The following is a 54,253-nucleotide window of genomic DNA, read 5'->3' as shown; positions in this document are numbered from 1 at the left end:
AGCCATTGGGCGAAGCCGACGGACAGCAGCAGGGCGGTGCCGAGAACGGCCGCAGCCGGCCAGAGCACCAGGGGCGGCCAGGACACGAGGTCCGCCGCCCACGTGCTCGGGGAGAGCCCCGCGAGGTAGGCGAAGGACGCCGCTCCGGCCGTGGCCGCCACCCACCGCCGGGTGTTCAGGGCCGGTATCGCGCGCCGGAGGACGAGCGCCTGCCCGGCGCCGAGCGCGGCTCCCTCGGCGGCGCCGGCCAGCAGCAGGGCGGGCAGCGAAACGAGGGTGGGGCCGTCCGCGGTCAGGGCACCGGTGACGGCGGGGATCGCGAAGCCGAGGAATTCGGCGGCCGTGACGACCGGGAACCACGTCCAAGCCAGGCGTCTGCCCCGCAAAGGGGACACCGGCGGAGCGGGGAAAGCCACAATCGGCGTGTCCGCGGTCAGCGGGACGCGGGGAAAGCGGCGGCGGTAGGTCTCGGCTCCGGCGTCGCGCTCCGCCCCGGCGAGCAGCCGCCCTTCGGCCGCGACCCAGCGGCCGTCGAGCAGGACATCGGCTCCGGCGCCGTGGCGGAAGTGCCGCCACCAGCGCTTGCGATCGGGGTTTCCGGCGGCGACCAGGATCTCCTCACCGGAGCGGGCGTACTGCACCGGGAGCGCGACCGGCTTCGGCGCGGTGGCGGGCCGGTACCGCACGGCGGTGAGCGTTCCGTTCAGCAGCGGCGCAAGCCGGGAGCCGAGCAGCCGCAGGAGTGTCCGGTTCGGCAAGCCGGGGCGGGCCGGTTTCGCAGTGCCAGTCGTCATGCTGCCAGTACAGGCGGCGGCGGAGGGCGGCGGCAGGGCCCATCGAACCCCGGCCAGGGGACTTTGGCCACCCGCCGGGTTCAGAGCCAGTCGCGGCGCTTGAACAAGGCGTACAGCGTCGCGGAGATGACCAGGATGGCGAGCGTGGAGACCCACACCCCGGACGCCTGCCCGAACCCGGGGTACGGGATGTTCTGGCCGTAGAAGCCGGTGATCGCGGTCGGGACGGCGATGATCGCCGCCCAGCTGGTGACCTTCTTCATGATCGTGTTGAGCCGGTTGGCCTGGATGCTCAGCTGGGTTTCCCGGATCGTGGCGATGAGGTCGCGCAGGGATTCCGTCCACTCGGTGACGCGCAGGACGTGGTCGTAGACGTCCTGGAAGTAGGGCAGGAGCGTGTCGTCGCGGCGCATCAGAGCGGTGACGATCTCCCGCATCGGGACGGCCAGGTGCCGGAGGCGGCTGAGGCTGCGGCGCAGGGCCAGGGAGCGGCGTTGCAGGTCGGTGTGGTCGACGCGGTCGGCGAACACGAGGTCTTCGAGGGCCTCGACCTGCTCGTCCAGGGCCTGGACGGCGTCGAGGTGCCCGTCGACGACGTAGTCGAGCAGGCCGTGCAGCAGGAACGCGGCGCCGCTCTTGGCCAGCTCGGGTGTGGTGTCCCAGCGCGTGACGAGTGCGTCGATGTCGGTGGTGTTGTTGCGGTGCACGGTGACCAGCACCCGGTCGGTGATGAACGCGTCCAGCTCCGATGCGGCCAGGACGCCGTCGGTCATGCGCACGGTGTACGCGGCGAGGAACGAGTGCCGGTCGTAGCGGACGAACTTGGGGCGCTGGTGGTCCTCGTCGAGCACGGACGCCACGGCCAGCGGGTGCAGCCCGAGTTCGGTGGCGAGCGCGGCCAGATCCTGCGCGGTGGGAGCGTCGAAGTCGAGCCACAGCGTCACCGACGGGTCGGCGAGGTGACGGGCGGCCTCGGTGGCGGGGAAGTCCTCCCGTTCGAGGACACCGCTGCGGTACAGCCGGCTGCGTGGCATCGGCTCAGCAGTCGTGTGCGACGGCGAGGCTGGCGCGGACCAGCTGCCGGGTGGCCCGGGTGGCGGGGGTGTCGCCGCAGGAGGGGCAGTCCAAGCCGTCCTCTTCGGACTGGTCTTCGGCGGTCAGCGTGCGCGCCAGGTGCTGGCCGGCGACGTCGGCGTAGCGGGAATCGAGGAAATCGGCGGCCCGCAGGGCGAGCCGATCACGGCGGTTGCGGCGGGGGGACGTCGGCTCGGCTGTGGTCGCCGGGGCGAATCCGCGGTCTGCGTCCATGAGGTGCCTCGCTCTCGTCTGGTCCCAGACTCCGCCGGTCCGGACCGGACGACGAGGGCCGTACCGTCCTCGTTCCCAGGGCCCACGGACACCGGTCGCGGTGGGTCGAAGGGCCACGGGCGCGAGGACTTTCGGTCCCTCAGGACGCGGCTCGCACGAGGTACACCGGACAGGCCGCGTTGTGCAGCAGAGCCTGGCCGGTGGAGCCGAGCAGCAGGCCGGGGAACCCGCCGCGGCCACGGTCGCCGAGCACGACGAGCTGGGCGGTCCCGCTCCGCTCGATCAGCTCGCGCCGCGGGTGCGCCCGGACGACGACCCGGTCGACTTCCACGTCGCCGGTGTCGTGGCCACCGAGCCGGTCGGTCAGCAGCCGGTGGCCGGCGTCGGTCACCGACTCATGGTGCTCCGGGTGGCCGGGTTCGTGCGGTGGCGGATCGTCGGCCCACGCGTGCACGACGACCAGCGGGACCTGACGGGACTTGGCTTCGTCGAGGGCGACGGCGAGGATGCGGCTGCTTGCCTTGCCCCCGTCGATGCCGGCGAGGACCGGACGTCCGGCGGCTTCGGCCTTGTCCCAGGCGTCGCCGCGCACGATGACCGTGTCGCACGAGGCATGTGCGCTGACGGCCGAGGCGACCGACCCGGCGAGGAGCCCGGTGAGCCGGCCCTTTCCGGATGACCCGACCACGAGCAGGGCGGCCCTCTCGGACGCGTCGACGAGGGCTTGGGCGGCGCGGTCGGGGTCGAGCCGGGTCGTGGCGCCCGGAACGCCCTGTGCGGACGCGAGCTCGGCCGCGGTGCGCAGGTAGCGGCCGCCGCGCTCACGCAGGACGTCCTTCATCTCTTCGGGCGGCGGCACGACACCGCCGGCGAGCAAGGCCGAGAAGTCGATCGCGTAAACGATCTCCAGCGTCGCGTCGCGCCGGCGAGCGGTGCGGGCTGCCCAGCGGACAGCGTCAAGCGACTCGGCCGATCCGTCGACCCCGGCGACGATCGGCTGTCCGGTCGGTCCGGTCATCGGCGCCTCCGTTCTCGTGGCGTCCCTGGTCGTTTCCTCGAGGTCCACGGTGCGCTTCCGGCCGGGTGGACCGGAGCGGTCAAAGGTCCTCGCGGGCGGGGACGAACGGCCGCAGCGTCCTCCCGCCGGCGAGCCCTACCGTCGAGACGGATGCGTGATCCGCGCACCGGAACCCGGAGGAAACAGGTCATGAGCGCAACCGGAAACCCGCCGGTCGTCGTCGCCGTCGACGGTTCGGAAACGGCCGCGGCGGCCGCGCTGTGGGCGGCCGGGGAAGCCGCCCGCCGGCACACGTCGCTGCTCGTCTTCACCGCGTACGGCTACGAGGACGCCGCGTTCGGCGGAAAGATGTACCCGCCGTCCGACTGGCTCAGGATCAGGGAGGCCGAAGCCGACGAGTTGCTGCGCACGACGCGGGCGACCCTCGAAGCCGCCGTCCCCGGGCTGGACGTGTCCACCGAGGCCAGTGACCGCGGGCCCGTCCCCGGACTGCTGGAGGTCTCGGCGCGGGCGCGCATCCTGGTCACCGGTGCGCCCGTCGGCGCGATCGCGGGTCTGTTCAGCGGTTCGCCCGATGTCGACCTCGCCGCGAAGGCGCACTGCCCGGTCGTGGTCGTGCGCGGGAACGAGTCCGTCGACGGCCCGGTGGTCGCCGGCGTCGATGGAAGCCCCCTGAGCGAGGCCGCGATCGCTTGGGCGTTCGAGGAAGCGTCGCTCCGCAATGCTCCGCTCGTCGCGCTGTACACCTGGCACGACGGGGACACCGCGGGCCTGTTCAGCGACGGCAACGTCGCCTTCCAGGGCGAAGCCGTTGAGGACTCCGGCCGGCGGCTGCTGGCTCAGCGGCTCGCCGGCTGGCAGGAAAAGTATCCGGATGTCCGGGTCGAGCGCCGGGTCGAGCACGACAAGCCGCGTTCCCGGTTGCTGTCGGCGAGCCACGGCGCGCAGCTCGTGGTGGTCGGTAGCCGCGGCCGAGGCGGTTTCACCGGGCTGGTGCTGGGGTCGACGAGCCAGGCGTTGCTGCATCACGCGTCGTGCCCGGTCATGGTGGTTCGCACCGAGAAGGAGAAGTGAAGATGAACGCCGGAGTGGTGTCCGCGGTGATGACCGCCGACCCGATCACCGTTTCCACGAAGACGCCGTTCAAGGACATCGCCGCCCTGCTGACCGGGAACGGGATCAGCGCGGTCGGCGTCCTCGACAAGACGGGTGCGCTGGTCGGCGTCGTTTCCGAGGCCGACCTGCTGCCACACCTGTGGGAGGACCGCAAGCCCCGGTGGCGTGACCGCCGGCTGGCCCGCAAGGCGACGGCGTGCGTCGCGAAGGACCTGATGACCAGCCCGGCCGTCACGATCGACGCCGAGGCCACGCTCGCCGCCGCCGCGGCGGAGTTCGCGCGCACCGGCGTCCGACGGTTGTTCGTGCTGCGGAACGGAAAGGTGGCCGGCGTGCTGTCCCGCCGCGACTTGGTGGCGGTCTTCACCCGCGGCGACGCCGACCTCGAGCGCGAGATCACCGACCGCGTGCTGCGTGACCGGCTCAACCTCGGGCCCGACCGGGTTCGCGTGCAGGTCCGGGCCGGGGTCGTGATGGTCGTGGGACGCGTGGAGCGGCGCAGCGACATCGAACCGGTGACGCGGCTGATCCACGAGCTGTCCGGGGTGGTGGAGGTCCGCAACCGCCTGGACTACGTCTGGAACGACGTCGCCTGAACGGCACACGAACAAGGCCTCCACCCGGATCCGGGTGGAGGCCTCGTTCCTTTCACCGGCCGCGCAGCTGCGCCGGTATCGGCAAGCCGATGCCGTACGGGTGGGCCACCGGCCGCACGACCTCGCCGAGCGGACGCCGTGGTGTCGCCGGGAGCGGGGCCGCCCCCCCGTGGGAGGTAGCCGACGCGCACGACGAGCTGCGGCTCGCCGTGGCCGTCGAGGACGCAGTCGCGGATCAGACCACGGGTGCAGGTCAGCTCGAGCGGCTCGGTGTACACGCACGACGCGAGGTTCAACCGGGTAGCGGTCAGGAGGACCGCGCTGGCGGCTTCTCCCACACGAAGGCGATCGAGAGCGTTGTCGCCCGCGGTGGCCAGCACGGTCAGCACGGCGCCGTCACGGCCCTCGGTGTCTTCCGGCCGCGCGCCGGCGAAGTCGCGGACACGCAGCTCGCGGACTGCCGTGTGCGGCTGGATCGCGTTCTGTGCGGGCACCCCGTCCGGGGCGTGGTTCCGTCCGCTCCAGGCGGCGAGCTCGATCGCGTAGTCCGGGTCGGCCCGGTGGAGCCAGCCGGCCTCCGCGGCGGCGCTGGTGAGCGCCGACAGCCGGGGCGCTCCGGCGACCACGGACAGCGCGGCGCCTTGGTCGGCGGCGCTCTTCCGGAGGACCACCTCGTCCCGCCCGCGCAACGGGTGGTGGGCGAAGCGGCGGCGGTCCGAGCGGCGGCGGGGGATGGCCGCGGCGAGCGCGATGTCGTCGTCTCGGGTGTCGTGCGGCACCAGGTCGATCCGGGCCAGGAGTCCCGGTTCGCCCGGGTCGGGCAGCCGGTGGACCTGCGCGGCCCAGCCCGTGGCGGCCGCGGCGACGGTGAAGTGGTGCAGCGCGCAGCCGCAGCTGACCAGCAGGTCGCGGCCGTCGGGGTCGGTGTTCCGCAGGTGACGGCGTGGGTCCGTGCGCAGCTCGACGGTGCGGCCGGCGAACCGCCAGTCCCACGGCTGTGAGTTGTGGACGGAGGGGGCACGCACCGCGAGGGCGATGGCCGCTCTCACCGTGTACGCGTCGGGCATCGAGTGGTCCATCGGTTCCTCCTCGCCGTCGGTTGTCTTCATGCTCGTCTTGGCCGCTCACGGCCTCCAGGGTCGAAGGACTTCGCGAGTGTGACCCGGTCGAGGCCCAAAGTCCCTTCGCCGAAACCGCCTGGGATTCCCGTCGGCGTAGCCGCGCTCAGTGAGCCGGACGGTGGGCTTCGGCACCGAGCACGGCCAGTTCGAGCGTGCGTGCGATGTCGCCCGGGCTGACGACGCCGACCAGGACGCCGTCCTCGACCACCAGCACGAGGTCCTGCCCGGGCCGGTTCCCGAACCGGCTGAGGACCGTCGTCAGCGGGACATCGGGGGCAGCGACGAGGCATCCCGGTGGCCGCACGCAGACGTTCTCGACGCGGGTCGAAGCGCGGGCCGCGTCGGGCACTCGTGCCAGCGCGGAGAGGCTCACCACGCCGACCGGGCGGCCGTCGAACGCCACCACCGGGTAGGTACGGAAGCGCCCGGACGCGGCCTGCTCGACGAACCCCTGCACGGTGAACCAGCCGGGCGCGGTGACCGGGTCCGTCGTCATGATCTCGCCGAGTGCGATCCGGCGCAGCACCTCGCGTGCCGGACCGGCCGCGAGCTCGGCGCGGGCGCTGAAGCCGAGGAACCAGCCGATGCCCACCAGCCAGAGACCGGCGAAGCTGCCGAACCACAGCAACTCCACGAGCCCGGCGGCGGAGAGCATCAGGCCGAGGACCCTGCCCGAGCGGGCGGCCGCTGCCTGGGCTCGCCGTTTGTCGCCGGTGAGCTGCCAGACGACGGCTTGGAGGAGCCGGCCGCCGTCCAGCGGGGCGCCGGGCAGGAGGTTGAACACCGCCAGGACGAGGTTCGTCCAGCCCAGCCAGGCCACGGTGACGACCGCGACGGCGGGCACGGCCTCGGGGAGAAGCAGGCTGAGCCCGAGGAACCCGGCGCCGGCCAGCAGGCTCGCGAGCGGGCCCGCCACGGCGACCGCGAACGCGGAACGCGGGGTCGGCGGGTCCTCGGGCATTTCGGTGCTGCCGCCGAGCAGCCACAGCGTGATGCGATCGACGGTGAGCCCGCGGTGCCGCGCCACGAGCGCGTGGCTCAGCTCGTGCACCAGCAGCGAGGCGAGGAACACCACGGCACCGGCGATCCCGGTCGCCCAGTACACGAGCGCCGGCTGTCCCGGGACCGCTTCCGGCAGGAGAGTCTGCGCCAGGAGTTCGGCCAGGAGCACCATGAGGAGGAGCACGGACCAGTGCGCGCCGACGCGGATACCGGCGGGGCGCCCGAGCGGGAACGTGGCATGCATGCCCGGACCATCCTCCCCCGCGGGCGGACGCGGGGAGGGTCGCACCGCCCCGGAGTGAGGGACCAAAGACCCCTGCGTCGCCGACGTCCGGCCGCAGCCCCGGTGCGGGCCCGCTGCGTAGCGTCGGGGCATGGCCGGACGGAAGAACTCGCGGATCCCGCGTGCGGTGTACGAGCGGGAGCTGCTGCGCCTGCAGGCCGAACTCGTGAAGCTCCAGGAGTGGGTGCGTCACGAAGGTGCGCGCCTGGTCGTGGTCTTCGAGGGCCGCGATGCCGCCGGGAAGGGCAGCACGATCAAGCGGGTCACCGAGCACCTCAATCCGCGGGTGGTGCGGATCGCGGCGTTGCCGAGCCCGACCGAGCGCGAGCGGACGCAGTGGTACTTCCAGCGCTACATCGAGCACTTGCCCGCGGCGGGGGAGATCGTGCTGTTCGACCGCAGCTGGTACAACCGGGCCGGCGTGGAGCGGGTGATGGGGTTTTGCACCCCGGAGGAGCACCGGCGGTTCCTGCAGCAGTGCCCGATCTTCGAGCGGCTGCTCGTCGACGACGGCATCCTGCTGCGCAAGTACTGGTTCTCGGTCAGCCTCGACGAGCAGGAGCGTCGGTTCCGCGCGCGCATCGACGACCCGATGCGCCGCTGGAAGCTTTCGAGCATCGATCTGCAGTCGGTGACGCACTGGGAGGACTACTCGCGGGCGAAGGACGAGATGTTCGTGCACACCGACACCGCCGAATCCCCCTGGCACGTGGTGGAAAGCGAGGAGAAGCGGCGCGGGCGGCTGAACATGATCGCGCACCTGCTCGCGAGTGTGCCGTACCACGAGGTGTCCCGCGAGGCGGTTGCGTTGCCGCCGCGGCCGGAGCCGATCGGCTACTTCCGGCCCGACCGGCGGTTGCAGACCTACGTTCCCGACCACGCGGCCACTCTGCTGCCGCAGTGAACCGAAGGAGGAGAACGAGGAAGACGTCGTCCCGGCCGTTGCGGATGAGCCGCGACGGCCGGCGGGGGAACGTCAGCCTTGATCGGTGCGCGCGTAGGCCGCGAGGGCCCGCTCCCGGGCTTTCGCGGCAACCGTGCGGATCAGCGCGGTGTGCACGGACCCGATGACGGGCCGGGAGATCCGCCAGTAGCGGCGGAACTTCAGCCAGCTTTCCGGGTCGCTCAGCCGGACCCGCGAGTGCACCGTGAGCAGCGTGCGGTGCGCCCCGGCGCGTCCACGATCAGGTGGCGCGCCAGCTCGAAGTGCGGGTGCGGGAGGAAGTGGTCGATCAGCAGGTCTGGTCCGGTCATCGTCCCAGGGGCGGCGGGCCCGCCGCGCGGGACAGGCGGATTTGGTCCCCGGTGAAAGGGACTTCCTGCTCTGAACGGTGAGTACGCGAGCGGCAATGCTGACTCCGAGACCCGCAGGAGGAACTGATGACCGCAACCGCCAACCGGCCCGTACTCGCCGGGGTGGACGCTTCGGCGGCGTCCTTCGACGCCGTCCGCTGGGCCGTGAAGGAAGCTCGACGACGCGAAACGACGCTGCAGCTCCTGCACGCCTGCATCTTCGAAGGCGGCCCGTCGCGAGCGCACGACTCCGAGCTGCTGCTCGAGCACGCCTACCGCTTCCTCCGCCGTGCCGCGGAGATCGCCCGTGAGGAGGCGCCGGGCGTGCGGGTCGAGACCTCGGTGCGGCTCGGGCCGGCCGTCGATCTGCTGCTCGACGGGTCCGGCGGCGCGGCGCTCGTCGTCCTCGGCTCGCACGGTCTCGGCGGCCTGCGCGGCGCACTGATCGGTTCGGTGGCCCTGCGGGTCGCGGCCGGGGCGTCCTGTCCGGTCGTGGTCGTGCCCGCGCACCGGCCCCACCGGACCGGCCCGATCGTCGTCGGCGTCGACCCCTCGGGCTCCAGCGAGCACGCTCTGCGGTTCGCTCTCGAGGAAGCCGCCGCGGTGCGGGCGCCGGTGCACGTCGTGCACGCCTGGCACGACGGCCTGCTGGTGCCCGAGGCGGAGCTCGCGGACATCGGGCGCACCGAGCAGCGTGAGCTGGAAGCCCACGTCGCGAGCTGGGGCCGCAAGTACCCGGCGCTGGACATCACCGCACGGGCCGTCCGGGACCGCGTCGCCTCGCGCGCGCTGCTGAACGCCGACCCCGACGCGCGGCTGATCGTCGTCGGCACCCGCGGCCGTGGCCCGGTCGCCGGCGGGGTGCTGGGGTCGACCGGCAACGCCCTGCTCGAGCACGCGACCTGCCCGGTCGTGGTCGTGCACTGAATTCGAGGAGATGAACCGCCATGAAAGCACGCGACATCATGACGAGGCCGGTCGTGCGGGTCGGCCCGGGAACGCCGGTGCGTGAGGCCATCGTGCTGCTGACCGAGCACTGCGTCGCGGCGCTGCCGGTGGTGGGCGAGGAGGACGCGGTACTGGGTGTGTTCACCGAGGCCGACGCGCTCCGCAGCGGCGTCGCCGGGGTGGGACCGGCTCCGGACGTGCTGGTGGCCGCGGTGATGACGGCGCCCGCCGAGACGGTCGGGCTCGACACCGACGTCACCGAGATCGCCCGCCACATGCTGGGCGACCGGCGGCGCAGCATTCCCGTGGTGGACGACGACGGCGTGCTCGTCGGCATCGTCAGCCGCCGGGACATGCTCAGCCCGCTGGTGTGCCAGGACGATTCGGTCGCCTCACACCTCAATGCGCTGCTGACCGATTACGCCGGGAACCGCGACCGGTGGGCGATCTCCGTCACCGGCGGCATGGTGACGATCCGGGGTGTCTTCACCGACGAGGCCGAGCGCCGCGTCGTGACCGCACTGGCGAGGACGGTTCACGGCGTCGTCGGCGTCGAGCTGTGGGAAGAAGCCACGGTGAAGACATGAGAATCCTCGTTGCGGTGGCCACCCGCCATGGCGCCACCAGGGAAATCGCCGAGAACATCGCTGCCGCCGTCGACTCCGCGCTGACCGGCGCCGCGGTTCGGTCGCAGGTCGAGATCCGCGACGCAGGTCTGGTGCGATCGGTCGAGGGCTTCGACGCCGTGGTCCTCGGGTCCGCCGTCTACATGGGACATTGGCTGGAGCCGGCACGGAAGCTCGCCGAGTCCTTTTCGGACGAACTCGGCCGCGTGCCGGTCTGGCTCTTCTCCAGCGGTCCCGTCGGTGAGCAGGACAAGCCGGCCGAAGAGCCGGTCGTGGTCGATGATCTCGTGGAGCGGCTCGGGGCCCGTGGCCACCGGCTGTTCGGAGGAAAGATCGACCGCCACGCACTGCACTTCCCGGAACGCGCCGTCGTGGCGGCCCTGCGCGTTGCGGACGGCGACAACCGGGACTGGCCGTCGATCCGGGCCTGGGGCCGGGACATCGGTTCGAGCCTGGCCCGGGCCCAGGCCTCGAGGAGCACGTCATGACCACCCCGAAGACCTACCCCGTCCGGGTCGAAGCGACCTTGGACGAACCCCTGTCCCGCTGGCTCTGGCTGGTGAAGTGGATCCTGGCCATTCCCCATTACGTCGTCCTGGCGTTCCTGTGGTTCGCCTACCCGTTCGTCACGATCGCCGCGTTCTTCGCGATCCTGGTGACCGGCCGCTACCCGCGCCCGCTGTTCGCGTTCACCTCCGGTGTGCTGCGCTGGAGCTGGCGGGTGCAGTACTACTCCTACGCCGCGCTGGGCACCGACCGGTACCCGCCGTTCACGTTCGCCGACGTCCCGGACTACCCGGCCCGGCTGGACATCGCCTATCCGGAACGGCTTTCGCGCGGGCTGGTACTGGTGAAGTGGTGGCTGCTGGCCATCCCGCACTTGATCATCATCGGCCTGTTCGCCGGCGGCGGCAGCTGGCTGGCGGTCCGCGCCGGGAGTGACGACTTCGATTGGGCCGCGGGTGGGCTCGTCGGCGTTCTGGTCGTGGTGGCCGGGGTGGTGCTGTTGTTCACCGGCCGCTACCCGCGGCCGATCTTCGATTTCATGCTGGGCATGGATCGCTGGGTGCTGCGGGTCGCGGCCTACGTGTCGCTGATGACCGACGAGTACCCGCCGTTCCGGCTGGACATGGGCGGCGCCGAAGTCGGCCACGAGCCGCCGCACCCGCAGGCGCACCCGGCGGGGCCCGCCGGCTGGACCGGCGGCCGGATCGCCGCCGCGGTGACCGGAGCCGTGCTGGCGCTGGGCTCGATGGGGTTGCTGACCGGCGGCGGAGCACTGCTGTGGGCCGACCGCACCCAGCGCGACGCCGACGGCTACCTGACCGCATCGACCGACGTCTTCGCGAGCGGCTACGCGGTCACGACCGACCCCGTGCAGGTGCACGGCATCTCCGGGTTCACCGCTTTCGTCGGTGACGTCCGGGTCCGGGCCACGAGCACGGACGGCCGTCCGGTGTTCGTCGGCATCGGCCGTTCGGACGCCGTCGCCGGCTACCTGGCCGGCACCGAGTACACCACCCTCACCGACCGCCGCACCGGCGACCGGACGCACCCGGGCGGTGCCCCGGCCGTCCCGCCCGGCGACGCCGCGGTGTGGGTGGCGAGCACGTCCGGCCCGGGCACCCAGGGCCTCGCCTGGCCGGTGCTCGACGGGCAATGGACCGCCGTCGTGATGAACGCCGACTCCGCACGCGGGATCTCCGTGCGGGCGGAAGCCGGCGCGACCGCGCCCGCCGTCGGCTGGATCGCGCTCGGCCTGCTGATCACCGGACTCGTGGTGCTGGCCGGTGGTGCCGCCCTGATCGGGATCGCGGCGCACCGCGCCTCGCGGCACCCGGGCACGCCCACCACGCCTGAGCCATCCACCGCGGACATCTGAGAAGGGAAGGACCATGCACGCGAAGCCGGGCGATTGGCTCGTCATCAAGGGCCCGCGGACCGGTGCGCCGGACCAGCGCGGCCGCATCCTCGAGGTGCACTCCGCCGACGGGACACCGCCGTACGTCGTCCGCTGGACCGCCGACGACCACGTGTCGACGGTTTTCCCCGGACCCGACGCCGTCGTGCTCACCGCCGAGGAGGAGCAGGCCGCCGAAGAGCAGGCCCGCACGCGGTACGACCGGATCCAGCACCTGATCCACGAGGAGGACAGCCATGCACGGCTTCACTGACGGCGCGGTCGTCACCGGGATCGACGGCTCGGCTTCCGCGGTGCAGGCCGCGGTCTGGGCCGGTGCGGAGGCCGTTCGCCGTGGCCGGCCGTTGCGGCTGGTGCAGGTGTATGCCCTGCCGCAGGTGAAGGCGCCGGTCGCGTTCGGCACCCACGAGCAGGTCCGGGCGGGTCTGGCCGAGCGGGCCGAAGGCTGGCTCGCCGACGCCCGGGCCGCCGTGCTCGCCGAACACCCCGGCCTCGACGTCACCACGGCCGCTCGGGAGTGGAGCCCGGTCACCGCCTTGGTCCAGGAGTCGCAGCACGCCGAGCTGCTGGTGCTGGGCTCGCGGGGACTGGGCGGCTTCACCGGGCTGCTGGTCGGCTCCACCGCGGTCGCCGTGGCCGCTCACACGCACTGCCCGATCGTCGTCGTCCGCGGCCGGAAGCCGCATGACCCGCCACCGGTCACCGGGCCGGTCGTCGTCGGCACCGACGGCTCGCCGGACAGCGAGGCCGCGATCGCGTTCGCCTGCGAAGAGGCGCGGCTGCGCGGCACCGGACTCGTCGCGGTGCACACCTGGAGCGACGTCCTCGCCGACGGCGCGCTCCGGCCGCACCCGATGGACGAAAACCCGGACGAGACAGCAGCGGCGGAGCGCGTCAAGCTCGCCGAGCAAGTCGTGGGCTGGCAGCGGAAGTACCCGGATCTGACGATCGAGCTGGAGGTCACCCGCGGCCGGCCGGTGCGGACGCTGCTGGAACGCGGCGAGCAGGCGCAGCTGATCGTGGTCGGCTGCCGCGGCCGCGGCGGGTTCACCGGCATGCTGCTCGGCTCGACCAGCCAGGCCCTGATCGCGCACTCGCCCTGCCCGGTGGCGGTGGTGCGGCCCCAGCGGACCGGGAGCACACCATGAGCACCCTGCGGACCCGGACCACGATGCGGCTTCTGGCCACGTTCGAGACGCTGTTCGCCGCGAGCGCGGTGTACGCGGCACGCTGGCGTGGGCATCGGTGTTCGCCTGGCGGGTCGACTTCCGCGCGCCGATCGCGGCACTCGCCGCCTGCGGCGTGCTCACCGGCTGGCCGGCGATCCAGTTCGGCGTGATCGGCGTGCGCGCGCCGGTCCAGTGGGTGACCGCCGGGCTGGTGGTCGCGCTGCTCGGTCTCGCACTCCTGGCCCGGCATCGGTTGAGGGAGCCGTGACCACGCGAGAAGGGACGTAAGTCCCCGCGACCGGTGACCGACGCCAGCGGCCGCCGGAGTCCGGCCTTCCTAGGTTGGGAGGTGACAGGAAAGGAACTTCCGATGCGCGCACGCGACCTGATGACCTCGCCGGTGATCACCGTGCAGCCGTGGACTTCGGCCAAGGAGGCGGCCGAACTGCTGTCCATGCACGGCTTCACCGCTCTGCCCGTGGTCGACGACGACGGCGGCCTGATCGGCATCGTCACCGAGGCCGACCTGATCCGCGGCCGGATCCCCGCCGACCCGCGCCAAGCCCACCGGCACCACGATGCCGCCGTCGCCGGCAAGACGGTCGGGGACGTGATGACCAGCCCCGCCACCGCGATGAGCACCGGCACCGACGTCGCCGACCTGTGCCAGGCACTGGTGGACGCCCGGATCCGGGCGATGCCGATCGTCGACGGCTCGGCCGTCGTCGGCATCGTCACCCGCGGCGACGTCGTCCGCATGCTCGCGCGGCAGGACACCGACATCGCCCGCGACGTCAAGCACCGCTTGGAGATCTACGGCGGCAGCGGCCGCTGGAAGATCGACGTCCGCGACGGCTACGTCCACATCACCGACCAGTACGACGACGACACCGACCGGCACGTCGCCCAGTTGCTGGCGCTCGCCGTGCCCGGTGTCGTCGCCGCCGACACCGCCTACGCGGGTGAGGAGCAGACACGATGACCACCACCGACCCGAGGATCACCGTCGGCGTGGACGGCTCGGCGGGGTCGACCGCCGCCGTCACGTGGGCGGCGAACATCGCCTCCCGGCGCCACCTCCAGCTGAAGATCGTGCACGGGCTGCAGGTCGCCGGTCTCTACTACGGCGGCGGCATGACCGGGATCGGCGCGGCGACGCTGTTCGAGGCGGTCCAGAAGGACGGCGAACGTGCCATCGCCGACGCCCGCGCGCTGGCCACTTCGATCGACAAGAACCTCGTCGTCACGAGCGAGCTGCCCAACGACCCGCCGGTACCCGTCCTGATCGAGGAGTCCCGGCACGCCCGGCTGCTCGTCGTCGGCCGGACCGGCACCGGTGGATTCGCCGACATGCTCCTCGGGGGTACCGCGGCGTCGGTCGCCGGTCATGCCCATTGCCCGGTCGCGGTCGTCCGCGGCCGCGAAGGCACCACAGCCGTTCCGGAGGCGGGCCCGGTCGTGGTCGGCGTCGACGGCAGCCCGAACAGCGAGCAGGCCATCGCCGTCGCGTTCGAGGAGGCTTCGCTGCGCGGGACACCGCTGATTGCGGTGCACGCCTGGAACGACGTGACCTACGAGGACGCGTTCGGCAGCGCGCGCATCCTGACCCAGCCGGAATCCCTCGAAGAGGGGGAGGAGCGGCTGCTCGGTCAGCGGCTCGCGGGCTGGCAGGAGAAGTACCCGGACGTCGAGGTCCACCGCAAGCTGGTCCGCGATCGGCCCAGGCACGTCCTGCTCGAGGAGAGCAAGACGGCCCAGCTGGTCGTCGTCGGCAGCCGCGGCCGTGGCGGCTTCACCGGCATGCTCTTGGGCTCGACGAGCCAGGCGCTGGTCCAGCACGCCGACTGCCCGGTGCTCGTGGTCCGCCCGGAGCGGAAGGCATGACCGCCGTCGAAGCTCGTCCGGCGGTGCTGGGCGGCACCGAACTCGCCCAGGTGGATGCCCTCTGGCGGGCCGCGAACTACCTCTCGGCCGGCCAGATCTACCTGATGGCGAACCCGCTGCTGCGCGAGGAGCTGCGGCCGGAGCACGTCAAGCCGCGGCTGCTCGGGCACTGGGGAACCTCGCCCGGCCTCAACTTCGTCTACGCCCACCTGAACCGGGCGATCCTCACCCACGACCTGAACGCGATGCTGGTGACCGGTCCGGGGCACGGCGGCCCGGCCCTGCTGGCGAACACGTGGCTCGAAGGCAGCTACACCGAGGCGTGGCCGGAGGTCACCCGGGACGCCGCCGGGATGGCGGAGCTGTTCAAGCAGTTCTCCTTCCCCGGCGGGGTTCCCAGCCACGTGGCGCCGCAGGTGCCCGGGTCGATCCACGAAGGCGGCGAGCTGGGCTACTCCCTGGCCCACGCTTTCGGGGCAGCGTTCGACAACCCCGGTCTGCTCGTCGCCTGCGTGGTCGGGGACGGCGAGGCCGAGACCGGGCCGCTGGCGACGTCGTGGCACGCCGACAAGTTCCTCGATCCCGTCCGTGACGGTGCGGTGTTGCCGATCCTGCACCTGAACGGCTACAAGATCGCCAACCCGACGGTGCTGTCGCGCATCCCGCCGGCGGAGCTGGACGCGTTGTTGCGCGGGTACGGCTACGAGCCGATCTATGTCGAGGGCAGTGATCCGGAGCCGATGCACCAGGCGATGGCGGCCGCGCTCGATTCGGCGGTCGTCACCCTCGCGCAGCGGCGCGGGGTGTGGCCGATGATCGTGTTGCGCAGTCCGAAGGGCTGGACCGGTCCGTCCGTTGTGGACGGAAAGCCGGTCGAAGGGACCTGGCGCGCCCACCAGGTGCCGCTGTCGGAGGTCCGTAAGAACCCGGATCACCTGAAGCAGCTGGAGCAGTGGCTGCGCTCGTACCGTCCGGAAGAGTTGTTCGACTCCCGCGGCCGCCCGGTCGCCGACGTCACGGCGATGATCCCGGCGGGGGACCGGCGGATGGGCGCGAACCCGCATGCCAACGGCGGCATTCTGCTGCGGCCGCTCGCACTGCCGGACACCGCGGCGCACGCCGTCGCCGTGCCGAGCCCGGGTGCGACGCTGGCCGAGCCGACCAGGGTGCTGGGCCGGTTCCTGCGGGACGTCTTCGCGCTCAACGCCGACCGGGCGAACTTCCGCCTGTTCGGCCCGGACGAGACGGCGTCCAACCGGCTTGACGCGGTCTACGACGTCACCGGGAAGGAATGGCAGGCCGCGGTCGAACCGGTCGACGAGCACCTCACCCGGGACGGCCGCGTGCTGGAGATGCTGTCGGAGCACCTGTGCCAAGGCTGGCTCGAGGGGTACCTGCTGTCGGGCCGGCACGGGCTGTTCTCGTGTTACGAGGCGTTCGTGCACATCGTCGACTCGATGGTCAACCAGCACATCAAGTGGCTGCGGGTGCACCGGCAGATCCCGTGGCGGCGGCCGATCGCGTCGCTGAACTACCTGCTGACCTCGCACGTGTGGCGGCAGGACCACAACGGGTTCTCCCACCAGGACCCCGGGTTCGTCGACCACGTGGCGAACAAGAGCGCCGAGGTCGTGCGGGTGTACTTCCCGCCGGACACCAACACGCTGCTGGAGGTCGCGGCGCACTGCCTGCTTTCCCGCGATTACGTGAACGTGGTGGTCGCCGGGAAGAACGACACGCCGAACTGGCTCGACGCCGAGCAGGCCGCGCTGCACTGCAGCCGGGGGGCGAGCATCTGGGAGTGGGCGAGCACGCACACCGACCGCGAACCGGACGTCGTCCTCGCCTGCGCGGGCGACGCTCCCACCCTGGAGGTCATGGCCGCGGCGAAGATCCTGCGGCAGGAGCTGCCCGATCTGGCCGTGCGCGTGGTGAACGTCGTGGACCTGATGCGCCTGCAGCCCGAGGCCGAGCACCCGCACGGGCTCTCGGATCGGGAGTTCGACGCGCTGTTCACCCCGGACCGCCCGGTGATCTTCGCCTACCACGGCTACCCGTGGCTGATCCACCGGCTGGCCTACCGGCGCACCAACCACGCGGGGATGCACGTGCGCGGCTACACCGAACACGGGACCACGACCACGCCGTTCGACATGCTGGTGCTCAACCACATGGACCGCTTCCAGCTGGTGATCGACGTGCTCGACCGGGTGCCGGGCCTCGTCGCGACGGCCGGCGTGCTGCGGCAGCGGATGACCGAGGCCCAGGGCCGGCACGGCCGGTGGATCCGCGAGCACGGCGAGGACCTGCCCGAAATCCGCGACTGGACCTGGGAGGGCTGAGGGGTGACCGCCGTGGTCGTGCCGGCCGCGGCGGTCACGCGGGGCCATCCGGCTTCCGGACTTCCGCTCGCTATGCGCTCATGAGCTGTCCACCATCGACGAGCTCGACTGGACCAGAGGCTGCATCGACGCGGTGTCGGTGCGGTCGAAAGGGGGCGAGCTGACCGGCCGCAGCCCCACCGACCGGGGTGAAGCCGGCTCCAAGTACCACGTTCTGCGCGACGCGAACGGGCTACCGCTGCACATCATGTTGTCGGCGGCAAACACCCACGACAGCATGCTGTTCGAGCCGCTGCCGGACACGAACCAGACCGTGCGCGGCCACCACGGCCGGGCGGGCCGGCCACGACGGGCGACCGGACAAGCTGCACGCCGACACCGGCTACGACTACCGCCACTGCCGCCGCTACCTGACCCGCCGCGGTATCAAGGTCCGTATCGCCCGGCGCGGGCTTGAGGGCAAGTCCCGCCTCGGCCGGGTCCGCTGGGTCGTCGAACGCACCATCTCCTGGCTGCTGCGGTTCAAACGCCTCGGGCTGCGCTACGACCGGACCGAATGCACCACTCTCGTCGGGAAGTGATCAGCCATCGGTGGGGTCGCCTTTTCAGAGGCGTTCGACGCGGTCGGCCTGCGGGCCCCGGTCGCTCTGACGCACCGCGTACCGGACCCGGTCACCCTTCTGCAGCGGCTCCGACCCCATGATCACGGACGCGTGGGCGAAGAGATCGTCGCCGCCTGCGTCCGGGGTGATGAAGCCGAAGCCGCGGTCGGCGTCGTAGCGCGCGACGACGCCCTCGCCGCCTCGTACGGGCACGTCCCGCGCCGCCGGCCCTGCGGCCGCGGCAGGTGCCGGCCGCTGCGGCGCCGTCTGGGGCTCGGCGCCCCGGACCAGGTGCACGTCGCGGGCCTGCGGGCCCTTGTCTCCACTGGCCACTTCGTAGGCGACGCGGTCGCCCTCCGCGAGCCACGTCAGCCCCTCGGCCAGGGCCCGGGCGTGCACGAAGACGTCCCCGGCGCCGGAGTCGGGGTTGATGAAGCCGAAGCCCTTGTCCTCGTCGTACCAGGCCACCGTGCCGTCGGCACCGTCCGCGATACCGGCCGCGGCGGGTGTGCCGGCCCCTGCTCCCAGCGGGATCACGTGCCCGGCCTGCGGGCCGCGCTCGCCTTCGACGATCAGGAAGGCCACCCGCTGCCCCTCGGTGACCACGCCGCCGGTCACGATGGCGGAGCTGTGCACGAAGATGTCGGCGCCGCCGCCGTCCGGCGACGCGAAGCCGTACCCCTTGCCCGGCTCGTACCAGTTGATGGTGCCGAGCAGGCCCACGGCGCTGCCGGTGGCCGCATCGGCGGTGACGCGAACACGCAGCGCCTGGGGCCCGCGGTCGTTCTCGCCGACCTCGAACACGACGGCCTGCCCCTCGCGGAGCATTTTCGCGCCGCCGTCCCCGACGATCTCGGAGGCGTGCACGAACACGTCCGGCGAGCCGTCCTCGGGCGCGAGGAAGCCGAAACCCCGTTCGGCGTCGAACCAACGGACGGTCCCTTGCGGCATCAAAAGCTCCAGGTCGAGAGGGCGGGCACTGGCCCCCAGTCTCTCTGACAGACCTCGCGGTCCGTCGGCCGGGCCCACAGACGGGCGGTGCGGAGCCACGGGCGGGCCGTCGGTTCACCCAGCGACACGCCGAGTTTCGAGACCAAGTCCAAGTCTGCCGGCGTTCGACCAGGTCGTGGTCGAGCAGCGCCTTCAGGCCGCGTTGCGTGGTGTCGGCGGACCACCCGTACCACTCCTCCATGCGATCGGGCGGATACGCCGACCACGGCTTCTCCCTGGCCACGACGAGCAGCATTGCCAGCCCGGGAAGCGTGATCTTCGCGTCTAGATCGTTCTTCCAGAAGGCGGTCGGGATCCGGAGGAAGCGATCATTCTCGTCACGAAGGTTTTGAGCGGTCCAGGCTTCTTCGAGGTGCTTTCACTGCCGATCGCGGACAGCTTCCGACGGTTACCCTCAGTTGCAAGCGTGGCTTGATGGGCGCACTGCGATCGCCGGCAGCGTTGCGAACTCCGCCGGCCGGTGGGTGACCACCAGTGTCGAGCGGCCATCAGTCGCTGTCAGCACGTCGGCCGCCAAAGCCGCCGCCGTGAGGGCGTCCAGGTGGGCCGTCGGTTCGTCGAGCAGCAGGATCGGACGGTCCGACAGCAGCGCGCGGGCCACCCCGATGCGCTGGCGTTCGCCGCCCGACACCGGGGTTCCGTGGGTGCCCAATGCCGTGTCGAGGCCGTCGGGCAGTGCCTGCAGCCACGAGCCCAGCTGAGCCAGGTCCAGGGCGACCCGAAGCTCGGAGTCGGCGGCAGCGGGCCGGGCCAGGCGGAGGTTTTCCCGCAGCGTGCTGTCGAACAGGTGCGCTTCCGGTCCGCACCAGGCGATCTGCTCCCGCACCGAGTCGCCGTCGTAGGTGCGGGTGTCGACGTCGTCGAGCACGACGTGGCCGGCCGTCGGGGTGAGGTAGCGCATCAGCGCCGCGACCACCGTGCTCTTGCCTGCACCGGACCGGCCGGTCAGCGCGAGCCGCCGGCCGGGGCCGAGCCGCAGGGTGACGTCTCGGACGGCGTCGTGGTGGCTGCTCGGCCAGCGGACGGCGAGGTGCTCGGCCGCCAGCTCCGCCGCGGCGGGCGCGAGGACCACGGGCTCGGGCTCCGAGGCCGGGACGGCGTCGAGGTCGGCGAGCCGGCGCGCGGCGTGCCCGGCGCCCAAGAGGCGTTGCGCCGCCTCCGGCAAGCCGGCCACCAGTTCGGCGGTGGCGAGCGGCGTCAGCGCCAGCACGGCCAGGGCCGGCCCGGGGATGGTGCCCGCGCGCACGGCCAAGATGCCCAGCACGAGGCAGGCGACTGAGGTCAGGCCGACGCCGAGCGTCGCGATCCCCGAGCCGAGCCCGCGCCGGATCGCGGACCGGCGGGCGAGGGTGGTCAGTCCGGCGTCGAGTTCCCGCAGCCAGGAGTGTCGACGCACCGCCGCGTCGTGGACGATCAGGTCGGCTGACGCCTGGAGCAGCTCCACGGTGCCCGCGGTGAGCTCGGTCCGCAGCCGGGCGGTTTCGCGCTGCGCCTGGCGAGCCGTCACCGCCGCGACCAGCGGGGCGAGCACGCCGGCCGCGAACAGGCCCACGGCGGCCGCGAGCCCGGCGCCCGGCAGGATCACCCCGAGGGTGACCGCAGTCGCCGACAACACCACGAACGTCGACACACCCGGGACCAGGCCGCGGACCAGGACGTCCTGCTGGCTGTCCACATCGGACACCAGGCGGTGCAACAGGTCGCCGCGGCGAAGGCGCGACGTGCGGGCGGGACCGATCCGGACCAGCCGGTCCCAGACCCGCACGCGCAGTTCGGTGAGCGCGCGCAGGGCGACATCGTGGGACAGCAGGCGCTCGAGGTAGCGCAGGATGCCCTTGGCCAGGCCGAACGTGCGTACGGCGACGATCGCCACCATGAGGCTCAGCACCGGCGGGTGCAGCGCGGCGCTGGCGATCAGCCACGACGACGTCGCGGTCAGCGCCACCCCGCAGCCCAGGGCGGCGGTTGCGGCGAGGCACGCCAGGGCGAGGCGCCCCCGGTACGGGCGTATGGCGTCCAGCAGCGGCCGCCACGTCGAGCCCGATCCCGCCGCGGTGGTCGCTTCGGCAGCCGGTGCGGCCACCGCAGCGCGAGTCGCCGCGGGGGCGACGGCGGGTGCCGGCAACGTGGCGGTCGCGGTGCGCGGCGCGCCGAGGGTGACGACCCGGTCGCACCGGGCCAGCACCGCGGGGTGGTGGCTGACGATGACGGCGGTCCGTCCGGCGAGCACCTTCGGCAGCCGGTCGAGGATGGCGGCTTCGGTCTCGGCGTCGACGCCTTCGGTGGGTTCGTCGAGCAGGATCAGCGGCCGGTCGAGCAGGACCGCGCGGGCGAGCGCGACGCGGCGGCGCTGCCCGGTGGAGAGCCCGGCGCCGAGCTCACCGACCACAGTGGACAGCGGGACGTCGAGTGCAGCGGTGTCGGCGGCCGCGGCCACGGCGTCGTCGGTGGCGTCGGGGGAGCCGAGCCGGATGTTCTCCGCCACGGTCCCGGCGACGAGGTGGGGCTGCTGCGGCACCCAGGCGAGGTGCCGGTGCCAGGTGGCGCGGCCGATGCCGGCGAGATCCACGTCCCCGAGCAGGACCCGGCCGCGGTCGGGACGCCGCCAGCCGAGCAGGACGTCGAGCAGCGTGGACTTCCCGGCACCGCTCGGCCCGGTCACGCCGACGACCTCGCCGGCCGGGACGCGGAGGCAGAACCGGTCGAGGATCGGCCCGGACCGCCCTTCGACCATGACGTCGTCGCACCGCAGTGCCACCCGAGTGAGGTCGGGGACCGTGCGAGTACCGGTGTCATCGGCGGGCGTGTCGGCGAGCGCGATGATCTCCTCGGCCGCGGCGAGTCCCTCGGCGCTGTCGTGGAACCGGGCGCCGACCGCCCGCAGCGGCAGGTAGACCTCCGGCGCGAGGATGAGCACGACGAGGGCGGTCTGCAGATCGAGCTCTCCGGCCAGCAGGCGCAGGCCGATCGAGACGGCGACGACCGCGACCGACAGCGTGGCCAGGAGTTCGAGGGCGAGCGCGGAGAGGAAGGCGACGCGCAGGGTCCGCATGGTGTGCGTGCGGTACTTCTCGGTGATCTCCCGCAACGACCGGATCTGTGCCCGCGCCCGCCCGAACGCCGTCAGCTCGGCGAGCCCGGTGACGAGGTCGAGGAAGTGGTTGCCCAGCACGGAAAGGGTCTTCCACTGCCGCCGGACGTCGCGCTGGGTGTAGCGCCCGATGAGGATCATGAAGCTCGGGATGAGCGGCACCGTCAGGCCGACGACGACCGCGGCGACCCAGTCGGCGAGCAGGATCCGCGCGCCCACGACGAGCGGCACCACCGCCGCGATCAGCAGCTGCGGCAGGTACCGCGAGAAGTAGCCTTCCAGCCGGTCGACGCCGTGGGTGGCCAGGGCCGCCACTTCCGCGGGGGATCGGTCCGCCCGCCGCGGCCCGATCCGCAGCGCGGCCGCGACGACCGTCTCCCGCAGCTGCGAGAGGGCACGGGCGGCGGCGCGGTGGGCGGTCGTTTCCGACAGCCACGCGAGGCCGGCTCGGGCGAGCACGACGAGCAGGAGCAGGCCCAGCGGCAGCGCGAGGCCGGGGAGATCGAAGCCGTCGACGAAGGCCCACGTGATCGTCTTCGCCAGCAGTTCGGCCTGGGCGAGCACCAGCATCGCGGTGAGCGCACCCAGTGCGGCGCAGGCGAGGACGAACGGGCGGACCGCGCCGGCGTGGCGGAGCAGCCGGGGGTCGAGGGGCTTCATCGGCCGGCCGTGGGCAGGCCGCCGCCGGCCGGGATCGAGGCCCGGCTGATGCGCTTGCGGAACACCCAGTAGGTCCAGGCCTGGTAGGCCAGCACGACCGGGGTGAACGCGACGGCGACCCAGGTCATGATCCGCAGCGTGTAGGGCGTCGAGGCCGCGTTCGTGGTGGTGAGGCTGAACGCGGGGTCGGTGGTCGAGGGCAGGACGTTGGGGTAGAGCGACCAGAACAGCGTGAAGGTGACGGCGATGATCGCGCCGGCGGTGCCGGCGAAGGCGAGCCCGTCGCGGTCACCGGCGGCGAACAGCACTCCCGCGGCCAGCAGCAGCGCGGCGACGAGCGACGTCAGCCAGGCCCAGCCGCCGTGCTCGATGGCGGTGTAGGTGAGAAAGGCGCCGCCGGACACGATCGCCGCGCCACCCAGCGCCCGACTCAGCGTGCGGGCCCGGTCGCGGAGGGCGTCGGTGGTCTTGAGGGTGAGGAACACCGCGCCGTGGAAGGTGAACAGGCTGAGCGTGGCCAGCCCGCCGAGCAGGGCGTAGGGGTTGAGGAGGGTGAAGAAGGTGCCGGTGAAGTGGTGCTGGGCGTCGAGGGGGACGCCGTGGACGATGTTGGCGAAGGCCACGCCCCACAGCAGCGCGGGCGCGGCGGAGCCGAAGACGATGATCCAGTCCCAGGTGTTGCGCCAGCGTGGGCTGTCGAGCTTGCCGCGGAACTCGAAGGCCACCCCGCGCAGGATCAGCGCGACCAGCACGAGCAGCAGGGCGAGGTAGAAGCCGGAGAAGAGGCTGGAGTACCAGAGCGGGAAGGCGGCGAAGGTGGCGCCGCCGGCGACGAGCAGCCAGACTTCGTTGCCGTCCCAGACCGGGCCGATCGTGTTGATGAGCACGCGGCGGTCGGTGTCGTCGTGGCCGAGGACGCGCAGCAGCGTGCCGACGCCGAAGTCGAAGCCTTCGAGGACGAAGTAGCCGGTCCAGAGGACCGCGATGAGCAGGAACCAGATGTCGGTGAGGGCCATGGCGGTGCTCCGGCGTCAGTAGGCGAAGGCCGCGGGGCGCGGCTCGTCGGAATCGGTGTCGTCCGCGGCGGTTTCCGGTGGTGGGGGACCGGCCTTGGCGTAGCGGACCATCAGGACGCCGTCGACGACCGCGAGCACGCCGTAGAGCACGGTGAACACGATCAACGACGTCAGGACGCTGCCGGCGGAGACGGTGGGCGACACCGAATCGGCGGTCTTGAGCACGCCGAACACCGACCACGGCTGGCGGCCCATTTCGGTGAAGATCCAGCCGACGCTGTTGGCGAGGAACGGTAGCGCGATCCCGGCGGTGGCGGCGGGGAAGAACCAGCGGGCGCGCGGGGTGCGGCCGCGGCGGAACAGCCAGAGCCCGGCCAGCGAAATCAGCAGGCAGAGGAAGCCGAAGCCGATCATCAGCCGGAACGTCCAGTAGGCGACCGGGACGTCCGGGCGGTACTCACCCGGCCCGTACTGCTGCTGTTCGGCGGCCTGGAGATCGTTGATGCCCTCGACTTGGCCGTCGAACTTGCCGGTGGCCATGAAGGACAGGACGCCGGGGACGCGGATGCTGAACTTCTCCTGGGAGCCGTCGAGCGAGCCGATGGTGAACAGCGAGAACGACGCGGGCGCGACGGTGTCGTAGAGCGCTTCGGCGGCGGCCATCTTCATCGGCTGCTGCTCGGTCATCAGCCGCGCCTGCAGGTCACCGGTGACGATGACGCCGAGGCTCGCGATGATAACGGTGACCAGCGCGAGCTTAATCGACGGCCGGAAGACGTCGGCGTTGCGGCCTTTTCGCAGCTGCCAGGCACTGACCCCGACGACGAACATCCCCGCGGTGAGGAAGCAGGCGGTGATGGTGTGGGCGAAGGCGCCGACGGCGGTGGAGTTGGTGAGCACCGCCCCGAAGTCCTTGAGCTCCGCGCGGCCGGTGGCGGGGTTGACGGCGTAGCCGACCGGGTGCTGCATCCAGGAGTTGGCGGCGAGGATGAAGTACGCCGAGAGCACGGTGCCGATCGAGGCGAGCCAGATGGTGGCCAGGTGCAGCTTCTTCGGCAGCTTGTCCCAGCCGAAGATCCACAGCCCGAGGAACGTCGACTCGAGGAAGAAGGCCAGCAGGCCCTCGATGGCCAGCGGCGCGCCGAAGATGTCGCCGACGAAGGTGCTGTAGTCCGACCAGTTCATCCCGAACTGGAACTCCTGCACGATGCCGGTGGCCACGCCCATGGCGAAGTTGATGAGGAACAGCTTCCCCCAGAACTTCGTCATCCGGCGGTAGCGGTCGTGCCCGGTGCGCACCCACGCGGTCTGCATCCCGGCGACCAGGAACGACAGCCCGATGGTCAGCGGGACGAAGATGAAGTGGTAGACGGTGGTGATCCCGAACTGCCACCGCGCCAGGTCGAGGTTGCTCATCCGGTTTCTCCTGCTCGCGCGGACGATGTTGACCTCGGCAGCATCCAGCGTGCGGGCTCTCCGGCGAGAGGGTCCTTGGTCACTTCCCCGATGGTCCCGGGTCCCTGCCCTGGGGGGCGCTGTGGTCGTAGGCTGATTTCCGTCGAACCGGATTCAGGAGGTCGGATGCTTCGGGTGTTTCTCGTCGATGACCATGAGGTCGTGCGTCGTGGTGTCGCCGATCTGCTGGATGAGGACGAGGGCCTGACGGTGGTCGGGCAGGCGAACAGTGTGTCGCAGGCGTTGGCGCGGATTCCGGCGTTGAACCCGGACGTGGCGGTGCTGGACGTGCGGTTGCCGGACGGCAACGGCATCGAGCTGGCCCGGGAGCTGCGGTCGAAGTTGCCGGAGCTGAAGTGCCTGATGCTGACGTCGTTCACCGACGAGCAGGCGATGCTGGACGCGGTGCTGGCCGGGGCGAGCGGGTTCGTGATCAAGGACATCAAGGGCATGGACCTGGTTTCGGCGGTGCACGAGGTCGGCGCCGGGAAGTCCCTGCTGGACGCGCACGCGGCGGCGGCGCTGATGGCGAAGCTGCGCGACAGCCAGGCGAAGAAGGGCCCGCTGGCCGATCTGTCCGATCAGGAGCGGAAGCTGCTGGAGCTGATCGGCGAGGGGCTGACCAACCGGCAGATTTCCGAGCGGATGTTCCTGGCCGAGAAGACGGTCAAGAACTACGTCTCCCGGCTGCTGACCAAGCTCGGCATGGAACGCCGCACCCAGGCCGCCGTCCTGGCCACCGAACTCCGCAACCAGGTTGAGTGAATTTCAGAAAAAGTCGGTAACAGGCGGTCATGAGATCCCGACCTTGATCGTATGCCGCCGCGACCACGATTCATGCACATGGTCGATGCCTCTCGTGACGAGGCGCAACTGGCCGTGCGTCTGTACAACGACCCGCGTCGACTTCCGGTTCTGGCGTACCCAGGGACGTGCTCGGCGTCTCGAACGCATCGACGGTGAGCCGAAGCGCTGGGACCTGGCGACCGCCGTGCGGCACCGGTGGCCCGGCGACACGCAACCTCGTCGGAAGCTTCACCGACGAGGGCGAGCGCACCCTGCGGCGGCTGCGCTCGCAGCTTCCGGCGCCATTGCGCACCTTCATCGCCGAGTACGACGCCGGCCTCGACGATTCGATCGCCCGCGACCCGCGGTACGACTTCCGGCTGCGCGTCCTCCAGGAGCTCGCGCCCAAGGACCCGGACGCGCTCGCCGTCCAGTTCACCCGCTACGACGACTTGACGGAAGAGCAACGTGAGGCCGTCGAGGCGATCGGCAGGAAGGGATACGTCGTGGTCCGCGAGCGCAAACGACCTGTCGTCGGCCACGGGTTGCTGAAGCCGACGCAGGCGGCGCGGATGATCCAGGACCGTATCCCGTTCGGTTTCACCACAGCGCTTTTCACCATTGCCTGGAAGAAACTCGGTGTCCGTCCGTTGGTAGGTGACGCACATCCCGAAAAGACGGACGAAAAGTACTGCCTGTACGACGAGCGGCACAACGATTACGGCTGTACCCAGGCTTACATCGACAAGCTCGTCCGGGAATGCGCGGACGAAGCAGGCTTCCGGGCCTGACTCGTCCCGGCTGCTCAAGCGCTGAGCTGAGCCGGCTCCAGCAGAACGTCGTCCAGGGAGCGGCGCGGGGTCCACGGCACCGGCGCGCCGCGGCCGAGGCGCAGCACGATCTGCGGCCACAGCCCGCCACCCAGCAGCTGACGGAGCTCGGTCCGCACCTCGGGGACCTCCACCGGCTGGGAGATGAACGACGCGTCCAGCCCGGTGGCGGTCGCCGTCAGCAGGACCCGCTGCATGGCCTGGCCGGCGCGGATGCGGTCGGCGCGGGTGTCGTCGAAGGAGCCGATGACGACGACCAGGGGCTCGGTGTCGCCGGTCCGGTCGCGTTGCTTCGAGCCGAAGTCCCGCAGGACCCAGCCGCCGTTGTTCGAGGGCATCGCGCCGGCCGCGTACTCGGGGACGCCGTCCCGGCTGCTCCGGTCGCGTGCGGTCCAGTACCGCCACTCGGCGAGGAACGCGGGGTCGGCGGTCTGGGCGAGGTGGCTCTTGTGCACCAGCTCTCGCAACCTCTCCAGTTGCTGCGCGCTCAACCGGGGCAGCCACGCCTGTTCGACCTCGGCGGCGTGCCGCAGCTCGGCGACCACGGAGGCGGGGACGGCGGCCGTTTCGAACGGCGTGCGGTTGGTGTGGCGGCGCGGGATCGCGTCGGCCAGCCGGACAAGGCGCGGGTCGGCTTTGCGGGCCGCGTACGGCCGCACGACGGCCAGCAGCGTGGGATCGTCCCGGCGGGGGAGCAGGGTCGTCGCGGGGTGCGCGCCGAGTGCGTGGATGGCGGTGCACAGGTTGAACAACGCCGCGCCGCAGGAGAGCAGCAGCTCCCGTTGGTCGGCGTCGGCCGCCGGCAGGGCCCGGCCCGGATCGGCGTGCAGCTCGATGCCCGCGGGAGTGCAGCGGAACCGCCAGGGCTGCGTGTTGTGCGTAGACGGGGCAAGCGTCGCGGCACTGATCACGGACTTCACCTGATCGGGGTCCAGCAGGCCGATCGAGGTGATGGGCAAGGTCATGGTTTCCCCTCGGTGCCCGGACAGGCACACTGTCGTACGGGTGGCTCAGCGCAACCATCTCCCCGGGCGCGGCTCCGGGGAAAGGGCAGAAAGTCACCAGCGGCGAGGCCGTGGCCGGTGATGCGGAGGTTGGGACAGGGTGTCGGTGGACGAACTCGGGCCGGGTCCCGGTCCGCGGCGGATGGCGGGCACGCTGTCCGGCCTGCGGCTGCGCGAGGTGCTGCGCGACCTGCAGGACCGCATCGAGCTGCTGATCGGCACCCGCGACAAGATGGACGGTCTGCTCGACGCGGTGCTGGCGGTCGCGTCGGGGTTGGAGCTGGACGCGACGCTGCGGCGGATCGTCGAGGCGGCGATGGAGCTGGGTGAGGCGAAGTACGGCGCGCTCGGGGTGCTGGCCGAGGACGGGTCGCTGGCGGAGTTCGTCTACGTCGGCATCGACGACCAGACCCGACGGCTCATCGGTGACCTGCCGACCGGCCACGGCGTGCTGGGCGTGGTCATCGACGAGGCCAAGCCGCTGCGGATGGAGGAGATCTCGTCCCATCCGGCGTCGGTGGGGTTCCCGGCGCACCACCCGCCGATGCACTCCTTCCTCGGGGTGCCGGTCCGCGTCCGCGACGAGGTCTTCGGACGGCTCTACCTGACCGAGAAGAAGAACGGCGAACAGTTCACCGACGACGACGAGGTCGTCGTGCAGGCCCTGGCCGCGGCGGCCGGGATCGCGATCGAGAACGCGCACCTCTACGAGCAGGCCCGGGTGCGCCAGCAGTGGCTGGCCGCGACCAGCGAGGTGACCACCGAGCTGCTGGGCGGTACCGACCCGGCGGAGGCGCTGACCACCATTGCCAGCCGGGCGCTGGAGCTGACCGGCTCGGACGTGACGATGCTCGCGCTGCCGAACTCCGGGCGCCTCGACGTCGACGAGGACTGGGGTGACGAGGTCGACGACCTGACCGTGACCGTCAGCGCCGGCACCCGGGCCGCCGAGCTGTCGGGCCTGCACATCGAGCTCGAGGGCAGCGTGCCGGGCGCGGTGTTCCGGGACCGCACACCCCGCAGCGTCGCTGAACTCCACCTGGGCGAACACCGCTTCGGGCCTGCCCTGATCGTGCCGCTGCGCGCGGGGGACCGGACGACCGGGGTGCTCATCGCGATCCGGGAATCCGGGGCCGGGTCGTTCGAGGCGGCCCAGCTGTCGGTGGTGGCGTCCTTCGCCGACCAGGCTGCGCTGGCGTTGCAGTTGGCGGCGCAGCAGCGGGCGGCGCGGGAGCTGGATGTGCTGGGCGATCGCGACCGGATCGCGCGTGACCTGCACGACCACGTCATCCAGCGGCTGTTCGCGGTGGGGTTGTCGATGCAGAGTACCCAGCGGCGGACGAAGTCTCCGGAGCTGCAGAAGCGGCTCGGGGACAGTATCGAGCAGATGCATGAGATCGTGCAGGAGATCCGCACGGCGATCTTCGACCTGCACGGTGGCGCGGCGGGCGAGACGGGCGTGCGGCTGCGGCATCGGCTGCATGACGCGATCGCTGAGCTGACCGACGACGCGCCGTTGCAGCCGACGGTCAGCATGTCGGGTCCGATCGACACGGTGCCGACGCAGCTGGCCGAGCACGTCGAGGCGGTGGTGCGCGAGGCGGTGAGCAACGCGGTGCGGCACGCGCACGCCTCGACGGTGACGGTGTCGATCGCGGTGAAGGACGAGACGATCCGAGTGGTCGTGGTCGACGACGGCAAGGGCCTGCCCGAGGGCATCTCGCCGAGTGGGCTCGGCAATCTCGGTGACCGTGCGGCGGCCATGGGCGGGCGGTTCGCCATCGACTCCGTCCCGGCGGGCGGCCTGAAGCTGGAGTGGTCGGCCCCGGTCGGCTGATCGGCCGGCCCTGGTTCGCCGGATTCGAACGTCTGTTCTATCCGACCGCGAGAGCGCGGCGGAGCCGAGTGGCCCGGCCATGGGTCCGCCCGGTGGGTTTCGGTGACGAAGGTCCTCTGTGTTCGGGTAGTCCGGCCGCGTCGCGGCAACCGGTGCCCGAGGTCTCCTTGTGGTGCGACGCCCGTCGTCGCGGAGAGGAGAAACACGATGACTGCCTTGGTGCCGGGTTCGCGCCTGGCGTTGCCGAGCATCGCGGCGTGGCTGGAGAACCCGTGGCCGTTCGCCGAGCACAACCCGGTCCGGATCGAGGAGTCCACTGAGGACGGACGGTACCTCGTGCGGGCCGAACTGCCCGGCTTCGACCCGGAGAAGCACATCTCCGTGACCACGCACAACGGGCTGCTGACCATCTCCGCCGAGCGTGAGGCGAAGGAAGTCGCCGAAGGCGGCCGCAGTGAGTTCTACTACGGCACCTTCAGCCGCACGGTCAGCCTGCCGGCCGGGGCCGACCCGGCGAAGGTCAAGGCGACGTACGCCGACGGCATCCTCGAGATCTCGATGCCGGTTTCGGAGCACCCGCGCGACAAGCACGTCAAGATCCAGGTCACCAAGAACTAGGTGACCCCCTGCGGTGGGCGTGGCCCGTGGTCGGCCGCGCCCACCCTCATGCGGCGAGGAGAAACGATGAGCGTCGAGGCGGGCTCCCGGGCCCTGCTCGCGGACGGCGACGTGGTGCTCGTGCGCCCGCTGCACCCGGCCGACACCGCCGAGGTGCTCGCCCTGCACACCCGGCTCACCCAGCAGGACACCTACTTCCGGTTCTTCGGGGCCCGGCCGTCCGGGCTGGGCAAGTTGGTAACGGAGATGGCCGCCGATCCCGACGCTGGGCATTGCGCCGTGGGCTGCTATCGGCGCGGTGAGCTCGTCGGTGTCGCGAACTACGAAGTCCTCAAGGACACCACGGACGCCGAAGTCGCCCTGGTGGTGGACGCGTCCGTGCGCAAGCTGGGCGTGGCGACACTGCTGATGGAACACCTGGTCTCCCACGCCCGGAAGGTGGGCCTCAAGCGCTTCCTCGCCGAGGTGCTCGCCGAGAACGCCAAAGTGCTCCACGTCTTCGCCGACCTCGGCCTGCGGTTCGAGGCCAGCATCGGCGGCCCCGAACGCGACGTCGTGATGAACCTCGACGAGGACCCCGCCTACCTGGACGCCGTGCTGAAGCGTGACTCGGTCGCCGACGCGGCGAGCCTGGCCCACGTGCTCGAGCCGTCCTCGATCGCCGTGATCGGCGCCGGACGGCGACCGGGCTCGGTGGGCCACGCCGTCCTGGCCAACCTGGTCGCTTCCGGCTTCGCAGGCCCGGTCGAGGCGGTGAACCCGCACGCCGAAGAGATCCTCGGCGTGCCGAGCGTCCCGTCCGTGGCGGCGTTGAGCCGCACCCCCGAACTCGCCGTGGTGTGCCTGCCCGCGCCGGCTGCCGCCGAGGCGGTCGAAGCATGCGGAAAGCGCGGCGTCCGGGCCGTCGTCGTCATCTCTTCTGGGCTGACCGGCACCGAAGCCGGTGACCGGGTCCGCGCGGCGGTGCGCGACCACGGCATGCGGCTGGTCGGTCCGAACTGCCTCGGCATCCTCTCGACCGACCCGGCTCGCCCGCTGAACCTGACCTTCCTCGCCGGGCAGGTCAAGCCGGGCAACATCGGCGTCGTCACCCAGTCCGGCGGAGTCGGCATCGCGCTCGCGGAGTCGCTGAACGACCTGGGGCTGGGCATGTCGGCGCTGGTCTCCACCGGGGACAAGTACGACGTCAGCGGCAACGACCTGCTGATGTGGTGGACCGCCGACCGGCGCACCGAACTGGCGGTGCTCTACCTCGAGTCGTTCGGCAACCCTCGCAAGTTCGGCCGGCTGGCTCGTGGGCTGGCCCGGACGCGTCCGGTGCTCGCCGTCCGCTCCGGCAGCGGCGACACCGCCCAGCGCGCGGCCGCGTCGCACACCGCTGCAGCGGCGACTCCCGCCGTCACCCGGGACGCGCTGTTCGAGCAGACCGGGGTCATCGCCGTCGACACCGTCGCCGAGCTGGTGGACGTGATCGCCGGGCTTTCCTGGCAGCTGCTGCCGGGCGGGCCGCGCGTGGCGGTGGTCAGCAACGCCGGCGGCGCCGGGGTGCTGGCCGCCGACGCCTGCGAGCGCGAAGGCCTGGTCATGGCGGAGCTGGCGAACGAGACCAAAGATCGGCTCGCCAAGCTGCTGCCGTCCGAGGCGGCCGTGCGGAACCCGATCGACACGACCGCGGCCGTCCCGCCGGAGGTGTTCGCCGAGGCACTGCGTGCGGTGCTTGCCGACGACGGTGTCGATGCGGTGATCGCCGCGACCGTACCCACCGCCGTCGGCGATCCCGGCACGTCGCTGGCGGCCGTGGTGCCGCCCGAGTACAAGACCGTTTTCGCGGTCCGGCCGGGGCAGCGGGCCCGGGTTGCCCCGCTGGTCCCCGGCACGGGCGTGACGGCCTGCTACGACGATCCGGCCGCGGCGGCCGCGGTGCTGGCCAGGCTGGTCCGGTACGAGCAGTGGCTGAACCGGCCGGAGCGCGGCGAGTCCGTGGCCCCGCTGGACGATCCCGATGCGCTGCGGGCGTTCGCCGCCGGGCGCGAAGGCTGGCTTTCGCCCGCGGACGCTGTCGAACTGCTGCGGCTGGCAGAGATCCCGATGGTGGAGACGCACTACGTCGAGGCCGACGACTCGATCGCCGCCGCGGCCGCCGATCTCGGCTCGCCGGTCGTGCTGAAGGCCGACGCCGAGGGCCTGCTGCACAAGACAGCCGGCGGGGGCGTCCTGCTGAACGTGCACGGCGCCGATCGGATTCTGGAGGCGTTCCGCACCCTGCGGTCCCGCTTCGGCTCGGCCCTGCGTGGGATCACCGTGCAGCCGATGGCCGAACCAGGCCGGGAACTGCTGGTCGGCGTGCGCTCGGACCCGGTGTTCGGGCCGCTGGTCGTGTTCGGCCTCGGTGGCGTCGACACCGATCTGATCGCCGACCACGCCGCCCGGCTCGCACCCCTCACCGGCGCCGACGCCGACCTGCTGCTCGACGGTCTGCGCGCGTCGAAAGCGCTCTGGGCCGGGCAGCTCGACCGGGCCGCGGTACGCGAGCTGCTGCTGAAGGTCAGCCGGCTCGCGGAGCTGGTTCCCGAGCTGGCCGAGCTGGACCTCAACCCCGTGCGCGTGCGCTGTGACGACCGGGGCTCCGCCCCGGGCCGGGGGCGCCGCCACCCGGAACCCCCGCAAGGCGGTGAGGACGGCTGCGTGGCACTCGACGTCCGCGCCCGGTTCGAGCCGGATGCGTCCGCCGACCCGTTCCTGCGCCGCCTGCGCGACTGAAACCGGAGGAAACCGTGCGTGTCCTGACCCTGAACCCAGGTTCGTCGAGCATGAAGGTGTCGCTGGTCGCCGACGGCACGGCGGTCGGCTGGGCCGCGTGGGACCTGGCCGTTCCCGGCGTGGTCGCCCAGGCGGTCCGCCGCTGGTCCGATGTGGACGCCGTCGCTGTCCGCTTCGTCCACGGCGGCGCGCAGAAAGCACCGGCACGGGTTGACGACGCCCTGCTCGCGAACCTCGAACGGCTCACGCCGCTGGCGCCGAACCACCAGCCGCTGTCGCTGTCGGTGACCCGCGAGGTCCGGCGGTTGCTGCCGGACGTCCCGGTCATCGCCTGTTTCGACACGGCTTTCCACGCCCGGATGCCCGAAGCCGCCGCCCGCTACCCGCTGCCACGCTCGTGGACTGCGCAGAATCGCCTGCGCCGCTATGGTTTCCACGGTCTGTCATGTCGATACGCGCTGCGCCGCACCGGTGAACTGCTGGGCCAGGCGCCGAAAGACCTGCAGCTGGTCTGTGCCCACGTCGGGGCCGGGGTGTCGGTGACCGCGATCCGCGACGGCCACGGCGTCGACACCAGCATGGGCTTCACCCCGCTCGAAGGCGCCATGATGGCCACGCGGTCCGGCTCGATCGACCCGGGCCTGCTGCTGCACGTGATGCAGACCGCGCCGATGAGCGCGACCGAGATGGCCGACGCGCTGTTCCACCGTTCGGGCCTGGCCGGGATGACCGGCACCAACGGCGACCTGCGTCTGGTGCTGGCCGCCGCGGCTCGCGGCGAACAAGACGCCGAAGTCGCACTGGACGTCTACCGGCACCGGCTGTGCCGGGAGATCGGTGCGGCCGTCATGAGCCTGTCGCGGCTGGACGCGGTGGTCTTCACCGGCGGCGTCGCCGAGCACCAGCCCGGGCTGATCACCTCGGTCATCGAGCGGCTGGGGGTACTCGGCCTGCGAGCCGCGGAGACCCCGCACACCGAAACCGACCGGGTCGTCACCGCACCGGAGTCGCCGGTGCCCGCCCTGATCGTCCTGCCCCGGGAAGACCTGGAGCTGGCCCGCGGCGCCGAAGAGGTGCTCGCCCGAGTGTCCGTGAGGTGAAGCCATGCACGTCCTGCTGACCGAATCGTCCTTCGGCGACTCCGACTTCCTGCTGCAGCCCCTGCGTGACGCGGGCTGCCTGGTCAGCCGGTGCCACAGCCGTGCAGGGCTCTGCCGCGCCCTGGCGGTCGGGGGCCGCTGCCCGCTCGACGAGCCGTTCGCGCAACCCGACCTCGTTGTCGACGTCCGCGGGCAGGGCGCTGAATTGACCGCACGCGAGTACGGCGTCGTCTGCGCGGGCCGCGACCACGTGCCCGTCGCGCTGGTGTCCCCGGACCCGGACGTGCGGGCCGAGGTACCGGCGGGCCTGGAGAACCGCGTCACCGTGATCGACGTCGACGGCCTGCTGGCCACCTGCCGGGCCGCGTCGGGACACCTCGGCGCCGGCGGATGATCTCGCCCGCATTCCGGTGGGACCGTTCGTCGCGAACCGTCCTCGGCGACGCCCTGGTGCGGCTCGGCCCGAACCGGTGCGTCGCGGAGGTCCGGCCGGAGGAGATCGCGCTGACCGAGCCGCCCAGCCGCCGCGGACGAGCCGGAAGGGCCGCACTGCTCGAATGCGGCGCGGTGCTCTCGACGGTGTGGACCGTCGTGCGGGTGCTGGGTCGCGAGCCGGTGGTGGCCTTCCCGCATGACCCGGCCCGCCCCGACGTCGCGGCGGTCGTCCGGGTCGGCGGCCCGCGTGGTCCCTCCAGCGCCGAATGGGCGCGGTACGCGGCGCTGGGCAAGCTGGGCGAGCCCGGCCAGGGCAAGCCGTTGCGGCCGGTCAGCCTGGCCGTGCTGGATGCGCTGGCCGGTGAAGACTTCTGGCCGGAGACCGACGTCCGGATCGTCCGCCCGGCCTGGACGTCGACACTCAAGCAGCTCGGGGCGGATCTCACCGGTCAATCGTCCCTGTTGATCACCACCCCGGGCGACAGCCGCCGCCACCACGTCCTGGCCGGTGCCGCGCTGCACGCGACCCGGCTGGCCGCGGCGGTCCGCAGCTTCGCTTCCCAGGAGGTTCCGCTGCCGGTCCAGGCGCCCGCGGAACGGGCCCGGTACGCCGAAGAATCGCTGCTGCCCGGCATCCCGCAAGGACTGCTGCTGGTCGGCCTCGCCACGCCCAAGCAAAGGAACTCAGGATGACCACGCACCTCAGGACCAAACCGGCCGTCGCGGAGGCCCCGCCGGTCGATGCCCGCGAGCCTGTCGCGCGGCTGTTGCGGGACCTGCGCACGGGTCCGTCCGGGTTGACGGCGCGGGAAGCCGCTCGCCGGCTCCAGGTGAGCGGTCCCAACGCGCTGCCGTCGCACGGCGGGCCGAAGTGGCCGCTGGCGTTGCTGCGGCAGTTCGTCCACCCACTCGCGCTGCTGCTGTGGGTGGCGGGAGGGCTGGCGTGGGTCGCGGGCACCACGAACCTCGCGGTCGCCATCGCCGGTGTGATCCTGCTCAACGGCTTGCTGGCGTTCTTCCAGGAACAGCAGGCGGAAAAGGCCGTCGAGGCGCTCGGCAAGTACCTCCCCGACCGGGCGCCGGTGTTGCGGGACGGCCAGGTGTGGCACGTGCCGGCGACGGAGCTGGTCCCCGGCGACGTGCTCGTGCTCGAAGAGGGCGACCGGGTCCCCGCCGATGCGCGCCTCGTCGACGGCACGGTCGACGTCGACGCGTCGATGCTGACCGGGGAGTCGGTCGCGGTGACGCGGATGGCCGACGCGCACGACGACGCTTCGCGTGCGCTCGACTCGCCGGTACTCGTGTTCAGCGGCACGGTGTGCGTCGCCGGGTCCGCGCACGCGGTCGTCCACGCCACCGGGCGGCACACCGAGATCGGCCGGATCGCGTCGCTCTCGACGCGGGTCGGCCGGGAGGAAAGCCCCCTCGAACGGCAGGTGCGGCGGGTCGCGTGGCTGATCGCGGGGGTCGCCGTCGTCGTCGGGGTCGGGTTCCTGCCGCTGGGCTGGCTGGCCGGGCTGTCGTGGTCGGCGGCGTTCGTGTTCGCGATCGGTCTGCTCGTGGCGAACGTCCCGGAGGGCCTGCTGCCGACGATCACCCTCGCGCTGGCCGCCGGGGTGCGGTCGATGGCGAAGGCGGGCGCGCTGGTCAAGCGGCTGTCCGCGGTCGAGACACTCGGGTCCACGACGGTGATCTGCACCGACAAGACCGGCACGCTGACCCGCAACGCGATGCACGTCGAAGAGGCGCGGTCCGCCACCGGCGACCTGCTTGCCGACCCCGGCCCGGTGGCGGCGGCGCTGGCCCGGTGCAGCACGGCCGACCTGAAATCCGAGAGCGGTGATCCCACCGAACTGGCCCTGCTGCGGTACGCGGCCGAGCAAGGCGTCGAACTGTCCACCCGGGACGCCGACCGGAGGGCACTGTACGCGTTCGACCCGCGGCTCAAGCGCATGTCCACGGTGGATTCAGTCGCGGACGTGCTGCAGATTTCGACCAAGGGCGCGCCGGAGCAGGTGCTGCCGCACTGCTCGGGGCTGCCCGGCGGAATCCCGCTGACCGAAGAGCTGCGGGCGCGGATCACCGAGCAGGTCGACGCCATGGCCGGCCGGGCGCTGCGGGTGCTGGCCGTCGCACGCCGCGAGGTGTCTTCGGTGCCGGGAAGCCGAGAGGAGGCCGAGACGGACCTGTGCCTGCTCGGGCTCATCGGCCTGGTCGATCCACCACGTTCCGAGGTCGCCGCCGCGGTGGCGGACTGCCACTCGGCCGGGATCACCGTGCACGTGGTGACCGGCGACAACGGCCTGACCGCCGCCGAGATCGCCCGCCGCGTCGGCATCGGCGCCGACCGCGTGATCAGTGGCGAGGAGCTGGCCGAGCTCCCCGAGCCGGCTCTCGACGAAGCGCTGACTGAGGGCGGCGAGATCGTGTTCTCGCGGGCCGCGCCGGAGGACAAGCTGCGCATCGCCGACGCGTTGCGCTCCTGCGGCGAGGTCGTGGCCATGACCGGCGACGGCGTCAACGACGCGCCGGCGTTGCGGCGGGCCGACATCGGCGTCGCGATGGGCGTCGGCGGCACGGACGTCGCGAAGGAAGCGGCGACGGTGGTGCTGACCGACGACAACTTCGCCACGATCGTCGCCGGAGTCCGGGAGGGGCGGCGGGTCTTCGACAACGTCCGGAAGTTCGTGCTCTACATTTTCGCGCACGCCGTCCCGGAAGTGCTGCCGTTCCTGTTGTTCGCGGTGTCGGGTGGGATGATCCCGCTGCCGCTGACGGTACTGCAGATCCTCGCCATCGACCTCGGCACGGAGACCCTGCCCGCGCTGGCACTGGGCCGTGAACCCGCCGAGCCGGGACTGATGTCCCGGCGTCCGCGCCGCCGTTCGGAGGGCGTGGTCACCGGCCGGATGCTGCTGCGCGCGTGGGGGATCATGGGCCTGCTGTCGGGAGTTTTGGTGCTGGGCGCGTTCTTCGCGGTGCTGTACGCGGCGGGCTGGCATCCGGGCGCGGACGTCTCGGAGGGTGCCGCATTGCACGCGGCTTACTTGCAGGCGACGACGGCGAGCTTCGCGGCGATCGTCTTCTGCCAGATCGGCACGGCGTTCGCATCCCGCACCGAGCGGGTGTCGCTGCGGGCCGTGGGACTCACGACGAACCGGCTGCTGCTGGGTGGGATCGTGTTCGAACTGGCCTTCGCGGCGGCGTTGATCTACCTGCCGCCGCTGCAGACGTTGTTCGGGACGGCGGCGCTGCCCGCGTGGGTGATCGCGATGATGCTGCCGATGCCGGTTCTCGTGTGGGGTGCGGACGAACTGTTCCGCTCGGTGACTCGCCGCCGCTGAACGCGTGGCCGTCAACGCCGCGAAGGCTCTTACCGCCATCCATGGCTGGTGAGGAGGCCTCCACGGACCTCCGAAGTGGGCCTCAGGCCGGAGCCAGCCGATGGGCAGCCTCCGGCGTGATGACCACGACCGGGCACCGCGAGTACCGCACGCACTCCCGTCCGACGCTGCCGAGCACCAGGTCCGACATCGCGCCGCCGCGGTGGGTGCCGAGGACCAGCAGGTCCGCGTCCGCCGACGCGGTGACCAGTTCGGTCGCCGGGTCGCCGTGCACCGTGCGGGTTTCCACCTGTGCCGCGGCGTCGACGGCCAGCTTGGCGACGTGCTCGTCCAACGAGTAGCCGGCCTCCGGCACGCGGCCGTGGGGCTGGATCGCGAACGACGTCCCGGGCAGCAGCGTGTCGCGCGGCCGGACGAGGATCGCGCGGACCGTGTCGCCGGCGTGCGCGCCGATCTTCAGCGCCCACTGCAGGGCGGCGTCGCCGCGAGGTGTGCCGTCGGTGCCGACGATGATCACGCGGCCAATGGGTGAATCCATGATCTGCCTTCTTTCCTCCGGTGTTGTCTCGATCGTGCGGCGCGGCAGGCGTGCGCCGGTAGGGGACGAATTCCGCCGGACCGAGGGACTTTGTGCTCCGGTGCCGCTCCCGCGGCCGCGGCGACCATGAGAACGGCGGAGCATCCGGCTCCGCGACGGGAGTGATCGCGATGACCGCCGCCGCACCGGCCGCACTGACCACCGAGCAGGTCGGCTTCCTCGCTCGAGCCGTGAGCCGCGCGCCGTCGGTGCACAACAGCCAGCCCTGGCAGCTGCGCATCCGCGGCACCGAGGTGGACCTCAACAGGCGATGGAGGACGCCTTCCTCGCGGCCGAGTTCTCGATGGCAGCCGTCATCACTTCGGCGTACGCGATCACCGTCTTGGTCCGCTTCCGGAGCGAGGAGCGGGCGCTGCGGGTGGAGCCGCTGCTGGCCACCGCGCTCGATCGCCGGCGGCTGATGGCGGGGTACCTGCTGCTCGCCGCGGGCGCGCCGGTCGTGCTGTTGACGTCCTTGGGCGGCACGGCCGGGCTGGCGTACGGGGTCCGCCTCGGCACGCCCGGCACCGAGGTCGCCCGGTTGGCCCGAGCTGGGCTGGCCCAGCTGCCCGCGGTCTGGGTGCTCGCCGGGCTCGCGGCGGCGCTGTTCGGCTTCGCGTCGCGGGCAGTGGCGGTCGCCTGGGTCGCCCTGACGACGTTCCTGCTGCTCGGCGAGTTCGGCACATTGCTGAAGCTGGATCGATGGGTGCTCGACCTGCCGCCGTTCACCCACTCGCCGAAGCTTCCGGGCGCGTCCGTCCAGGCGGCCCCGCTGCTCTGGCTCACCGCGCTGGGTGTGGTGCTGGTCGTGGCGGCCGTGGCCGGGTTCCGGCGGCGTGACGTCGCCGGCTGAGGTGAGGAGAAGAACGATGTCCGATGGCCGGCAGGGATCTCGTCCCGCGGTGCTCGGCGCTGCCCGCCGGACCGCGTCGTGCCCCGACCCGGTGCTGACCTTCCTCGGCGGGGCAGGCTGCGCCCGGTACCTGCTCGAGACACCGGACTTGAAGCTCCTGATCGGGTGCGGCCTGTTCGCCGGACCGGACGCCTTGTGGCGCCGCAACTTCTCACCCGGCCCGGACGAGCTGCACGCGCTCGACGCGGTCATCCTGCCGAGCGCCGGCCTCGGGCACACGGGGTTCCTGCCGCAGCTGGTCGCCGAAGGCCGGCACGGACCGGTGTTCGCAACGCCCGGGACCGCCGCGCTGCTCCCGCTCGTATTGTCCGACGCCGCGAAGCAGTTCGAGGAAGATGCGACCCGGTGGTGCTCGTCCGGCCCGGCCGTCCCGCCGTTCCGGGCCGAGGACGTCGCCCCGGCCGTAGCCCTCGTGCGACCGGTCGAGTTCGGCACGCTCCGCCGGCTCGCCGGGGCCGAGCTGGAGTTCGGCCGCGCGGGCGGCCGGTCCGGGGCGGCTTGGGTACGGATCCGCGCGGGAGGCCGTTCGGTCGTCTTCGCCGGACCGGTGGGCGCGGCCGGTCATCCGCTGCTGCGCCCACCGGACCCGCGGCCGCGTTCCGACGTCCTGGTGCTCGCCGCGCCACAGCCGCCCGCCGACGGCCACCTGCCGGGCCGGTTCGCCGCGGCGGTGCACCGCGCGGTCCGGCGAGGCGGCACCGTCGTCGTCCCCACGGCCACGGTCGGAGCCGAACTGCTGCTGACGATGGTGCGGGACCTCACGGACGCTCGGCAAATCCCGTCGATGCCGGTCCTGCTCGACAGCCCGGCGGGCCTGGCCGGAGTCGAAGTCCATCGGCGGGCACTGGCCGAACGCCGGCCCGAGCCGCGCCGCGACGGCGGGGTTGGCGTTCCCGACCGGCTGTTCGGGCAGGTTCCGGAACGGCCGTCGATCATCGTGGCCGGACTGGAGACGGCGGACTCCGGCCGGGTGCTGGGGCACCTCGCCAGGCTGCTGCCGGACCCGCGCAACGGAGTCCTGCTGCTGGGCCATCCCGAGCCCGGGACCCGCGCCGCGCAACTCGCGGACGGGGTCCGCCAGCTCAAGATCCACGGGCACTACGTGCCGGTCCGAGCCGAGGTGACCGCACTGGGAGCCACCGGCGAATTCGCTGGTCCGTCGGAGGCGCTGGCCTGGGCGACCGCGACGCCGGCGCCGGACACGGCCTTCGTCGTCGAGGGTGAGCCAGAGCCGGCGCACGCGTTCGCCCGGGCGTTGCACGCCGAAGCGGCGTGGTGCGCGGTGGTCCCCGAGGACGGGGAGCGGGTGCTGTGCTGACTTGTTGATCGAGGGTGAACTGCTGGAGATGATGCGCTCGCGCATCGCACGGATCGGCTGAAACCCGTCTCAGCCCGAATGCGCGGGGAGGTCTTTGGTCCCTTCGGCTCGTGACGGGTTGCCGTCGCGGGCGAACGCCGCCGCCGGTGATGCTGGGTGTGTTCGTCCCCCAGGAACCGGAGCCCGACGATGAACCGACCACTGCCCGGCGTGTTCGACCAGGCCCTCGCCTCGGCCGTGCGCGCGCCGTCGCCGCACAACACCCAGCCCTGGCGGTTCGTCGTCGAGCACGACGTGATCGAGGTGTGGCTGGACCGCGAGCGCCTGCTCACCGTGGCCGACCCGCGCGGGCGGGAGGCGCGGCTGGCGTGCGGGGCCGCCGCGTTCAACCTGGTCATCTGCCTGCGTGCCAACGGGTTCGCGGTGAAGGTGCGGATGCTGCCCGATCCGGGCGAGCCCGACCTGGTGGCGGTGATCCGGCTCGACGGCAACCAGAGGGCCGCCGCTGTCGAGCGCAAACTGGCCGAAGCGGTCTTCCGCCGGCACACCAACCGCCGTCCGCTCCTGGACAAGGAGGTGCCGTCCGCGGCGCGGGCCGCGCTCAAGTCGGCCGCGCTGCAGGAGGGCGCTCAGATCGAGTACCTCGACGCTTCCGGCCGCTACACCCCGGTGGCGTCGCTGGTCCGGCAGGCCGAGACGCTGCAGGCGGAGGACGCGGCGTTCCGGGCGGAGGCTGCGCACTGGACCCACCGTGAGGCCGACAGCCCCGACGGCGTCCCGAAGCTCGCGTCCGGCCCGCCCCCGCACGGTCACGGCGTCGTCTCGCTGCGGGCGTCGCACGAGAACGTGGATTTGCCCGCCCGTGAGTACGAGCAGGAGCCCCTGCTCGGCGCGGTCCTGACCCGTGACAAAGGGCCGCACGCGGAGGTGCGGGCCGGGATGGCGATGCAGCGGGTGCTGCTGACCGCGACCGCGGAAGGCCTGGCGACGTCGTTCCTGTCGCAGCCGTTCGAAACCCCGCACACGCGGGAGTCGCTCGACCGCCTCTTCGCCGGCCTCGGGCAACCGCACACCTTGCTGCGCATCGGCTACGGCTACCCGACGCGGCTCACTGGCCGCCGGCCGGTCGAGGACGTGCTGACCCACCGCGCCGGGCACGACGTGCCGGCGGAATGAGACTCAGGCATGGCCGGCGGTCGCGCGCAGCACGTCCTGGAAGGTCACCATCCCGACCACGTGCCCGCCCTCGACGACCGGCGCCGAGCGAACGCCGGCGTCGGTCATCATCCGCGCCAGCTCGCGCACCTCGATGTCACCCGCCACGGCGAGACCGGACCGGCGCATCACCGAACTTGCCGTGCGCGGCCCGCCGTCGAGCATCACGCCGGTGTCCGGGTCGCCGGGCGGAACCGGGACCCGCAGGATGTCGGTTTCGGACACCAGGCCGAGCAGCTTCCCGTCCGTGTCGACCACCGGCATCGAGGTGAACCCGTGGCGAGTCATCACCTCGGCGGCCTCTTCGAGGGAGGCGGACGGCGTCAGGGCGAACGTCGGCGTGGTCATGATCTCGCGTGCGCGCATGGTTCGTGCTCCGTTCGGGCCGGGTCTCCCGACCATCCCCGGCGATCCCCCGCCGGCAAAGGGTCCTAAGTCCTCAGGGCACCGTCGGAGGACCTCCCCAGCGGCGCAGGCGAGTCCCGGCGCACCGGGGACCAAGGCCTCTTCGAACGGTCCGGGAAATCGATGATCCTGGTGCTACCCGAGATTTCCGACCGGAGGAGCCAGGGAGCATGAGCACGTCGTCGAACCCGATCGCGCGGATGTGGCGCACCATCCTGCCCCGCCGCGGCTCGGTCGCGCGGGCTTCGGACCGGTTCCAGGCCGGCCTGGGAGTCCTCGTGGTGCTGCTGGCGCTCACCGCGCTGCCGGTCGCCGCCAGCTTCGGCTCGGAAACGTACGTCCGGCAACAGGAGCAGTCCGCGCACGAGCTGGGGGAGCGCACTCAGGTCACCGCGACCCTGCTCGCCGACGGACCGCCCGTGGCGGTCAACTCGCGCGCCGGCGTCGTCGGAAACGGCGAACCCACCGACGCGACCTGGCTGCTCGCCGACGGAACCAGGCGTGTCGGCCACGTGGTCGCCGCGCGGGGCACGCTCAAGGGCGAGACGGTGACGATCTGGGTGGACCGGACCGGCAACCCGGTGGATCCGCCGCTGAGCAGCGCCGGGGTGGCCATCGAAGCCGTCGGCGTCGGGCTCGGCCTGTGGCTCGGCGTGGTGGCGCTGCTGGCCGCCTGCTACCGGCTCACGGTGTTCTCCCTCGACCGTTTCCGCCTCGCCCGATGGCAGCAGGAGTGGTTCCAGCTGCAGGACCGCAAGACCCGTACCTGACAACGAAGAGAAGGTGAAACTCCCATGACCACGGCAAACCAGGGCGACATCGTCGTCGGCGTGGACCATTCGGCGGTCAGCATGGCCGCGCTGCGCTGGGCGGTCGCGGAAGCGGCGGTGAGCGGCCGGCCGGTCGTCGCACTGCGCGCGTGGACGTTCGAGCCGGTCTACGACCTCGGCGCGGCGGTCGCCGGCACCCCGCAGACGGTCGCCGACCGGGAGCGGCAGCAGCTCGACGAGATCGTCGGCGAGGTCCGCGCCGAGCACCCGGGCGTGGCCGTCCGGACCGAGCTGGTCGAGCACTCGGCCACGGTGGCGCTGGAGGAGGCGTCGAAGGCCGCGGCGATGCTCGTGCTCGGCAGCCACGGCCGCGGCCGGCTGCTGAAGTTGCTCGTCGGCTCGGTCGCCGAGCACTGCCTGCGCGAGGCGAACTGCCCGGTCGTCGTCATCCCCGCGCGGACGGTCCCCGAGCCGGAGAAGGAAGCCGAGCCCGTGGCGGAGCCGGCAGCCACGTACTACCCCGGACCGTTGCTGTGAAGGAGAGCAAAATGCCCAGCCGCCGCAAGGTCGGGTCGGTCATGACGACCGAGGTCGCCACCGTCGGACCCGGCACCCCGTTCAAGGCCGTCGCCGTCCTCCTGGCTTCGTGGAACATCAGCGGAGCGCCGGTGGTGGACGAGGACGGCCGGGTCCTCGGCGTCGTCTCGCAGGGCGATCTGCTGGAGCACGAGGCTCCGCACGGCCTGTTGGAGCCCGGTTCGCGCCAAGCGAAACGGAAGGCCGGCGCCGCGTTCGTCGCCGACCTGATGACCAAGCCCGCGGTGACCGTCCGGTCGGACGACGACGTCACGGTGGCGGCGAAACTGCTGGAGGAGAACCACTTCCACCGCCTGCCCGTGGTGGACGACGCCGGCAAGCTCGTCGGTGTCGTCTCCCGCTCGGACCTGCTGCGGGTGTTCCTGCGCACCGATCGCGAGATCCGTGACGAGGTCCGTGACGAGGTGCTCCTGCACGAGATGGCTCTGGACCCGTCGTCCTTGTACGTCGCGGTGCACAACGGCATCGTGACGCTCAACGGCACGGTCGAGCGGACGAGCATGGTCCCGGTGATCACGGCGCTGGTGCGCAGGGTCGACGGGGTCGTCGAGGTGCGGCAGAGCCTGAAGACCCGCTTCGACGACCGGGGTGTGTCCCCGGTTCCGCCGGGCGAGGTCGGAATCTTGAGCTCGCACAGACCGCACAACTGAAGAGCGGCGAAGGGGCCACCGTCCATACCGGACGGTGGCCCTCGTGTTTCCGGTGAAGTGATGACGACCGCCGCAGCCGAGCTACCGCGGACGCTTGCGAACGGTGCCGAATACGAGCCCCACATCGATGATCGTGGTGAGGAAGGCACCCAGTGCCAGCCAGGTCACTTCGACTCCCCTCGTGGCCAGGCCGGCCGGTTGCGCTGTGTCCGGCCGCGGCGCCAGTGCGGCCAGACCGTCGTACACGAGTGCCTTCATTTCTTCTCCTTGTCCGGACAGCGGGAACGGGCGCCCGCCGGCCGGCGGGCGCCCATGGATGACATTCGATTCACCGCAGCCACGTGCGGTCGCCGACGAGGGCGGCCCAGCGACGGCCGAGTCCCCACGTGTTCCCGGCCGCGGCGGCCGCCAGCACGATGAGGACCAGTGCGTAGATGATGTGGTAGTCGATGACGGGGTTGGTGGAGTGCGTCGCCTCGCCGGTGCTGGTGCTGAGGGCGAACGGCCATTCGGCGGCCCACATCAGGAGCATCATGAGCCCGCCGGCGATCGCGCTCAGCCGCAGGCCGATGCCCGCGATCACGGCGATGCCGACGGCGGCCAGGCCGAGCATGAACAGCCAGTTCGCCCACCAGGTGCCGGCCCAGACGTGGAACATCGACTCGAACGGTCCGACGTGGACGCCGCTGAGGAAGCCCTTGGTCGGCGAGCCGCCGTTGATCCAGGCGCCCTTGGCCGGAGTTGCGTAGCCGAAGCCGAACATCTTGTCCAGGAACGCCCACAGGAACACGAATCCCGTGGCGAACCGGAGAACAGCCAGGGACTTCCCGGCGATCGCCGGTTCGGCGACGAAGTCGGGAACCGTCGCCGGCCCGGTGGCCCGCTGGGCCGGGACGCGGTTCGAGGTGGTCTTCTTCTCATCCGGTCGGATGGACATGGGGAAACCTCCGTTCTTTCGGTGTTGCCATCAGCTTCTGCCGTCGCGGCGGCGCGGTCTGGAGTCGAAGGTCCCCGGCCGGGAGGCCCTTGGGCGCTCGTTCACGGGCACCGCGCGGAATGGACCAAAGTCCCGCGGAACAAGGGCGGAAGCCCCGCGCCGGAGGCGGCTTCGGCCGGTTGACTTTCCGTGTGAGCGGTGACGCGAAAGGGGAAGCGGGATGACCGGATCGGCTTCAGCACTGGTGGTCGGCGTCGACGGGTCGGTGGGCGCGCTCACGGCGGTTCGCTGGGCGGCGCGCGTCGCGCGGGAACGGAACCTCGGTCTGCGCCTGGTCCATGCCCTGCCCGAGCTGCCACCACCCTACCCGCGGGGCGACCCGACGTTCGAGCAGATCCAGCAGGCGGTCGGCGCGCGGGGCGAGCGCATGCTCGCCGAAGCCCGTGCCGCCGCGTCCGGCACCGGTGCCGAAACCGTGGTTCGCTCGGAACGGCCCGCCGAGGCGTTGCTCTCCGAAGCGGAAGGCGCGGCGATGATCGTGCTCGGGACGCCGGGCCTGCGCCCGCTCGGCCGGGTCCTGCTCGGGTCGGTCTCGGTGGCGCTGGCCGCGCACGCGCCGTGCCCGGTCGCGCTGATCCGGGCACATGCCGGGGAAGACGAGCCGCCGGCCGAAGGGCCCGTCATCGTGGGCGTCGACGGCACCCCGGCGAGCGAGGAGGCCATCGCGGTCGCGTTCGAGGAGGCGTCCTGGCGAGGTGCGCGGCTCGTCGCAGTCCACTGCTGGCACGAAGCGTTCCTGACTGCCGTCTTCGAAGAAGGCCGGTGGACGATGGACAGCACGGCGGTGGAGGAGCACGAACACGAACTGCTCGCCCAGCGGCTGGCCGGCTGGCAGGAGAAGTACCCGGACGTGGTCGTCGACCGCGTCGTGCGGGCCGGACGCCCGGCCGAGCAGCTGCTCGACCTCGCCGACCGGGCGCAACTGCTCGTGGTCGGCAGCCGCGGCCGGGGCGGGTTCAGAGGCCTGGCCCTGGGCTCGACGAGCAGTCGCTGATGTCCTACGCGCTTTGCCCGGTCGTCGTCGCACGCGGGGCCCGCGCGCACGCGAAGTAGACCACCGGCCCGACGTAGTTCACGGCGATCACCAGGGTCCACGGCCACTTCGGCCCGCGGACGCGCTCGGCGGGTAGCCGGGCGAGGTCCCACCAGGCCGCCGCGGAGAGCAGGAGCTGCACGCTCGCCGCGGCGCCGATTCCCGTGCGCTGCCGGGCGGTCAGGTCACGCCACCGCTTGTGGTGTCCCATGTCGACTCCTCTCATCGGGCTTCCAGGACGGGCGTGGATATCGGCCGGCTCGGCCTGCTGACGTTGGCCGCCGGTATATCCATGGTGCTCGGCACCAGGCGTCGCCGACTCCGAAGAGCCGTCCGCCCGTCCGCACGCGAAGATTGCCCGGGCGGACGGGCGTCTCATCCGCGGGGCCAGACGACGCCACGCGCGGGCATGGAGTCGGTCACCGCGGGTGAGACCACGCTCACCGCCGAAGCGGCGTATCTGCGTCTCATCGGTTTCGCCTCATCCGGTTGGGGACGGGGGCTCGCCGAGCCACCCCGGCGGGCACCCGGCGCACTGGTCCAGCGCCCGCCCGATCAGTTCCACGAGCTCGACCGTGCGGGTTGCGTAGCCCCATTCGTTGTCGTACCAGCCGAACACCTTCGCCAAGTGCGAGTCGGCCTTGGTCAGCTGGGCGTCGAACACGCAGGACGCCGGGTCGCCGATGATGTCGCGGGACACTATGGGCGCCTCGGTGTAGCGCAGGATGCCCTTGAGGTCGCCGTCGGCCGCCTCGGCGAACGCCCGGTTCACCTGCTCCGCCGTCACCGGGCGCTCGAGCTCCACCGTCAGGTCGGTCAGCGAGCCGTCCTCGACCGGGACGCGCACGGCGACGCCGTCGAGCTTGCCGGCCAGTTCCGGGAGCACCAGGCCGATCGCCTTGGCGGCGCCGGTGCTGGTCGGCACCACGTTGACCGCCGCCGAGCGGGCGCGGCGCGCGTCCTTGTGCGGGCGGTCCAGCAGCGCCTGGTCGCCGGTGTAGCTGTGGATCGTGGTGAGCAGGCCGCGGCGGATGCCGAACGCGGAGTGCAGCACCTTCACCATCGGGGCCACGCAGTTGGTCGTGCACGAGGCGTTCGAGACGATGTGGTGCTTCGCCGGGTCGTAGTCGCCTTCGTTGACTCCCAGCACGATCGTCGCGTCGACGTCCTTGCCGGGCGCGGAAATCACGACCTTCTTCGCACCGGCGGCCAGGTGCACTCCGGCGGTTTCGCGGGTGCGGAACCTGCCGGTCGACTCGACGACGACGTCGACGCCGTACTCGCCCCACGGCAGCTCCGCGGGGTCGGCCTTCGCGGTCACCTGGATGAGGTGGTCGCCGACGCGCAGGGCTTCGCCGTCGACGACCTCGACCGGCGTGCGCAGCCGCCCGTAGGTGGAGTCGTACGCGAGCAGGTGCGCCAGCATCTCCGGGGACGTGATGTCGTTGACCGCGACCACTTCGATCGGGCTGTCCGGCGTTTCCAGCACGCATCGGAGGATGTCCCGCCCGATCCTGCCGAAGCCGTTGATCCCGAGCCTTACCGTCATGGCGTCTCCCTGTCATCGTTCGTTCCCCTCGATGGTCTGCACCGCGGGTCTCCGCGCGTAGGGCCCTTGGTCCTCGCAGGTCGGGCAGAACGGCAGCTTCGCGGGACGGCCGGAAGGCGTTGGCTGGCAATCGAAGGAGTCGGTACCGCGGGAGGAGCAGCGATGACGGTGCGGAACACGCGGAAACCGTTCGGGCCGCATCGGCGGATGCCGGCGCAGGACAGCTTGTGGGTGCACCTGGACCGGCCGGAGAACCTGATGGTCGTCACGTCCGTGCTGTGGACCAGGACGCCGGTGGACGTCGCGCGGCTGCGGTCGCTCGTGTCGGACCGGCTGCTCGCGCGGTACCCGGTGTACCTGCAGCGAGCCGTGCGGCACGGCGGCCCGGCGCAATCGATCAGCTGGGAAACCGATGTCGGCTTCGACCTCGGGATGCACGTGGTGGAGCAGGAACTTCCCGCACCCGCTGACCAGGCGGCGCTTGAGGACTTCGTCGCCGCTCGCCGAAGCACCCCGCTCGACCCGAAGCGTCCGCTGTGGACCATCGATTTGCTGCAGGGCTTTCGCGGTGGCAGCGCGCTCGTCTGTCGCACGCACCACGCGATGGCCGACGGGATCCGGCTGACGCAGGTGTTGTTCAGCCTCCTGGACCCGGCGGACGGCGCTGCCGTCGCCCCGCACGCGAAGGTCGGTGGTGCGGCACCACACCGGCAAGCCGTGGCACAGCCGGTGGCCCGGCTCGGTGCGGCCGCCCTGCGCGCGCTCGGCGACGCCGGCGCGAAAGCCCAGCAGCACGCGGCCCGCGTGCACCCCGTGCTGGAGACCGCCGTGGCCCTGCCGGTGCTGGGTGTGACCGCGGCGGTGGGCACCACCGGTGCCGTCGCCGGATTCCTGGCTTCGGCGCTGGACGGCGGCCCCCGCCGAGTGGTCGACACGGTGGCCGGTGCCGCGACGACGGTCTGGCACAGCGCCACCGGCGCGACGGACCTGCTGGGGCCGTCCACGGCGACCGGGCTCTGGGACGGCGAGCCGGGTGTCGAGAAGACCGCGGCGTGGGGCGAGCCGATCCCGCTGGCCGAACTCGCCCGGATCGGCCACGAGACCGGGACGACGGTCAACGACGTCTGCACGGCGCTGGTCGCCGGCGCGCTCGACCGCTACTTCACCGCCCACGGCACCGCCCGTCCGGATCCGTCCGATCTGGGCTGGCTGATTCCGGTGAGCCTGTCGTCGTTCGACGACGAACTGCCCGCGACCCTGGGCAACCACTTCTCGCTCGTGCTGGCCCAGTTGCCGCTGGGCCGCCGGACGTTCGCCGAGCGCCTCGCCGAGGTGCACCGCCGGGTCGCCCGGATCCGGGACTCCTACGAACCGGTGCTCACGTTCGGGATGCAGTACGCGATCGCGCAGAGTCCGGCACCGGTCGGTTTGGCGCTGAGCCGGTTCTTCGCCGGCAAGGCCGTCGGGGTCCTGACGAACGTGCCCGGCCCGCGGGCGCCGATGACGCTGGCCGGTGCGGAGGTCGAGGGTGTCGTCGGCTGGGCGCCGTGCAGCGGGCGGCAGGCGATCACGATCTGCATCTTCAGCTATGCCGGCCAGGTGCGGTTCGGGTTCGGCACGGACCGCAAGCTGATCCCGGATCCGGAGACCCTGGTCGGCGGGCTGGCCGCGGAGTTCGCCGCGGTCCGGTGATCACGGGAACGCGGCGCTCAGGGCCTGGACCTCCCGCTCGATCGCCTTGGCGAGCACGCCCGTCTCCGGGATGGTGCCGGCGTCCGAGGTGATGCCGAACGTGATCCGTCCGGCGTAGCTGAGCATCGCCACCCCGGTGCGCACTCGCAACGCGATCGGCACGTACGGGTAGATTTCGACGATCCGGCGGCCGAGTGCGGACAGCGGTTCGGCCGGGCCGGGCACGTTGGTCGTCACCGTGACGATGTTGCGCTGGGGCAGGTGCGCGGCGGCCCGGATGGCCCAGGCGGTCGGCGCGAACGGTTCGTGGGCGGCGGTCGCGGTCAGCAGCGCGCCGGCGTCGGCCTCTTTGCTCGCTTTCAGCGTGCTCAGGCGGTGGTGCACCCGGACGAGGCGCTGCACTGGATCGGCCAGGTCGACCGGCAGCAACGGCAGCAGCAGGGAGACTTCGTTGTCGACGGCGGTGCCGGTGCGCACGGACACCGGCACCAGGGACCGCACGCTGTCCGCGGCCGGCGTTTCGCCGCGGTGCAGCAGGAGTTCCCGGAAGCCGCCGGCGACCGCGGCCAGCAGGACGTCGTTCACCGTGACGCCGTGTGTCTCCGCCACCCACTTGACGTCGGCCAGGGCCACCGACGCGGTGGCGTACCGGCGGTCGCGGCCGAGCGGCCCGGTCAGCGGAGTCGGCGACGCCGGCAGCAGCGCGGAGGTCAGCGCGGCGAGGCCGCGGGCGGCGTCGCTCACGCGGCGGGCCAGCCGGTTCGGGTGCAGCAGCGCACGGGCGATCAGGCGCGTCTGGTCCCAGGGGGCGCGCATGATCGAGCCCGCGGCGTCCAGCAGCAGCTTGGCCGCACCGGGATCGGGTGCTTCCGCACGTCGAGCCGGCGCGGGTGTGTCCCCGAAGAGGATCGTCTGCAGCCGGGTCGCGGCGAGCCCGTCGGCCAGTGCGTGGTGCACCTTGGCCAGGATCGCCCAGCGCCCGTCCGGCAGGCCTTCGATGACCCAGAACTCCCACAGCGGCCGGTCGCGTTCCAGCCGTTCGCCCATCAGCAGGGCGACCAGTTCACACAGCGCCTGCTCGTCGTGCGGTTCGGGCAGCGCCATCCGGCCGAAGTGTGCTCCCGCGTCGAAAGCGGGGTCGTCGACCCAGGCCGGCGGGCCCAGGTCGAACGGCACCGTGCGGACCTTCTGGTGGTACCGGGGGATGCCGGCCAGCCGGGCTCGCACGACGTCGACGAACTCCTCCTGCGCCGGCGCGGGTCCTTCGGCGATCGCGATCGAGGCGATGGCGAGGGATGCGCTGGGGTCTTCGTCCTCGATCTCGAGGAAGACGGCGTCGAGCGGGCTGAGGCGGTCCATCAGCCGGCTCGGGTCAGGGCGTCACGCCGGCGTTCGTACTCCTCCTGCTCGATCTCGCCACGGGCGAACCGCTCGTCGAGGATCCGCCGGGCGGTGTCGCCCGGCGTCGGCGGTAGCGGTGCCTTGCGGGCGAGGACGACGACGAGGGCGACGAGAGCGGCCAGCACGAGCGCCATCAGCACGAGCATGCCGATGCCGCCCGCCCAGCCCATCGTCGTGGGGTAGTGCCAGTACGGCATGACCGGCTCCTTTCCTAGTGGGCCTGGAAATGCTTCGGGGCCGCTTCAAGCGGCTGCAGCACGTCGGCGAGGTGACGGCGCGGGGTCGCGGGCAGCGGGTCGGCGTTGGCGGGTGCCCAGCCGACGCGCAGGATCATCTGCGGGAACGACCCGCCGGTGACCCGCTCGGTCACCGTCTCGCGGACATCGGCGAGCTCCAGCGGCTCGGTCAGCGGGCACGAGGACAGGCCGAACGCGTTCGCCGTGAGCAGCACCGCGCTGGTCGCCTCGCCGGCGCGCAGCCGCGACATCCGGTCGTCGGAGGCGGTGCTCAGGATCAGCAGCACGGTCTCGTCGTCTTCGGCCTTGGCGTCGGGCGGCTGGGCCAGCAGCGGGTCGGCGAACGGGCGGGCGCGCAGCGCACCCGGGGTGTCGTCGGGGGCCGGGGTGTTGCGGGCCGGGACGCCGTCGGGCGAGACGTGGCGGCCGCTCCAGGCAGCCAGCTCGGTGCGGTAGGCAGGGTCGTGGGCGTGCCGCCGGGACGCCTCTTCGATCGCGGTCGCCAGGTGGTATCGCGCGGAGTTCTCGGCGACCTGCAGCACGGTGCCTTCCAGCGCCGCGGCCTTGGCCATGGCTTCGACGTGCCCGCGGGGTACGGTCCAGGAGCTGTGCTGGCGCCGGTCGGTGCGCCGCCGGGGGATCGCGGCCGCCATGGCGATCTCGTCCTGCGTCGGCTGGTGCTGCTCGAGGGTGATCGCGGCGAGGTGGTCGGGCTCGCCGGGGTTGGGCAGCCGGTGCACTTCGGCGGTCCAGCCGAGCGCGGCGAAGCCGATCCGGAGGTGGTGCAGAGCGGCGCCGCAGCTGAGGATCAGGTCCCGGCCGTCCGGGTCGGTTTCGTGCAGGAGCCGGTTCGGATCGGCGTAGAGGTGCAGCGAGCTGTGCCCGATCCGCCAGTACCACGGCTGGGAGTTGTGCACCGACGGCGCGCGGACGGCCATCGCCACCGCGGTCCTGACGGTGAACTCGTCCGGAAATGCTCGCTCCATCATCGGCCTTCCTCGCGGTCCGGGTGTTCGGTCGAGTCGAGCCTCGCACCGCCCAGCTCGTCGGCAGCAGGGCCGGAATGCCTCTGGATCGGGGACTTTCGGTGCTCCGGCGCCAGCCAGGCCAGTGCGCGCGCGACCGATTCGGCCGGCGTGCCGGTGGTCGGGAGCGGGTGTGCCTCGGGCCAGGGATCGGCGTCGGCGGTCATCCGGTGCGCGATGTCCGGGGTGGCGTCGGAGAGGGTGCCCGCTCGGCCGGTGATCCGGTGTGCGGCTGTCGCTTCCGGTCCCTGGCAGTGGACGGCGACCAGCGGACTGCTCGTCCGTCCGGCTGTCTCGGTGGCGAGTTCGCGGTGCCGGGCGGCGTTCCAGGACGCATCCAGCACGACGGTTTCGCCCAGGGCGAGCAGTTGCTCGGCCCGGCGCACGAGTTCGGCGTAAGTCGCGTCGGTGTGGTGGTCGTCGTAGAGGCCTTGCCGGTAGCCCTCGGCGGGCCGCCGGGCCGGGACGAGCCCGGCCAGTTCCTTGCGCAGCCGATCCGACTGCAGCAGCGTGGCGCCGAGCCGGTCGGCCAGACCACCGGCGACCGTCGACTTGCCGGTGCCCGGTTCTCCGCCGACGAGGACCAGCCGCACCTGCCCCAGCCGGAGGTGCTCCAGGGCGAGTCCGGCGTATTCACCCGCGAGCCCAGCCGCTTCGGTGTCGCCTTGGGCGTGGCGCAGACAGGCGACCTTGACCCGGACGAACGCCCGGTAGGCAAGATAGTGGTGCACCAGGGCCGGGGGAGCAGGGTCACCCGCGAACTCGCGGTAGTCGGCGAGCAGCTGTTCCCCGAGCTCCGGCGCGCCGAGCCGTTCGAGGTCCATGGCGAGGAAAGCGACGTCGTCGAGGACGTCGACGTGCCGGAGGTGGTCGTCGAACTCGAGGCAGTCCAGCACGCGTGGACCGTCGTCGAGGCAGAAGACGTCGTCGGCGAGCAGGTCGCCGTGGCCGTCGACGACGTGTCCCTCCGCGATCCTGCGCTCGAACAGCGCCTTGCGGCCAGCGAGGAAGTCCTCGGCCAGGGTTTCGATCTCGAGCGCCATGGCCGGGTCCAGCACTTCGCCGTGGAAGGGCCGCACCTGCTCGAAGCTCGCGCGCCACCGGTTCCGGACCGCGTCGCGCGTCTCGTCGGCGCTGATCCCGGGGCCGCGTTCGGCCCGCGCGTGGAAGGTGGCGAGCTGCCGCGCCAGCTGCCGGATCGTCACGTGCAGCGGCTCGTGCCCGCGAACCAGCGTCGACAGCCGGCGATCCTCGGGCATCCGGCGCATGACCACGAGGTGGTCGCACACCGCGCCGTCCGGGCCGGTGACGTCGGCGACGCCCAGATAGACGTCAGGTGCCAGCCGCCGGTTCAGCGCCACCTCCCGGTGGCACACCCGCTCCCGCGTCTCGCGGGCGGTGAAGTCGAGGAAGCCGAGGTCGACCGGCTTCTTCAGCTTGTAGGCGAGGTCCCCGACGAGGAAGACCGCACCGATGTGGGTTTCGTGCACATCGGCCCAAGGCACGTTCATGCCCTGAGGATCGCCGGTCGGCACGCGCCGCCGAAGGGCGTTAGGTCACCGGCCGGGAGCCGGAAGTCCCGGACCGGGGACGAAGGCACCGCAAGCCGGGGCCGCGTCGAGGGCCTGCGGGCGGACGGGCGTCCCGGTGCTCCCGGACCTGCTGTGGGCCCTGAGACGTTCAGGTGACGAAAGTCCTTCTCCTCGGGGCCGAACGACGCCATCCTCACGCGGCAGCGGAGTCGTACCGTCGGAACGAGGGGAATCCGGCCCGACGCGGCCGGAGAGGAGTCCCACGACGATGGAGGGTGATTCCCCTGCTGACCGGTATCGACCGTGACCACGGGCTGCGGTGCGGGCCGACCCGCTACCTGGCCGCGGTGAGAGCCGCGCTCGGTGTCGGCGA

The 54,253-nt window shown here is 72.0% G+C and carries 54 protein-coding genes and 1 pseudogene (2 of these 55 cut by a window edge); 32 read left to right on the top strand and 23 right to left on the bottom strand.

What is annotated here, in order from left to right; translation table 11 throughout:
- The 4 genes from ACWED2_RS12435 to ACWED2_RS12420 all read right to left on the bottom strand — a co-directional run.
- Positions 1-794: the 5' portion of a hypothetical protein gene (locus tag ACWED2_RS12435; RefSeq protein ID WP_449690540.1), read on the bottom strand. It extends 226 nt beyond the left edge of the window; only the first 794 of its 1,020 coding nucleotides appear in the window; its start codon is at positions 792-794; its stop codon lies beyond the left edge, outside the window.
- Between the two features lie 80 nt (positions 795-874).
- Positions 875-1,828, bottom strand: coding sequence for a magnesium transporter CorA family protein (locus tag ACWED2_RS12430; protein ID WP_449690539.1), 954 nt, complete (start codon positions 1,826-1,828; stop codon positions 875-877).
- A gap of 4 nt (positions 1,829-1,832) precedes the next feature.
- Positions 1,833-2,102, bottom strand: coding sequence for a hypothetical protein (locus ACWED2_RS12425; protein ID WP_449690538.1), 270 nt, complete (start codon positions 2,100-2,102; stop codon positions 1,833-1,835).
- A gap of 139 nt (positions 2,103-2,241) precedes the next feature.
- A complete protein-coding gene (locus ACWED2_RS12420; protein WP_449690537.1) occupies positions 2,242-3,120 on the bottom strand; it encodes a universal stress protein in 879 nt (292 codons plus the stop codon).
- A gap of 189 nt (positions 3,121-3,309) precedes the next feature.
- Here ACWED2_RS12420 and ACWED2_RS12415 point away from each other — a divergent pair, with 189 nt between their 5' ends.
- The gene (locus ACWED2_RS12415; RefSeq protein ID WP_449690536.1) at positions 3,310-4,194 is read left to right on the top strand and encodes a universal stress protein; all 885 of its coding nucleotides are present in this window, start codon (positions 3,310-3,312) and stop codon (positions 4,192-4,194) included.
- A 2-nt stretch (positions 4,195-4,196) separates the two neighbouring features.
- Positions 4,197-4,832 carry a CBS domain-containing protein gene (locus ACWED2_RS12410; RefSeq protein WP_449690535.1) on the top strand — a complete coding sequence of 212 codons (636 nt, stop codon included), beginning with the start codon at positions 4,197-4,199 and terminating at the stop codon, positions 4,830-4,832.
- On the opposite strand, the gene ACWED2_RS12405 is transcribed toward ACWED2_RS12410, so the two are convergent.
- Entirely contained in the window at positions 4,808-5,911 is a 1,104-nt protein-coding gene (locus ACWED2_RS12405; RefSeq protein ID WP_449690534.1) for an Acg family FMN-binding oxidoreductase, read from the bottom strand. The genes ACWED2_RS12410 and ACWED2_RS12405 overlap by 25 nt on opposite strands.
- 145 nt (positions 5,912-6,056) lie before the next feature.
- Positions 6,057-7,199 carry a M50 family metallopeptidase gene (locus ACWED2_RS12400; RefSeq protein WP_449690533.1) on the bottom strand — a complete coding sequence of 381 codons (1,143 nt, stop codon included), beginning with the start codon at positions 7,197-7,199 and terminating at the stop codon, positions 6,057-6,059.
- 130 nt (positions 7,200-7,329) lie between these two features.
- Here ACWED2_RS12400 and ppk2 point away from each other — a divergent pair, with 130 nt between their 5' ends.
- Entirely contained in the window at positions 7,330-8,142 is an 813-nt protein-coding gene (gene ppk2, locus ACWED2_RS12395; protein WP_449690532.1) for a polyphosphate kinase 2, read from the top strand.
- A 72-nt stretch (positions 8,143-8,214) separates the two neighbouring features.
- Here ppk2 and ACWED2_RS12390 read toward each other — a convergent pair whose 3' ends face one another.
- The gene (locus ACWED2_RS12390; protein WP_449690531.1) at positions 8,215-8,385 is read right to left on the bottom strand and encodes a hypothetical protein; all 171 of its coding nucleotides are present in this window, start codon (positions 8,383-8,385) and stop codon (positions 8,215-8,217) included.
- Entirely contained in the window at positions 8,364-8,492 is a 129-nt protein-coding gene (locus ACWED2_RS12385; RefSeq protein ID WP_449690530.1) for a hypothetical protein, read from the bottom strand. Before ACWED2_RS12385 ends, ACWED2_RS12390 begins: the two co-directional genes overlap by 22 nt.
- A 126-nt stretch (positions 8,493-8,618) precedes the next feature.
- On the opposite strand from ACWED2_RS12385, the gene ACWED2_RS12380 reads away from it, so the two are divergent.
- From ACWED2_RS12380 to ACWED2_RS12330, 11 genes and pseudogenes are all read left to right on the top strand, one after another.
- Complete coding sequence (locus ACWED2_RS12380; RefSeq protein ID WP_449690529.1) at positions 8,619-9,458, top strand: universal stress protein; 840 nt, start codon at positions 8,619-8,621, stop codon at positions 9,456-9,458.
- Positions 9,459-9,478: 20 nt separating this feature from the next.
- Positions 9,479-10,066 carry a CBS domain-containing protein gene (locus ACWED2_RS12375; protein ID WP_449690528.1) on the top strand — a complete coding sequence of 196 codons (588 nt, stop codon included), beginning with the start codon at positions 9,479-9,481 and terminating at the stop codon, positions 10,064-10,066.
- Positions 10,063-10,593 (top strand): flavodoxin domain-containing protein, encoded by a 531-nt coding sequence (locus ACWED2_RS12370; protein WP_449690527.1) that lies wholly within the window; start codon positions 10,063-10,065, stop codon positions 10,591-10,593. Before ACWED2_RS12375 ends, ACWED2_RS12370 begins: the two co-directional genes overlap by 4 nt.
- Positions 10,590-11,987: a DUF4389 domain-containing protein gene (locus tag ACWED2_RS12365; RefSeq protein ID WP_449690526.1), complete on the top strand. Its 1,398-nt coding sequence runs from the start codon at positions 10,590-10,592 to the stop codon at positions 11,985-11,987. Before ACWED2_RS12370 ends, ACWED2_RS12365 begins: the two co-directional genes overlap by 4 nt.
- A gap of 13 nt (positions 11,988-12,000) precedes the next feature.
- The gene (locus tag ACWED2_RS12360) at positions 12,001-12,279 is read left to right on the top strand and encodes a DUF1918 domain-containing protein (protein ID WP_449690525.1); all 279 of its coding nucleotides are present in this window, start codon (positions 12,001-12,003) and stop codon (positions 12,277-12,279) included.
- On the top strand, positions 12,263-13,174 hold the full coding sequence (locus tag ACWED2_RS12355) for a universal stress protein (RefSeq protein WP_449690524.1): 912 nt from the start codon (positions 12,263-12,265) through the stop codon (positions 13,172-13,174). The genes ACWED2_RS12360 and ACWED2_RS12355 overlap by 17 nt, the downstream gene beginning before the upstream one ends.
- Before the next feature lie 97 nt (positions 13,175-13,271).
- Entirely contained in the window at positions 13,272-13,463 is a 192-nt protein-coding gene (locus tag ACWED2_RS12350) for a hypothetical protein (RefSeq protein WP_449690523.1), read from the top strand.
- 102 nt (positions 13,464-13,565) lie between these two features.
- Positions 13,566-14,177, top strand: a complete 612-nt coding sequence (locus ACWED2_RS12345; RefSeq protein ID WP_449690522.1) for a CBS domain-containing protein — start codon at positions 13,566-13,568, stop codon at positions 14,175-14,177.
- Positions 14,174-15,079: a universal stress protein gene (locus ACWED2_RS12340; RefSeq protein WP_449690521.1), complete on the top strand. Its 906-nt coding sequence runs from the start codon at positions 14,174-14,176 to the stop codon at positions 15,077-15,079. The genes ACWED2_RS12345 and ACWED2_RS12340 overlap by 4 nt, the downstream gene beginning before the upstream one ends.
- Positions 15,076-17,421, top strand: a complete 2,346-nt coding sequence (locus ACWED2_RS12335; RefSeq protein ID WP_449690520.1) for a phosphoketolase family protein — start codon at positions 15,076-15,078, stop codon at positions 17,419-17,421. The genes ACWED2_RS12340 and ACWED2_RS12335 overlap by 4 nt, the downstream gene beginning before the upstream one ends.
- Before the next feature lie 103 nt (positions 17,422-17,524).
- Positions 17,525-18,002, top strand: a pseudogene (locus tag ACWED2_RS12330) (transposase); the annotation flags it as partial.
- 24 nt (positions 18,003-18,026) lie between these two features.
- Here ACWED2_RS12330 and ACWED2_RS12325 read toward each other — a convergent pair.
- The 4 genes from ACWED2_RS12325 to ACWED2_RS12310 all read right to left on the bottom strand — a co-directional run bounded on the left by ACWED2_RS12325 (position 18,027) and on the right by ACWED2_RS12310 (position 25,217).
- Positions 18,027-18,974: a cold-shock protein gene (locus tag ACWED2_RS12325; RefSeq protein WP_449690519.1), complete on the bottom strand. Its 948-nt coding sequence runs from the start codon at positions 18,972-18,974 to the stop codon at positions 18,027-18,029.
- A gap of 454 nt (positions 18,975-19,428) precedes the next feature.
- Positions 19,429-22,785 (bottom strand): thiol reductant ABC exporter subunit CydD, encoded by a 3,357-nt coding sequence (cydD, locus tag ACWED2_RS12320; protein ID WP_449690518.1) that lies wholly within the window; start codon positions 22,783-22,785, stop codon positions 19,429-19,431.
- Positions 22,782-23,801, bottom strand: a complete 1,020-nt coding sequence (gene cydB / locus ACWED2_RS12315; protein WP_449690517.1) for a cytochrome d ubiquinol oxidase subunit II — start codon at positions 23,799-23,801, stop codon at positions 22,782-22,784. Before cydB ends, cydD begins: the two co-directional genes overlap by 4 nt.
- A 15-nt stretch (positions 23,802-23,816) precedes the next feature.
- Positions 23,817-25,217 carry a cytochrome ubiquinol oxidase subunit I gene (locus ACWED2_RS12310; RefSeq protein WP_449690516.1) on the bottom strand — a complete coding sequence of 467 codons (1,401 nt, stop codon included), beginning with the start codon at positions 25,215-25,217 and terminating at the stop codon, positions 23,817-23,819.
- 165 nt (positions 25,218-25,382) lie between these two features.
- Here ACWED2_RS12310 and ACWED2_RS12305 point away from each other — a divergent pair, with 165 nt between their 5' ends.
- Positions 25,383-26,021, top strand: a complete 639-nt coding sequence (locus ACWED2_RS12305) for a response regulator transcription factor (protein ID WP_449690515.1) — start codon at positions 25,383-25,385, stop codon at positions 26,019-26,021.
- Between the two features lie 167 nt (positions 26,022-26,188).
- The gene (locus ACWED2_RS12300; protein ID WP_449690514.1) at positions 26,189-26,833 is read left to right on the top strand and encodes a hypothetical protein; all 645 of its coding nucleotides are present in this window, start codon (positions 26,189-26,191) and stop codon (positions 26,831-26,833) included.
- Positions 26,834-26,847: 14 nt separating this feature from the next.
- Here the strand turns inward: ACWED2_RS12300 and ACWED2_RS12295 are convergent, their stop codons facing one another.
- A complete protein-coding gene (locus ACWED2_RS12295) occupies positions 26,848-27,837 on the bottom strand; it encodes an Acg family FMN-binding oxidoreductase (protein WP_449690513.1) in 990 nt (329 codons plus the stop codon).
- A 181-nt stretch (positions 27,838-28,018) separates the two neighbouring features.
- Between ACWED2_RS12295 and ACWED2_RS12290 the strand changes: the two genes are divergently transcribed.
- The 7 genes from ACWED2_RS12290 (at position 28,019) to ACWED2_RS12260 (ending at position 37,970) form a co-directional block, all read left to right on the top strand.
- Positions 28,019-29,713 (top strand): GAF domain-containing protein, encoded by a 1,695-nt coding sequence (locus ACWED2_RS12290; RefSeq protein WP_449690619.1) that lies wholly within the window; start codon positions 28,019-28,021, stop codon positions 29,711-29,713.
- Positions 29,714-29,920: 207 nt separating this feature from the next.
- Positions 29,921-30,331 carry an Hsp20/alpha crystallin family protein gene (locus ACWED2_RS12285; protein WP_449690512.1) on the top strand — a complete coding sequence of 137 codons (411 nt, stop codon included), beginning with the start codon at positions 29,921-29,923 and terminating at the stop codon, positions 30,329-30,331.
- Positions 30,332-30,397: 66 nt separating this feature from the next.
- Positions 30,398-33,091 (top strand): GNAT family N-acetyltransferase, encoded by a 2,694-nt coding sequence (locus tag ACWED2_RS12280; RefSeq protein WP_449690511.1) that lies wholly within the window; start codon positions 30,398-30,400, stop codon positions 33,089-33,091.
- 14 nt (positions 33,092-33,105) lie between these two features.
- Positions 33,106-34,191 (top strand): acetate/propionate family kinase, encoded by a 1,086-nt coding sequence (locus ACWED2_RS12275; RefSeq protein ID WP_449690510.1) that lies wholly within the window; start codon positions 33,106-33,108, stop codon positions 34,189-34,191.
- 4 nt (positions 34,192-34,195) lie between these two features.
- The gene (locus tag ACWED2_RS12270; protein ID WP_449690509.1) at positions 34,196-34,585 is read left to right on the top strand and encodes a hypothetical protein; all 390 of its coding nucleotides are present in this window, start codon (positions 34,196-34,198) and stop codon (positions 34,583-34,585) included.
- Entirely contained in the window at positions 34,582-35,319 is a 738-nt protein-coding gene (locus ACWED2_RS12265; RefSeq protein WP_449690508.1) for a hypothetical protein, read from the top strand. The genes ACWED2_RS12270 and ACWED2_RS12265 overlap by 4 nt, the downstream gene beginning before the upstream one ends.
- The gene (locus tag ACWED2_RS12260) at positions 35,316-37,970 is read left to right on the top strand and encodes a cation-translocating P-type ATPase (protein WP_449690507.1); all 2,655 of its coding nucleotides are present in this window, start codon (positions 35,316-35,318) and stop codon (positions 37,968-37,970) included. Before ACWED2_RS12265 ends, ACWED2_RS12260 begins: the two co-directional genes overlap by 4 nt.
- Before the next feature lie 82 nt (positions 37,971-38,052).
- Here ACWED2_RS12260 and ACWED2_RS12255 read toward each other — a convergent pair whose 3' ends face one another.
- Positions 38,053-38,508 (bottom strand): universal stress protein, encoded by a 456-nt coding sequence (locus ACWED2_RS12255; protein WP_449690506.1) that lies wholly within the window; start codon positions 38,506-38,508, stop codon positions 38,053-38,055.
- Positions 38,509-38,818: 310 nt separating this feature from the next.
- Here ACWED2_RS12255 and ACWED2_RS12250 point away from each other — a divergent pair, with 310 nt between their 5' ends.
- From ACWED2_RS12250 to ACWED2_RS12240, 3 genes are all read left to right on the top strand, one after another.
- The gene (locus ACWED2_RS12250) at positions 38,819-39,400 is read left to right on the top strand and encodes a hypothetical protein (protein ID WP_449690505.1); all 582 of its coding nucleotides are present in this window, start codon (positions 38,819-38,821) and stop codon (positions 39,398-39,400) included.
- 16 nt (positions 39,401-39,416) lie between these two features.
- Positions 39,417-40,778 (top strand): MBL fold metallo-hydrolase, encoded by a 1,362-nt coding sequence (locus ACWED2_RS12245; RefSeq protein WP_449690504.1) that lies wholly within the window; start codon positions 39,417-39,419, stop codon positions 40,776-40,778.
- Between the two features lie 189 nt (positions 40,779-40,967).
- Positions 40,968-41,954, top strand: a complete 987-nt coding sequence (locus ACWED2_RS12240; RefSeq protein WP_449690503.1) for an Acg family FMN-binding oxidoreductase — start codon at positions 40,968-40,970, stop codon at positions 41,952-41,954.
- Positions 41,955-41,957: 3 nt separating this feature from the next.
- On the opposite strand, the gene ACWED2_RS12235 is transcribed toward ACWED2_RS12240, so the two are convergent.
- Positions 41,958-42,359: a CBS domain-containing protein gene (locus ACWED2_RS12235; RefSeq protein ID WP_449690502.1), complete on the bottom strand. Its 402-nt coding sequence runs from the start codon at positions 42,357-42,359 to the stop codon at positions 41,958-41,960.
- A 209-nt stretch (positions 42,360-42,568) separates the two neighbouring features.
- Here ACWED2_RS12235 and ACWED2_RS12230 point away from each other — a divergent pair, with 209 nt between their 5' ends.
- From ACWED2_RS12230 to ACWED2_RS12220, 3 genes are read left to right on the top strand one after another with little or no spacing between them, the layout of a single operon-like run.
- Complete coding sequence (locus ACWED2_RS12230; RefSeq protein ID WP_449690501.1) at positions 42,569-43,168, top strand: Rv1733c family protein; 600 nt, start codon at positions 42,569-42,571, stop codon at positions 43,166-43,168.
- A 24-nt stretch (positions 43,169-43,192) separates the two neighbouring features.
- A complete protein-coding gene (locus ACWED2_RS12225; RefSeq protein WP_449690500.1) occupies positions 43,193-43,705 on the top strand; it encodes a universal stress protein in 513 nt (170 codons plus the stop codon).
- An 11-nt stretch (positions 43,706-43,716) separates the two neighbouring features.
- The gene (locus ACWED2_RS12220) at positions 43,717-44,415 is read left to right on the top strand and encodes a CBS domain-containing protein (RefSeq protein WP_449690499.1); all 699 of its coding nucleotides are present in this window, start codon (positions 43,717-43,719) and stop codon (positions 44,413-44,415) included.
- Positions 44,416-44,496: 81 nt separating this feature from the next.
- Here the strand turns inward: ACWED2_RS12220 and ACWED2_RS12215 are convergent, their stop codons facing one another.
- Together ACWED2_RS12215 and ACWED2_RS12210 are read right to left on the bottom strand one after the other, a co-directional pair.
- On the bottom strand, positions 44,497-44,673 hold the full coding sequence (locus tag ACWED2_RS12215) for a hypothetical protein (RefSeq protein WP_449690498.1): 177 nt from the start codon (positions 44,671-44,673) through the stop codon (positions 44,497-44,499).
- A gap of 70 nt (positions 44,674-44,743) precedes the next feature.
- Positions 44,744-45,352, bottom strand: a complete 609-nt coding sequence (locus tag ACWED2_RS12210; protein WP_449690497.1) for a hypothetical protein — start codon at positions 45,350-45,352, stop codon at positions 44,744-44,746.
- 220 nt (positions 45,353-45,572) lie between these two features.
- Between ACWED2_RS12210 and ACWED2_RS12205 the strand changes: the two genes are divergently transcribed.
- Positions 45,573-46,406, top strand: coding sequence for a universal stress protein (locus ACWED2_RS12205; protein WP_449690496.1), 834 nt, complete (start codon positions 45,573-45,575; stop codon positions 46,404-46,406).
- A gap of 4 nt (positions 46,407-46,410) precedes the next feature.
- Here the strand turns inward: ACWED2_RS12205 and ACWED2_RS12200 are convergent, their stop codons facing one another.
- Together ACWED2_RS12200 and gap are read right to left on the bottom strand one after the other, a co-directional pair.
- Positions 46,411-46,656 carry a PLD nuclease N-terminal domain-containing protein gene (locus ACWED2_RS12200; protein ID WP_449690495.1) on the bottom strand — a complete coding sequence of 82 codons (246 nt, stop codon included), beginning with the start codon at positions 46,654-46,656 and terminating at the stop codon, positions 46,411-46,413.
- A 270-nt stretch (positions 46,657-46,926) separates the two neighbouring features.
- Positions 46,927-47,994 carry a type I glyceraldehyde-3-phosphate dehydrogenase gene (gene gap, locus ACWED2_RS12195; RefSeq protein WP_449690494.1) on the bottom strand — a complete coding sequence of 356 codons (1,068 nt, stop codon included), beginning with the start codon at positions 47,992-47,994 and terminating at the stop codon, positions 46,927-46,929.
- Between the two features lie 162 nt (positions 47,995-48,156).
- Here gap and ACWED2_RS12190 point away from each other — a divergent pair, with 162 nt between their 5' ends.
- Positions 48,157-49,686 carry a WS/DGAT domain-containing protein gene (locus ACWED2_RS12190; protein ID WP_449690493.1) on the top strand — a complete coding sequence of 510 codons (1,530 nt, stop codon included), beginning with the start codon at positions 48,157-48,159 and terminating at the stop codon, positions 49,684-49,686.
- Here the strand turns inward: ACWED2_RS12190 and ACWED2_RS12185 are convergent, their stop codons facing one another.
- The 4 genes from ACWED2_RS12185 to ACWED2_RS12170 are packed head-to-tail and all read right to left on the bottom strand — an operon-like array spanning position 49,687 to position 53,859.
- On the bottom strand, positions 49,687-51,045 hold the full coding sequence (locus tag ACWED2_RS12185) for a wax ester/triacylglycerol synthase family O-acyltransferase (protein ID WP_449690492.1): 1,359 nt from the start codon (positions 51,043-51,045) through the stop codon (positions 49,687-49,689).
- Positions 51,045-51,284: an SHOCT domain-containing protein gene (locus tag ACWED2_RS12180; RefSeq protein WP_449690491.1), complete on the bottom strand. Its 240-nt coding sequence runs from the start codon at positions 51,282-51,284 to the stop codon at positions 51,045-51,047. The genes ACWED2_RS12185 and ACWED2_RS12180 overlap by 1 nt, the downstream gene beginning before the upstream one ends.
- Positions 51,285-51,298: 14 nt before the next feature.
- Positions 51,299-52,309: an Acg family FMN-binding oxidoreductase gene (locus tag ACWED2_RS12175; RefSeq protein WP_449690618.1), complete on the bottom strand. Its 1,011-nt coding sequence runs from the start codon at positions 52,307-52,309 to the stop codon at positions 51,299-51,301.
- Complete coding sequence (locus tag ACWED2_RS12170) at positions 52,309-53,859, bottom strand: bifunctional aminoglycoside phosphotransferase/ATP-binding protein (RefSeq protein ID WP_449690490.1); 1,551 nt, start codon at positions 53,857-53,859, stop codon at positions 52,309-52,311. The genes ACWED2_RS12175 and ACWED2_RS12170 overlap by 1 nt, the downstream gene beginning before the upstream one ends.
- A gap of 296 nt (positions 53,860-54,155) precedes the next feature.
- Between ACWED2_RS12170 and ACWED2_RS12165 the strand changes: the two genes are divergently transcribed.
- A protein-coding gene (locus ACWED2_RS12165) for a hypothetical protein (protein ID WP_449690489.1) crosses the window boundary here: on the top strand, positions 54,156-54,253 show its 5' end (the start). Its footprint extends 199 nt past the window's final position; 98 of the gene's 297 nt are visible here — the first part of the coding sequence; it begins with the start codon at positions 54,156-54,158; the stop codon falls past the right edge of the window.

The organism is Amycolatopsis sp. NPDC005003, from assembly GCF_053600695.1.
This window is presented reverse-complemented; position numbering and strand designations above follow the sequence as displayed.

Excerpts from the sequence above, each read along its gene's own strand:
- ACWED2_RS12420 (WP_449690537.1), bottom strand. The coding sequence starts at position 3,120 with ATGACCGGACCGACCGGACAGCCGATCGTCGCCGGGGTCGACGGATCG.
- ACWED2_RS12220 (WP_449690499.1), top strand. The coding sequence starts at position 43,717 with ATGCCCAGCCGCCGCAAGGTCGGGTCGGTCATGACGACCGAGGTCGCC.
- ACWED2_RS12415 (WP_449690536.1), top strand. The coding sequence starts at position 3,310 with ATGAGCGCAACCGGAAACCCGCCGGTCGTCGTCGCCGTCGACGGTTCG.
- ACWED2_RS12325 (WP_449690519.1), bottom strand. The coding sequence starts at position 18,974 with ATGCCGCAAGGGACCGTCCGTTGGTTCGACGCCGAACGGGGTTTCGGC.
- ACWED2_RS12210 (WP_449690497.1), bottom strand. The coding sequence starts at position 45,352 with ATGTCCATCCGACCGGATGAGAAGAAGACCACCTCGAACCGCGTCCCG.
- ACWED2_RS12260 (WP_449690507.1), top strand. The coding sequence starts at position 35,316 with ATGACCACGCACCTCAGGACCAAACCGGCCGTCGCGGAGGCCCCGCCG.
- gap (WP_449690494.1), bottom strand. The coding sequence starts at position 47,994 with ATGACGGTAAGGCTCGGGATCAACGGCTTCGGCAGGATCGGGCGGGAC.
- ACWED2_RS12385 (WP_449690530.1), bottom strand. The coding sequence starts at position 8,492 with ATGACCGGACCAGACCTGCTGATCGACCACTTCCTCCCGCACCCGCAC.
- ACWED2_RS12270 (WP_449690509.1), top strand. The coding sequence starts at position 34,196 with ATGCACGTCCTGCTGACCGAATCGTCCTTCGGCGACTCCGACTTCCTG.
- ACWED2_RS12230 (WP_449690501.1), top strand. The coding sequence starts at position 42,569 with ATGAGCACGTCGTCGAACCCGATCGCGCGGATGTGGCGCACCATCCTG.
- ACWED2_RS12335 (WP_449690520.1), top strand. The coding sequence starts at position 15,076 with ATGACCGCCGTCGAAGCTCGTCCGGCGGTGCTGGGCGGCACCGAACTC.
- ACWED2_RS12430 (WP_449690539.1), bottom strand. The coding sequence starts at position 1,828 with ATGCCACGCAGCCGGCTGTACCGCAGCGGTGTCCTCGAACGGGAGGAC.
- ACWED2_RS12285 (WP_449690512.1), top strand. The coding sequence starts at position 29,921 with ATGACTGCCTTGGTGCCGGGTTCGCGCCTGGCGTTGCCGAGCATCGCG.
- cydB (WP_449690517.1), bottom strand. The coding sequence starts at position 23,801 with ATGGCCCTCACCGACATCTGGTTCCTGCTCATCGCGGTCCTCTGGACC.
- ACWED2_RS12355 (WP_449690524.1), top strand. The coding sequence starts at position 12,263 with ATGCACGGCTTCACTGACGGCGCGGTCGTCACCGGGATCGACGGCTCG.
- ACWED2_RS12215 (WP_449690498.1), bottom strand. The coding sequence starts at position 44,673 with ATGAAGGCACTCGTGTACGACGGTCTGGCCGCACTGGCGCCGCGGCCG.
- ACWED2_RS12170 (WP_449690490.1), bottom strand. The coding sequence starts at position 53,859 with ATGAACGTGCCTTGGGCCGATGTGCACGAAACCCACATCGGTGCGGTC.
- ACWED2_RS12255 (WP_449690506.1), bottom strand. The coding sequence starts at position 38,508 with ATGGATTCACCCATTGGCCGCGTGATCATCGTCGGCACCGACGGCACA.
- ACWED2_RS12240 (WP_449690503.1), top strand. The coding sequence starts at position 40,968 with ATGAACCGACCACTGCCCGGCGTGTTCGACCAGGCCCTCGCCTCGGCC.
- ACWED2_RS12410 (WP_449690535.1), top strand. The coding sequence starts at position 4,197 with ATGAACGCCGGAGTGGTGTCCGCGGTGATGACCGCCGACCCGATCACC.
- ACWED2_RS12295 (WP_449690513.1), bottom strand. The coding sequence starts at position 27,837 with ATGACCTTGCCCATCACCTCGATCGGCCTGCTGGACCCCGATCAGGTG.
- ACWED2_RS12370 (WP_449690527.1), top strand. The coding sequence starts at position 10,063 with ATGAGAATCCTCGTTGCGGTGGCCACCCGCCATGGCGCCACCAGGGAA.
- ACWED2_RS12200 (WP_449690495.1), bottom strand. The coding sequence starts at position 46,656 with ATGGGACACCACAAGCGGTGGCGTGACCTGACCGCCCGGCAGCGCACG.
- ACWED2_RS12250 (WP_449690505.1), top strand. The coding sequence starts at position 38,819 with ATGGAGGACGCCTTCCTCGCGGCCGAGTTCTCGATGGCAGCCGTCATC.
- ACWED2_RS12190 (WP_449690493.1), top strand. The coding sequence starts at position 48,157 with ATGACGGTGCGGAACACGCGGAAACCGTTCGGGCCGCATCGGCGGATG.
- ACWED2_RS12290 (WP_449690619.1), top strand. The coding sequence starts at position 28,019 with ATGGCGGGCACGCTGTCCGGCCTGCGGCTGCGCGAGGTGCTGCGCGAC.
- ACWED2_RS12375 (WP_449690528.1), top strand. The coding sequence starts at position 9,479 with ATGAAAGCACGCGACATCATGACGAGGCCGGTCGTGCGGGTCGGCCCG.
- ACWED2_RS12175 (WP_449690618.1), bottom strand. The coding sequence starts at position 52,309 with ATGGAGCGAGCATTTCCGGACGAGTTCACCGTCAGGACCGCGGTGGCG.
- ACWED2_RS12235 (WP_449690502.1), bottom strand. The coding sequence starts at position 42,359 with ATGCGCGCACGCGAGATCATGACCACGCCGACGTTCGCCCTGACGCCG.
- ACWED2_RS12365 (WP_449690526.1), top strand. The coding sequence starts at position 10,590 with ATGACCACCCCGAAGACCTACCCCGTCCGGGTCGAAGCGACCTTGGAC.
- ACWED2_RS12380 (WP_449690529.1), top strand. The coding sequence starts at position 8,619 with ATGACCGCAACCGCCAACCGGCCCGTACTCGCCGGGGTGGACGCTTCG.
- ACWED2_RS12265 (WP_449690508.1), top strand. The coding sequence starts at position 34,582 with ATGATCTCGCCCGCATTCCGGTGGGACCGTTCGTCGCGAACCGTCCTC.
- ACWED2_RS12345 (WP_449690522.1), top strand. The coding sequence starts at position 13,566 with ATGCGCGCACGCGACCTGATGACCTCGCCGGTGATCACCGTGCAGCCG.
- ACWED2_RS12400 (WP_449690533.1), bottom strand. The coding sequence starts at position 7,199 with ATGCATGCCACGTTCCCGCTCGGGCGCCCCGCCGGTATCCGCGTCGGC.
- ACWED2_RS12405 (WP_449690534.1), bottom strand. The coding sequence starts at position 5,911 with ATGGACCACTCGATGCCCGACGCGTACACGGTGAGAGCGGCCATCGCC.
- ACWED2_RS12280 (WP_449690511.1), top strand. The coding sequence starts at position 30,398 with ATGAGCGTCGAGGCGGGCTCCCGGGCCCTGCTCGCGGACGGCGACGTG.
- ACWED2_RS12305 (WP_449690515.1), top strand. The coding sequence starts at position 25,383 with ATGCTTCGGGTGTTTCTCGTCGATGACCATGAGGTCGTGCGTCGTGGT.
- ACWED2_RS12185 (WP_449690492.1), bottom strand. The coding sequence starts at position 51,045 with ATGGACCGCCTCAGCCCGCTCGACGCCGTCTTCCTCGAGATCGAGGAC.
- ACWED2_RS12360 (WP_449690525.1), top strand. The coding sequence starts at position 12,001 with ATGCACGCGAAGCCGGGCGATTGGCTCGTCATCAAGGGCCCGCGGACC.
- ACWED2_RS12225 (WP_449690500.1), top strand. The coding sequence starts at position 43,193 with ATGACCACGGCAAACCAGGGCGACATCGTCGTCGGCGTGGACCATTCG.
- ppk2 (WP_449690532.1), top strand. The coding sequence starts at position 7,330 with ATGGCCGGACGGAAGAACTCGCGGATCCCGCGTGCGGTGTACGAGCGG.
- ACWED2_RS12425 (WP_449690538.1), bottom strand. The coding sequence starts at position 2,102 with ATGGACGCAGACCGCGGATTCGCCCCGGCGACCACAGCCGAGCCGACG.
- ACWED2_RS12340 (WP_449690521.1), top strand. The coding sequence starts at position 14,174 with ATGACCACCACCGACCCGAGGATCACCGTCGGCGTGGACGGCTCGGCG.
- ACWED2_RS12245 (WP_449690504.1), top strand. The coding sequence starts at position 39,417 with ATGTCCGATGGCCGGCAGGGATCTCGTCCCGCGGTGCTCGGCGCTGCC.
- ACWED2_RS12205 (WP_449690496.1), top strand. The coding sequence starts at position 45,573 with ATGACCGGATCGGCTTCAGCACTGGTGGTCGGCGTCGACGGGTCGGTG.
- ACWED2_RS12310 (WP_449690516.1), bottom strand. The coding sequence starts at position 25,217 with ATGAGCAACCTCGACCTGGCGCGGTGGCAGTTCGGGATCACCACCGTC.
- cydD (WP_449690518.1), bottom strand. The coding sequence starts at position 22,785 with ATGAAGCCCCTCGACCCCCGGCTGCTCCGCCACGCCGGCGCGGTCCGC.
- ACWED2_RS12180 (WP_449690491.1), bottom strand. The coding sequence starts at position 51,284 with ATGCCGTACTGGCACTACCCCACGACGATGGGCTGGGCGGGCGGCATC.